General features: G+C 63.9%; 43 protein-coding genes and 1 pseudogene. 27 read left to right on the plus strand and 17 right to left on the minus strand.

The features are described from left to right. Positions 1-271, plus strand: a pseudogene (locus tag CQ14_RS47270) (sulfite exporter TauE/SafE family protein); the annotation flags it as partial. 30 nt (positions 272-301) lie between these two features. Here CQ14_RS47270 and CQ14_RS34380 read toward each other — a convergent pair. Continuing rightward, positions 302-1696, minus strand: a complete 1395-nt coding sequence (locus CQ14_RS34380) for a flavin monoamine oxidase family protein (protein ID WP_057862192.1) — start codon at positions 1694-1696, stop codon at positions 302-304. Positions 1697-1885: 189 nt separating this feature from the next. On the opposite strand from CQ14_RS34380, the gene CQ14_RS34385 reads away from it, so the two are divergent. Further along, positions 1886-2878, plus strand: a complete 993-nt coding sequence (locus CQ14_RS34385; protein WP_057862193.1) for a YiiX/YebB-like N1pC/P60 family cysteine hydrolase — start codon at positions 1886-1888, stop codon at positions 2876-2878. Between the two features lie 204 nt (positions 2879-3082). On the opposite strand, the gene CQ14_RS34390 is transcribed toward CQ14_RS34385, so the two are convergent. Beyond that, positions 3083-5011 (minus strand): TonB-dependent receptor, encoded by a 1929-nt coding sequence (locus tag CQ14_RS34390; protein WP_082650156.1) that lies wholly within the window; start codon positions 5009-5011, stop codon positions 3083-3085. A 401-nt stretch (positions 5012-5412) separates the two neighbouring features. Here CQ14_RS34390 and nikR point away from each other — a divergent pair, with 401 nt between their 5' ends. Then, complete coding sequence (gene nikR / locus CQ14_RS34395) at positions 5413-5859, plus strand: nickel-responsive transcriptional regulator NikR (protein WP_057862194.1); 447 nt, start codon at positions 5413-5415, stop codon at positions 5857-5859. A 107-nt stretch (positions 5860-5966) separates the two neighbouring features. Here the strand turns inward: nikR and CQ14_RS34400 are convergent, their stop codons facing one another. Next, the gene (locus tag CQ14_RS34400) at positions 5967-6242 is read right to left on the minus strand and encodes a metal-sensitive transcriptional regulator (RefSeq protein WP_027540012.1); all 276 of its coding nucleotides are present in this window, start codon (positions 6240-6242) and stop codon (positions 5967-5969) included. A gap of 50 nt (positions 6243-6292) precedes the next feature. On the opposite strand from CQ14_RS34400, the gene CQ14_RS34405 reads away from it, so the two are divergent. After that, positions 6293-8677, plus strand: coding sequence for a heavy metal translocating P-type ATPase (locus tag CQ14_RS34405; RefSeq protein ID WP_057862195.1), 2385 nt, complete (start codon positions 6293-6295; stop codon positions 8675-8677). A gap of 68 nt (positions 8678-8745) precedes the next feature. Here CQ14_RS34405 and CQ14_RS34410 read toward each other — a convergent pair whose 3' ends face one another. Then, a complete protein-coding gene (locus CQ14_RS34410) occupies positions 8746-9690 on the minus strand; it encodes a beta/alpha barrel domain-containing protein (protein ID WP_057862196.1) in 945 nt (314 codons plus the stop codon). A gap of 115 nt (positions 9691-9805) precedes the next feature. Between CQ14_RS34410 and CQ14_RS34415 the strand changes: the two genes are divergently transcribed. Next, positions 9806-10552, plus strand: coding sequence for a sulfate transporter family protein (locus tag CQ14_RS34415; protein ID WP_057862197.1), 747 nt, complete (start codon positions 9806-9808; stop codon positions 10550-10552). 124 nt (positions 10553-10676) lie between these two features. Here CQ14_RS34415 and nth read toward each other — a convergent pair whose 3' ends face one another. Further along, the gene (gene nth, locus CQ14_RS34420; protein WP_057862198.1) at positions 10677-11429 is read right to left on the minus strand and encodes an endonuclease III; all 753 of its coding nucleotides are present in this window, start codon (positions 11427-11429) and stop codon (positions 10677-10679) included. Positions 11430-11451: 22 nt separating this feature from the next. Here nth and CQ14_RS34425 point away from each other — a divergent pair, with 22 nt between their 5' ends. The 3 genes from CQ14_RS34425 (at position 11452) to gpmI (ending at position 14677) form a co-directional block, all read left to right on the plus strand. Then, positions 11452-11973, plus strand: a complete 522-nt coding sequence (locus tag CQ14_RS34425) for a DUF2244 domain-containing protein (protein ID WP_057862199.1) — start codon at positions 11452-11454, stop codon at positions 11971-11973. A 55-nt stretch (positions 11974-12028) separates the two neighbouring features. Continuing rightward, positions 12029-12925, plus strand: a complete 897-nt coding sequence (locus CQ14_RS34430; RefSeq protein WP_057862200.1) for a methylated-DNA--[protein]-cysteine S-methyltransferase — start codon at positions 12029-12031, stop codon at positions 12923-12925. Between the two features lie 219 nt (positions 12926-13144). Continuing rightward, entirely contained in the window at positions 13145-14677 is a 1533-nt protein-coding gene (gene gpmI, locus CQ14_RS34435) for a 2,3-bisphosphoglycerate-independent phosphoglycerate mutase (protein ID WP_057862201.1), read from the plus strand. A gap of 17 nt (positions 14678-14694) precedes the next feature. Here gpmI and dapB read toward each other — a convergent pair whose 3' ends face one another. The 7 genes from dapB to dnaK all read right to left on the minus strand — a co-directional run bounded on the left by dapB (position 14695) and on the right by dnaK (position 21243). Continuing rightward, a complete protein-coding gene (gene dapB, locus CQ14_RS34440) occupies positions 14695-15510 on the minus strand; it encodes a 4-hydroxy-tetrahydrodipicolinate reductase (RefSeq protein ID WP_057862202.1) in 816 nt (271 codons plus the stop codon). 70 nt (positions 15511-15580) lie between these two features. Further along, entirely contained in the window at positions 15581-15883 is a 303-nt protein-coding gene (locus CQ14_RS34445; RefSeq protein ID WP_057862203.1) for a DUF1330 domain-containing protein, read from the minus strand. Between the two features lie 34 nt (positions 15884-15917). After that, positions 15918-16628 carry an orotidine-5'-phosphate decarboxylase gene (pyrF, locus tag CQ14_RS34450; protein ID WP_057862204.1) on the minus strand — a complete coding sequence of 237 codons (711 nt, stop codon included), beginning with the start codon at positions 16626-16628 and terminating at the stop codon, positions 15918-15920. Between the two features lie 6 nt (positions 16629-16634). Beyond that, positions 16635-17213, minus strand: coding sequence for an NADPH-dependent FMN reductase (locus CQ14_RS34455; protein WP_057862205.1), 579 nt, complete (start codon positions 17211-17213; stop codon positions 16635-16637). A 46-nt stretch (positions 17214-17259) separates the two neighbouring features. After that, on the minus strand, positions 17260-17859 hold the full coding sequence (locus CQ14_RS34460) for a class I SAM-dependent methyltransferase (RefSeq protein WP_057862206.1): 600 nt from the start codon (positions 17857-17859) through the stop codon (positions 17260-17262). Between the two features lie 204 nt (positions 17860-18063). Further along, positions 18064-19197, minus strand: a complete 1134-nt coding sequence (dnaJ, locus tag CQ14_RS34465) for a molecular chaperone DnaJ (RefSeq protein ID WP_057862207.1) — start codon at positions 19195-19197, stop codon at positions 18064-18066. 144 nt (positions 19198-19341) lie between these two features. After that, on the minus strand, positions 19342-21243 hold the full coding sequence (gene dnaK / locus CQ14_RS34470; RefSeq protein ID WP_057862208.1) for a molecular chaperone DnaK: 1902 nt from the start codon (positions 21241-21243) through the stop codon (positions 19342-19344). Between the two features lie 557 nt (positions 21244-21800). On the opposite strand from dnaK, the gene CQ14_RS34475 reads away from it, so the two are divergent. Both CQ14_RS34475 and pncA read left to right on the plus strand, forming a co-directional pair. After that, entirely contained in the window at positions 21801-22751 is a 951-nt protein-coding gene (locus CQ14_RS34475) for a hypothetical protein (protein WP_082650157.1), read from the plus strand. Positions 22752-22852: 101 nt separating this feature from the next. After that, positions 22853-23566 carry a bifunctional nicotinamidase/pyrazinamidase gene (pncA, locus tag CQ14_RS34480; protein WP_057862209.1) on the plus strand — a complete coding sequence of 238 codons (714 nt, stop codon included), beginning with the start codon at positions 22853-22855 and terminating at the stop codon, positions 23564-23566. Between the two features lie 129 nt (positions 23567-23695). Here pncA and grpE read toward each other — a convergent pair whose 3' ends face one another. After that, positions 23696-24310: a nucleotide exchange factor GrpE gene (grpE, locus tag CQ14_RS34485; protein ID WP_057862210.1), complete on the minus strand. Its 615-nt coding sequence runs from the start codon at positions 24308-24310 to the stop codon at positions 23696-23698. 118 nt (positions 24311-24428) lie between these two features. After that, positions 24429-25517: a heat-inducible transcriptional repressor HrcA gene (hrcA, locus tag CQ14_RS34490; RefSeq protein WP_057862211.1), complete on the minus strand. Its 1089-nt coding sequence runs from the start codon at positions 25515-25517 to the stop codon at positions 24429-24431. A gap of 215 nt (positions 25518-25732) precedes the next feature. Between hrcA and rph the strand changes: the two genes are divergently transcribed. The 3 genes from rph to hemW are packed head-to-tail and all read left to right on the plus strand — an operon-like array spanning position 25733 to position 28249. Then, complete coding sequence (rph, locus tag CQ14_RS34495; protein ID WP_057862345.1) at positions 25733-26446, plus strand: ribonuclease PH; 714 nt, start codon at positions 25733-25735, stop codon at positions 26444-26446. Between the two features lie 11 nt (positions 26447-26457). Beyond that, on the plus strand, positions 26458-27087 hold the full coding sequence (gene rdgB / locus CQ14_RS34500) for an RdgB/HAM1 family non-canonical purine NTP pyrophosphatase (RefSeq protein ID WP_057862212.1): 630 nt from the start codon (positions 26458-26460) through the stop codon (positions 27085-27087). Then, positions 27080-28249: a radical SAM family heme chaperone HemW gene (hemW, locus tag CQ14_RS34505; RefSeq protein ID WP_057862213.1), complete on the plus strand. Its 1170-nt coding sequence runs from the start codon at positions 27080-27082 to the stop codon at positions 28247-28249. Before rdgB ends, hemW begins: the two co-directional genes overlap by 8 nt. A gap of 251 nt (positions 28250-28500) precedes the next feature. Here hemW and CQ14_RS34510 read toward each other — a convergent pair whose 3' ends face one another. After that, positions 28501-29712, minus strand: a complete 1212-nt coding sequence (locus CQ14_RS34510; protein ID WP_057862214.1) for a penicillin-binding protein activator — start codon at positions 29710-29712, stop codon at positions 28501-28503. A gap of 204 nt (positions 29713-29916) precedes the next feature. Here CQ14_RS34510 and rsmI point away from each other — a divergent pair, with 204 nt between their 5' ends. From rsmI to CQ14_RS34580, 14 genes are all read left to right on the plus strand, one after another. Next, positions 29917-30870 (plus strand): 16S rRNA (cytidine(1402)-2'-O)-methyltransferase, encoded by a 954-nt coding sequence (gene rsmI / locus CQ14_RS34515; RefSeq protein WP_057862215.1) that lies wholly within the window; start codon positions 29917-29919, stop codon positions 30868-30870. Beyond that, the gene (locus CQ14_RS34520) at positions 30857-31267 is read left to right on the plus strand and encodes a YraN family protein (RefSeq protein WP_057862216.1); all 411 of its coding nucleotides are present in this window, start codon (positions 30857-30859) and stop codon (positions 31265-31267) included. The genes rsmI and CQ14_RS34520 overlap by 14 nt, the downstream gene beginning before the upstream one ends. 30 nt (positions 31268-31297) lie before the next feature. Further along, positions 31298-32245, plus strand: a complete 948-nt coding sequence (gshB, locus tag CQ14_RS34525) for a glutathione synthase (RefSeq protein ID WP_057862217.1) — start codon at positions 31298-31300, stop codon at positions 32243-32245. 77 nt (positions 32246-32322) lie between these two features. Next, positions 32323-33420, plus strand: a complete 1098-nt coding sequence (locus CQ14_RS34530) for a hypothetical protein (RefSeq protein WP_156435764.1) — start codon at positions 32323-32325, stop codon at positions 33418-33420. Between the two features lie 2 nt (positions 33421-33422). Continuing rightward, positions 33423-33824 carry a nuclear transport factor 2 family protein gene (locus tag CQ14_RS34535; protein WP_057862219.1) on the plus strand — a complete coding sequence of 134 codons (402 nt, stop codon included), beginning with the start codon at positions 33423-33425 and terminating at the stop codon, positions 33822-33824. Between the two features lie 199 nt (positions 33825-34023). Further along, positions 34024-35007: an MBL fold metallo-hydrolase gene (locus tag CQ14_RS34540; RefSeq protein ID WP_057862220.1), complete on the plus strand. Its 984-nt coding sequence runs from the start codon at positions 34024-34026 to the stop codon at positions 35005-35007. A gap of 287 nt (positions 35008-35294) precedes the next feature. After that, on the plus strand, positions 35295-35477 hold the full coding sequence (locus CQ14_RS34545) for a hypothetical protein (RefSeq protein ID WP_057840963.1): 183 nt from the start codon (positions 35295-35297) through the stop codon (positions 35475-35477). A gap of 157 nt (positions 35478-35634) precedes the next feature. Beyond that, positions 35635-37173 (plus strand): YifB family Mg chelatase-like AAA ATPase, encoded by a 1539-nt coding sequence (locus CQ14_RS34550; RefSeq protein WP_057862222.1) that lies wholly within the window; start codon positions 35635-35637, stop codon positions 37171-37173. 269 nt (positions 37174-37442) lie between these two features. Further along, on the plus strand, positions 37443-37640 hold the full coding sequence (locus CQ14_RS34555; RefSeq protein WP_057862223.1) for a nitrate reductase: 198 nt from the start codon (positions 37443-37445) through the stop codon (positions 37638-37640). A gap of 6 nt (positions 37641-37646) precedes the next feature. After that, entirely contained in the window at positions 37647-37946 is a 300-nt protein-coding gene (locus tag CQ14_RS34560; RefSeq protein WP_057862224.1) for a 4Fe-4S dicluster domain-containing protein, read from the plus strand. Then, a complete protein-coding gene (locus CQ14_RS34565) occupies positions 37943-38206 on the plus strand; it encodes a chaperone NapD (RefSeq protein ID WP_057862225.1) in 264 nt (87 codons plus the stop codon). The genes CQ14_RS34560 and CQ14_RS34565 overlap by 4 nt, the downstream gene beginning before the upstream one ends. Positions 38207-38210: 4 nt before the next feature. Further along, positions 38211-40706: a periplasmic nitrate reductase subunit alpha gene (gene napA, locus CQ14_RS34570; RefSeq protein WP_057862226.1), complete on the plus strand. Its 2496-nt coding sequence runs from the start codon at positions 38211-38213 to the stop codon at positions 40704-40706. After that, positions 40679-41176 (plus strand): nitrate reductase cytochrome c-type subunit, encoded by a 498-nt coding sequence (locus CQ14_RS34575; protein WP_057862227.1) that lies wholly within the window; start codon positions 40679-40681, stop codon positions 41174-41176. The genes napA and CQ14_RS34575 overlap by 28 nt, the downstream gene beginning before the upstream one ends. A 7-nt stretch (positions 41177-41183) precedes the next feature. Continuing rightward, positions 41184-41903: a cytochrome c3 family protein gene (locus tag CQ14_RS34580; protein ID WP_057862228.1), complete on the plus strand. Its 720-nt coding sequence runs from the start codon at positions 41184-41186 to the stop codon at positions 41901-41903. Positions 41904-42007: 104 nt separating this feature from the next. On the opposite strand, the gene CQ14_RS34585 is transcribed toward CQ14_RS34580, so the two are convergent. Both CQ14_RS34585 and CQ14_RS34590 read right to left on the minus strand, forming a co-directional pair. Next, positions 42008-42346 (minus strand): hypothetical protein, encoded by a 339-nt coding sequence (locus tag CQ14_RS34585; RefSeq protein ID WP_156435766.1) that lies wholly within the window; start codon positions 42344-42346, stop codon positions 42008-42010. A gap of 868 nt (positions 42347-43214) precedes the next feature. After that, on the minus strand, positions 43215-43763 hold a 549-nt coding region (locus CQ14_RS34590; RefSeq protein WP_245320750.1), incomplete at its 5' end, for a c-type cytochrome.

Genomic DNA, 43763 nt, shown 5'->3' on the forward strand with positions numbered 1-43763 from the left:
GATTTCATCCGTCGTGGCCCGTGCCAATATCGTGCTGTTCTTCGGCGCGTCGGATTTCTTCTCGGCCGTCAGCTACACCGCGACCGGGCTGATCACGCTGGATGCGATCAAGCTCGCGTTCGTGGTCGGTCCCGTCTACGCCTGCGGCGTCTGGTTCGGCGCTTCCCTGTTCGGCAAGGCCAGCGAAACCGTGTTCCGCGCGATCTGCTACGCGCTGATCGCGGCGGCGGTGATTTTTGGATTGCCGGTGTTGGACGGCGTGCTGCGGTAGACTCGGACCCGGGCAAAGGCGCAAGCGCCATCAGTTGATCGACGCCCCTCGCCGCCGCTGCTTCGCCGGCCGCGCTTCCGGCTCGGGATCCCTTAACGCACCGATCCGCCGCAATGCCGCTTCAGCGGCGCGCTCGCCGCTCTCCCAGGCGCCGTCGATCGTTCCCCACAGCGTTTCATGGGTGGCCTCGCCGGCGAGATACATGCAGCCGATCGGCTCGGTCAGAACCTTGCGCGAGGATTGCCCGCCCGGACCGGCCGCCGACATCGCACCGAGCGCGAATGGCGCAGCGTTCCAGCGCGTCGCGCTCGATTTCTTCACTGCGGCCGCCGCCTCGCTGCCGTACAGTTTTGTCAGCCATTCCACCGCAAACGCCACCATGGCCTTCTCGCCCTGCGCGGAAAGATCGCGACCGAACGAGCCGCCGACATCGAGGGTGCAGAGCGAAGACCCGCCGATATTGGCGTACATCAGCGCCGTCTTCGTCGAATTGCTCTGCTCGACGACGACGTCGTCACGGGCGAGGCCCAGCGGATTGCCCGAGATCTGCAGCGCAATCCGGTCGTAGCTGCCGAGACTAAGTTTCGACGCCGCGTCGAGCATGCGCTTCGGAATGTCGGGCGCGAATTTGATATTGCCCGCGGCCAGCACGTTGGTTGACACCGTAATGACGGCCGCACGCGCAACGATCTTGCCGGCCGACGTTTCCACTGTGACGTCGCGGTTGCTCCAGGACATCCGGTTGGCCGGCGTCGACAGCGCCACCGGCACCTGCTCGCCGAGCCTTGCGATCAGCGTGCCCAATCCCTGGCGGCACCCGATCGCGGTGTTGCGATCCTGCGCGCGGGCCTTGTCGCCGACGGAAACGTCTTTCAGATCCTTGCCGGAGAAGCCGGCTCCCAGGACGAACTCGGCCGTATCCACCCACACGCCGAGATCCTTCGGCAGAACGGAGGCGCAGGAGACGTCGAGACGCCGCGCGGCCTCGTCTATGGCACGGTTGGTGCGCACCAGCGCCGCCAAAAATTCCTCGGTCTCGCCGGCGCGGGCGTTGCGGCGGCCGATGCGGATCTTCTGGCCCGACGGCGCGGTCGTGATCTCGAGGCCCGCTGATCGCGCCAGCTTGATCATCGGATTGGTTTCGGGATTGTGCATCCAGCGCGCACCGCGATCGAACGGCACGTCGAAGGTCGAAGTATCGGTCTGGCAGCGGCCGCCGATTTGATTGGCCGCCTCCACCACGATCACCTTGCGGTTCGCCGCCATGATCCGCCGCGCCGCAGCAATGCCGGCCGCGCCTGCGCCGACCACCACGATGTCGGCTTCCCGCGGCAAGGGCGCTGCTCCCGCGCGCATACCGGAAAAAACCGGAACTGCCGCCAGGCCGGCGGACGCCGACAGAAAGGTGCGGCGGGTCATTGTCATGTCATGGTTTCCACGGCCTGAAAGAAGCGAGAACAGCTAGCGAACTGTGCCGCATCTCACGTGACGCAGCAACACTCATGGTAAATCAATCATGATTGATCCCTCTTGGGCATGAACTAAATTGAAACGGCTTGCGACCATGATAAGGAAACAAAAAAAGCGGAAGAAAAGCCGTGCTTGGGGAGTTTCATGGGCGTAGTGCTCGACACCATCGGCCAAGTGATTGCGGGCTACCTGCAGAAGGAAGTCCCGGGCTATGAGCCGTTCACGCCCAGCGACCCCGAGCATCTGCGCGGGGTCATCCAGCCTGGCGACGTGCTGCTGGTCGAGGGCAACAACCGCATCTCCGGCATCATCAAATATCTCACGCAGTCCACCTGGTCGCATGGCGCACTCTATGTCGGCCCGGTCGATGGCGCGTTTGAGCCCGACGGCGAGCCGCATGTGCTGATCGAGGCCAATATCGGCGAAGGCGTGACCTCGGCCCCGCTGTCGAAATATTTTCCCTATCACACCCGCGTCTGCCGCCCGATCGGCCTGTCCTACGAGGACCGCACCACGGTGTGCCGCTACGCCATCAACCGGATCGGCTTCGGCTACGACACCAAGAACATCGTCGACCTGATGCGCTATCTGATCCCGCTGCCGGTGCCGCAGCGCTGGCGGCGGCGCATGATCGCGTTCGGCTCCGGCGATCCCACAAAAATCATCTGCTCGGCGCTGATCGCGCAGGCGTTCGACGCCGTGCGCTACCCGATCCTGCCCAAGATTACCCGCGCCGCCTCACGCAAGGCCCGGCGCGAGATCCTGCATATCCGCGATTCCTCGCTCTACATGCCGCGCGATTTCGACATCTCGCCCTATTTCGAAATCGTCAAACCCACCATCGTGCACGGCTTCGACTACACCGCACTCCACTGGGCCGACAAACAAAAGCCGCTCGCGGAGGTAGCGGGCGAATTCGGTGTGTTTCCAGAGGTCAAGTCGCCGCCGCTTGTTCCTGAAGAGATTGACCAGGAAGCGCCGCTTCCGGTTGAAGAAGTGATCGTCGAGGAAGTGACCATCGAAGCCACGATGATCGAGCGCGTCACCGTATCGGAACACTATCTCGCCGTCGAATATGTCGCCGTCCGCCCGCCGGAGCGCCGCATGAAGCCGCGGACGCAGGAGACGGTGGCGTAAGAGCACGACCCCGTAGAGTGAGCAAAGCCACCGTGTCGCGCGAATGTGCGCCCGATGACAGGCTCCGCGTGCCCACCGCCCTTCTGTCAGACCTCATCCTGAGGAGGCGCGTAGCGCCGTCTCGAGGATGAATGGCACTAGCGGGGGCCTCGTGATTCGAGACGGCGCTGCGCGCCTCCTCACCATGAGGGTTTAACGTAGTCGTCAAAACCTCCCCGCCAGCGTCAACCGTACCGCCAATGGCTCTGCCGGATGCACGTGTCGGTCGGCGACGCCGCCGATCGGCTCGCCCGGCAATCGCGACAAATAATAGTATTCGATCTGATTGGTCTTCGCGTTGAACAGATTGAGCACGTCGAGCTGCAGCTTTAGCTCGTTGTCGAATCTGTATCCCGCCCGCGCATTGAAGATCAGCGATGATTGCGAGCGAACGCTGTCGTCCTCGATCAGGGGACGCGGGCCGAAATAGCGCCCGCGCAGCGCGCCGAACCAGCCGGTATCGCCGCCGAACGTCACGCCGCCGGCCGCCACCCATGCCGGCGCGCCCGGAATGAAATTGCCGGCGGGATCGAAATCGGTGAAGCGGGCGCGGGTATAGGCGAGGTCGAGATCCAGCTTCATCCACGGCAGCACTTGATACTGGTTGGTCCACTCGACGCCGACGCGCCGGCTCGGGCGGCTCGGCTCGGTGGTGCCGGCGTCGCCGACGAACAGCAATTCCGAGTCGAAGTTCAGCACGAACACCGCGAGCGAGCTGGTGAGCCCTTCGAGCGCCCTGGTGCGGATGCCGATCTCCGCGCCCTTCGATCGCACCAATAGCGGCACACGGTCCTGCGGCGTCACCTTGTCGATCGGATCGACGGTGATCGTCGCCCCCCTGATGTCGTTGGAGTGCAGGCCATAGCCGGCATTGCCGTAGAACTCGGTCTTGTACCAGGGCCCCAGCACGATCCCGGCCTTGGGGCTCGTCATCGACGCCTGTGCATTGCCGGAATTCTCCGGCGTGTCGCCGATCACCCTCCCCGCAAAATAGTCCTCGCGGATACCGATCGTGGTGCGCAGCCAGTCGGTCCAGCGCGCCGTCGTGTCGGCCCACAGGCCGACATTGCCCTCGCGCACGCTGTCTTCGCGCACGGTCGAAAGCGTCTCGCGCTGCAGCGTCTTGAACAGGCCGACCCGGATATCGTCGGCGCGCGTCTGCAGCCCGATACGAGTCTGGGTTTCGATACCGCCCACACGCATGTCGAAGGCGTGGCTGGCATTGAGGCCATAGACCGTGCGCCGGTCCATCTGGCTGAACTGATCGCCATTGACGGGGTCGTCGAGAAAATAGGTGAAATTGTTGTAGAGTCGCAGCGACGAGTTGATCACATAGGCATTGACCTTGCTCTGCCCATATTCGCTCGATTGCGCCCAATTGCTCGACAGCGAAAGCCGGCTCGCAACGCCGCCATCGGTCGGATCGAGCGAGCCGAACCGGCCGATCACGCCTTGATCGATCGCGCGCTGCGCCACCTGGTCGGTCGAATTCCAGCCGTTGGAATAGGCCATCGCCGAGAGCGTAAAGCCATCGGTTGATGTGCCCTGGCTGTAGCGCAGCACGCCGTTGAGCTTGCGCACATTGTCGGGAACGTCCCACGGGCCGTTGTATTTGACGCCTTCGACGGCGGCGAGCAGCGTACCCGCACCGACCGCGGTCGACCCCGCTGCCAGCCCGCGGTGGTAGCCGAAGCTGCCATTGGTCGTCTCCAGAATGTTCTTCGGCAGTTTGTTGATGTAGTCGATGGCGAGGGCACCGGCGGAGCCGAAGTCGCCGACGTCAGCGAAGTACGGACCTTTTCGTACATTCACCGACTGGATCAGTTCGGGAATCATGAAATTGATGTCGGCATAGCCCTGACCGTGACCATGGGTCGGCATGTTGACCGGCATGCCGTCGACTTTGATCGAGAGATCCGTGCCGTGGTCGAGATTGAAACCGCGCAGAAAATACTGGTTGGCTTTGCCCTCGCCCGAATGCTGGGTGACGATCAGCCCCGGCACCACCTCCAGCGCCTCTCCGGGGCGCGAGAAGGGCCGCGCGTTCACCTCCGCGCCGCTGATGGTCAGGGCGCTGGCCGCGGTTGGTTGCATGTATGCCGGCCCCGCGGTCGCAGACTCGGAAGTGACGCCGCCGCGGACCTGCGGTGGGACAGGGGCGGTCGGCTGAACTGCGGATACCGTTCTCGCGGTCTGCTGGCGCCGCGGTGGCTTGGGCCGGCTGCGCGGCCGCGTTTCGGGGGGATTTACCGTCACGGCAGGAAGCTGGCTTGAGCCTGCCACGGCATCGCTCTGCGCGTCGGCTGGTCCCAGGACCAGCAACGATGCGGCAGCCGAAAATGCTCCCCAGGCAACCCGACGCAATGCTCATGCCCCCGCATGATAACTGCTACAATCGCGCGACCCATGAGTTCAAGGTAACGCAGCACCTCACCCTAGTAAACGCAGTATGATGTTACAATAAAAATATCATACCGCCTCTCCGACGGAATTCCATGCAACGGATCACCATCACCATCGAAGACGATCTGCTCGCCGAGATCGATGCAGCGGCGGAAGCGCGCGGCTATCAGAACCGCTCCGAGATCATCCGCGATCTCGCCCGCTCGGGACTGCAGCAGAGCGCCGAGGACGTCGCGCCGTCGGGCCAATGCGTCGCCGCTCTGGTCTATGTCTACGATCACGCCGCGCGCGACCTGTCAAAACGGCTGGTGCAGAATTTCCACGGCCACCATGAGCTGTCGCTGGCTACGTTGCATGTCCATCTCGACGACGATAGCTGCATGGAGGTGACGGCGCTGAAGGGCGCCAGCGGCGAGGTCCGGCATTTTGCCGACCACATCATTGCCGAGCGCGGCGTGCGGTACGGCCGCGTCGTGATGATCCCGACGGCATCCGACAAGAAGCCGAAAGCGCGCAAGCACGGCCATCATCACGATTAGGGTGAGGACGCGTAGCCCGGATGGAGCGCAGCGCAATCCGGGTAACTCGACCTTTCGGACAAGCTGCCCCGGATTTCGCTTCGCTCCATCCGGGTTACGAATCCGCGCTACCTGTCGGAGCGGCCGATCACCGCCATCAACTCCGCGATCTTCTCGCGCTGGTCGGCCTTGTTGCCGCTGGTGATCGCGTGTTCGACGCAATGCGAGACGTGATCCCGCAGCACTTCCTCCTCGACGCGCCGCAACGCGGCCCGCACGGCGGAAATCTGCGTGACGATGTCGATGCAGTAGCGGTCCTCGTCGACCATTTTTGACAGGCCGCGGACCTGGCCCTCGATCCGGCTGAGACGCTTTTGACAGGATGCCTTGATGTCTTTTCGCATGAGGCCTATATACCCCTACAGGGTATAGGTTTCAAGCGCCGGAGCGGACGATGAACAGGAATGAAAACGCCGATCGAAACGGCGCCCCGAAGAGCGCCTGCTGCGACGGCCATGGCCACGCTCACCATCATCACAGTGACGCCCAGGCGACCGTACGCGACCCCGTCTGCGGCATGAAGGTGAATCCCGAAGCCAGCAAGCACCGCTTTGACTACAAGGGCGAGACCTTTCATTTCTGTTCGGCCGGCTGCCGCACCAAATTCGCCGCCGATCCCCTCGCCTATCTCGAAAAGGACAAGCGGCCGAAGCCTGCCGTGCCGGAAGGCACCATCTACACCTGCCCGATGCATCCGGAGATCCGACAGGTCGGTCCCGGAAGCTGCCCGATCTGCGGCATGGCGCTGGAGCCCGAGGTTGCAAGCCTCGATGCACCGCCCAATCCGGAACTGGCTGACATGACGCGCCGCTTCTGGATCGGCCTCGTGCTCGCGCTGCCGGCCGTCGTCCTCGAAATGGGCGGCCATCTCGTCGGCGGTCACGGCTGGGTCGATCCGACGCTGTCGAACTGGATCCAGCTCGCGTCGGCCACGCCCGTGGTTCTCTGGGCCGGCTGGCCGTTCTTCGTGCGCGGCTGGCAATCGCTACAGACGCGCAATCTCAACATGTTCACGCTGATCGCGATGGGCACCGGCGTCGCCTATGTCTACAGCGTCATCGGCACGGTCGCGCCCGGCATCTTTCCCGCTACCTTCCGCGGCCATGGCGGTGCGGTCGCGGTCTACTTCGAGGCGGCCGCCGTCATCACCGTGCTGGTGCTGCTCGGCCAGGTGCTCGAACTGCGCGCCCGCGAGGCGACGTCAGGCGCGATCAAGGCGCTGCTGCAACTCGCGCCGAAGACCGCGCGCCGCATCGGCGACGATGGCACGGACCACGAAGTCGAGATCGACGCGCTCGCCGTCGGCGACAGATTGCGCGTCCGGCCGGGCGAAAAGGTGCCGGTCGACGGCATCATCCTCGAGGGCCGCTCCTCGCTCGACGAAGCGCTGGTGACCGGCGAATCCATGCCGGTCACCAAGGAGGTAGGCAGCAAGGTCATCGCCGGCACCCTCAACCAGTCCGGCGGCTTCGTCATGCGCGCCGAGAAAGTCGGACGCGACACGCTGCTGTCGCAGATCGTGAAAATGGTGGCGGACGCGCAGCGTTCCCGCGCGCCGATCCAGCGGCTGGCCGATCAGGTCGCCGGCTGGTTCGTGCCGATGGTGATCGTCGTGGCGCTGATCGCGTTCGGCGCCTGGGCCTGGTTCGGACCCGAACCGCGCCTGGCGTTCGGTCTCGTCGCCGCCGTCAGCGTGCTCATCATCGCCTGCCCCTGCGCGCTTGGCCTGGCCACACCGATGTCGATCATGGTCGGCGTCGGGCACGGCGCGCAGGCCGGCGTGCTGATCAAGAACGCCGAAGCGCTGGAGCGTATGGAGAAGGTCGACACGCTGGTGGTCGACAAGACCGGAACGCTCACCGAAGGCAAACCGAAGGTGACCACCATAGTGCCAGCTACCGGATTCGAGGAGACCGATATTCTGCGGCTGGCGGCGACCGTTGAGCTGGCAAGCGAACACCCTCTGGCCGACGCCATCGTGCGAGCAGCCAAAGAGCGCAATCTCGCCCTTGGCAAGGTCGATGAATTCGACTCGCCGACGGGCAAGGGCGCCACCGGCAAGGTCGACGCCAAGACCATCGTGCTCGGCAATGCGAACTTCCTGCAATCCCTCGGCATCGACGCGCAGGCGTTGAACGATCAGGGCGAGCGTCTGCGTGGCGAGGGCGCGACCGTCATCAACATGGCCGTTGACGGCAAGCTGGCTGGACTGTTCGCCATCGCCGATCCGGTGAAAGCATCGACGCCGGAAGCACTGAAGGCGCTGGCGGCCGAAGGCATCAAGGTCATCATGCTGACCGGCGACAACAAGACCACGGCGAACGCCGTTGCGAAGAGTCTTGGCATCGACGACGTCGAGGCGGAAGTGCTGCCCGATCAGAAGAGCGCGGTGGTCGCGAAGCTGCAGAAGGCCGGAAAGATCGTCGCGATGGCCGGCGACGGCGTCAACGACGCGCCGGCGCTTGCGGCAGCCGAAGTCGGTATCGCCATGGGCACCGGCACCGATGTCGCGATGGAAAGCGCAGGCATCACGCTGTTGAAGGGCGATCTTGTCGGCATCGTCCGCGCCCGCCGCCTGTCGCAGGCGACGATGAGCAACATCAGGCAGAACCTGTTCTTCGCCTTCATCTACAACGCCGCCGGCATCCCGATCGCCGCCGGCATTCTCTATCCCGCATTCGGGCTATTGCTGTCGCCGATCATAGCGGCCGCCGCGATGGCGCTGTCGTCGGTGAGCGTCGTCGGCAACGCGCTGCGACTGCGGCTGACGCGGCTGTAGTACGCGAAAAGCGAGCCAGCGGTCAGTCGTCATGCCCGGGCTTGTCCCGGGCATGACGAGAATGAAGATTACGCCGCCCTCGCCGTCCCTCGAGGTAGTCCTGCGCGCGCCAGTCCACCATACAACGCCTCATCAGGCATTTCCGATTTCAGGATTCCGCGCACCGCGATCAGCTTCTCGATATCGATGCCGGTTTCAAAACACTTGCTCTCGCACAGGAACACCAGATCCTCGAACACGACATTGCCGGTCGCGCCCGGCGCGAACGGACAGCCGCCGAGGCCGCCGAGCGATCCATCAAGCACGCGCGCGCCGGCATCGAGCGCGGCGGAGGCGTTGGCGATGCCCATGCCTCTGGTGTCATGCAGGTGGATGCAGATCGGCTTTGCGCCCGCGATCTTCACCGCGCCTGCGACGAGGTCGCCGACCTGCTTCGGCCCGGCATAGCCGACCGTATCGGCAATCGCGACCATGTCGACGCCGGCGTCGAACAGCTTTTCCGTCAGCCGCAACACTTCCTTTGGGTCCACCGCGCCCACGATCGAACAGCCCAGCGCCATCGAGATCGCGGAGTTCACCACCGGCTTGTGCGCGCTGGCGTCGCGCAGCTCGCAAAGGCGCCTCACATTGGCAATCGCCGACTCGCGCGAGCGGTTGGCGTTGGCCTGGCTGTGCTCCTCCGTCGCCGAGACCACCGTCGCCACTTCAGCCACGCCAGAGGCGAGGGCCTCGTTGACGCCGCGCTCGTTCAGCGTCAGCGCAATTCCGTACGCCCCCGGCAGCGACGCCACCGTCGCGATGATGTCGCGCACGTCGGCAAATTGCGGAAAGGTCTTCGCCGGCAGGAACGAGCCGACCTCGAAATGGCGCACACCGGCAGCATATTCGTCGCGGATCCAGCGCTGCTTGGCGGCGGTGGATGGAAACGTCTTCACAAGCTGCAGGCCGTCGCGCAGGCCGACCTCGCGCAGCACGATCTTGTTGTCGGGATAGAGTTCCTGGAGGCGGGTCATGGCAACCTCTTGTTTTTGACGGCAGCGTCGTTTCCCCGGGGCCGGCAGGCTCTTGCCGAAGCCCTTGTCTGTATCTACCTCTCGCAAGGGTTTTTTCACAAGAGGCCAGACCGCCATGTTGGACGCCGCCGTCAAGGCGCTATCGCAGATCCTGTCGCCGCCGATGCGCACCATTTTGTGGCGCTCGATCGGGCTGGCGCTGGTGCTGATCACGGTGCTGGCCGTCGGATTGCAGCGGCTGTTGAGCTGGTTTGCAGATTACGGCGAGGGCTGGGCGGAGGCGATGCTCGGGCCGGGCTTCCACACCTCGCTCCACATCCTGTCCTGGATCATTTCGATCGCGGCCGGACTTGGCGTTGTCCTCGGCGGCATCTTCCTGATGCCGGCGGTCACCTCGCTGATTGCGAGCGTGTTCGTCGACGATGTTGCCGAGCACGTCGAGCGCGAGCATTACCCGGCGGAGCGCCCCGGCGACGCGCTGCCGCTCGGCATCGCGATCCCCGAAGGCATCAAGACGGCGCTGTTGACCATCCTGGTCTACCTGATCGCCCTGCCCTTCGTGCTGTTCGCCGGCGCGGGTTTTATCATTTTCTTCATCGCCACCGCCTGGCTGCTGGGGCGCGAATATTTCGAACTCGCGGCGATGCGCTTCCGCTCGCCGGCGGAAGCCAAGGCGATGCGGAAGGATAATGCAGCGACCGTGTTCACCGCGGGCCTGTTCATCGCGGCCTTCGTCTCGATCCCGATCGTCAATCTGGCGACACCCGTGTTCGGCATGGCCTTCATGGTCCACATGCACAAGCGGCTGTCAGGCCCGCGGCCGGAGCTGATCGAGCCGGCGAGGAAGATGCCGGTGGCCTAAGGCCGAGCTGCTAGTCCGTCATTGCGAGGAGCGAAGTGACGAAGCAATCCATCTATCCCCGCGCGGAGGGATGGATTGCTTCGCTTCGCTCGCAATGACGGTTTTGAGGTCGCGCCAGGGCCCCTCACACCGTCTTTTCCGGCCAGCGGCAGAGATCGTTGATCAGGCACACCTCGCAGCGCGGCTTGCGGGCGAGGCACGTATAGCGCCCGTGCAGGATCAGCCAGTGATGGGCGTGCAGCATAAATTCGGACGGGATCACCTTTTCCAATCCCAATTCGACTTCGAGCGGCGTGTTGCCCGGCGCGAGGCCGGTGCGGTTGGCGACGCGGAACACATGCGTATCCACCGCCATCGTGTGCTCGCCATAAGCCATGTTGAGCACGACATTGGCGGTCTTGCGCCCCGCCCCCGGCAGTGTCTCGATCTCGGCGCGGGTGCGCGGCACCTCGCCGCCGAACTCGGTGATCAGCTTTTCCGACAGCGCGATGACGTTCTTCGCCTTGTTGCGATAGAGCCCGATGGTCTTGATGTACTCGCGCACTTTCTCCTCGCCGAGCTCCAGCATCTTCTCCGGCGTGTCGGCGACGGCGAACAGCGCGCGCGTCGCCTTGTTGACGCCGGCGTCCGTGGCCTGCGCCGACAGCACGACCGCCACCAGCAGTGTGTAGGGATTGAGATGTTCGAGCTCGCCCTTCGGCTCCGGATTGGCCTTGCGAAAGCGGCTGAAGGCCTCATGGATCTCCGCCGGCGTCCAGGCTTTTGATTTTGCCTTCGGCTTACCGGCCTTCCTGGCTGGTTTGCCTGGCGAGGATGGAATGCCCGGTTTTTTGGCACCCGGTTTTGTAGCGCTCTTGGAGCGGATGATTTTGGCCATGATCGGGATATACTGATACGCGATGACCGCAAGCAACGACTTTGATCCGGCGCTTGACCAGCCGACCCTGTTTTCGGCGCGGGTCACACCGCATCGCTCGCTCAACCGCACCGGCTTTCTGGTGCTGATGACGTTCATCAGCGCGGTAAGCTTTGTCACCGGCATTGCGTTCTGGATGATGGGTGCATGGCCGGTGCTCGGCTTCTTCGGCCTCGACATGCTCGTGATCTACTGGGCGTTCCGGATCAATTTCCGCAGTGCTGATGCCACCGAGGACATCGTGGTGACGCCGTCGGAATTGCGGGTGCGGCGGGTCAGTCATCGTGGCCATCTGATCGAATGGTCGTTCAATCCGCTCTGGGTGCAGCTAGAGCAGACCGGCGATCCAGAATTCGGGATCGAACACCTTTATCTGGTCTCCCGTGGCCGCCGGGTTTCGATCGGCCACTTCCTTGGGCCAGACGAAAAGGCAAGCTTTGCCAAAGCCTTACTGGCAGCGTTGCAAACTGCCAAACGCGGCATCACCTACAACCCGATCACGTAGTGCCTTATCGGAAATCGGGTGGTTTGGACCGCGCATGAGCCCTAAATCAGACCCCATGATGATATCAGCCATACATGACGAGCGCCTGGCCAGACCGGGCCTCCAGAGCGCCGCGCAACGCGACTACGATTCCGTGCGCCGCGCCATCGCCTTCATCTCGGAGCACTGGCGCGCGCAGCCGACCATCGAGGCGATGGCGGACGCCGCCGCCCTGACGCCGGATGAGTTGCACCATCTGTTCCGCCGCTGGGCCGGGCTGACGCCGAAGGCCTTTATGCAGGCGCTGACGCTCGACCACGCCAAGGGCCTGCTGCGCGACTCCGCCAGCATTCTCGATGCCGCCCTCGACTCCGGGCTCTCAGGCCCGGGCCGGCTGCATGATCTGTTCGTGACCCATGAGGCGATGTCGCCGGGCGAATGGAAGAACGGCGGCGCCGGCATGATCCTGCGCTACGGCTTCCATGCCTCGCCGTTCGGCACCGCCATCGTGATCGCCAGCGACCGCGGGCTGGCGGGTCTTGCCTTCGCCGACCCCGGTCAGGAACAGGTCTCGTTCGCCGACATGAAGCGGCGCTGGCCGAACGCGACCTATGTCGAGGACCACGACGGCACCGTTGGTCTCGCGCAGCGCATCTTCGATACCAGGCTGTGGCGGCCGGACCAGCCGCTGCGCGTGGTCCTGATCGGCACCGATTTCGAGGTGCGAGTTTGGGAGACGCTGCTGAAGATCCCGATGGGCCGCGCGGTCTGCTACTCCGACATCGCCAACAAGATCAGCAAGCCGAAGGCCTCGCGCGCCGTCGGCGCCGCCGTTGGCCGCAACCCGGTGTCGTTCGTGGTTCCCTGCCATCGCGCGCTTGGCAAGGGCGGCGCACTGACCGGCTATCACTGGGGCATCACGCGGAAACAGGCGATGCTCGGCTGGGAAGCCGGCCAGGTGGGCGTGCACTGACGGCGCTCGCCGCGCAGGATGCCACTCGGCATCGGAACATCTCCCGCGCGCAGGCGGCACTTCCCCGGGGAACGAGCGGGTAGCCTAAGTCGTTGCCTCTGGATGGTAATTTCCAGCGAGCCGACGCAGTTGCCCCTCTCCCGGCGTGCCCAACAGTGACGATTGACGATCGCAAATTGATCGCTCACAACCCCTGTCTCAACAGTGGAAGGTGAGCCCATGCAAGAACGTCGTCCGGTGATGCTGGCCATATTGGATGGCTGGGGCTGGCGCGAAGACCCGGCCGACAATGCCGTTCGGCAGGCTCACACACCGAATTTCGATCGTCTCTGGGCCACGAGCCCGCACGCACTCCTGAAGACGTCGGGACGCGATGTCGGACTGCCCGATGGTCAGATGGGCAATTCCGAAGTTGGACATTTCAACATCGGCGCAGGCCGCATCGTGATGCAGGACCTGCCGCGGATCAATGACGCGATCGCGTCCGGCAGTATCAAATCCACCGAAGCGCTCCGCTCCCTGATCCAGGCGCTGAAGCAGAGCAGCGGCACTTGCCATCTCGTCGGCCTGGTCTCTCCCGGCGGGGTACATTCGCATGAGGACCACGCCGCGGCGCTGGCCGGCATCCTCACCGACAACGGCGTGCCATCGGTCGTGCACGTCCTCACGGATGGCCGCGATACGCCGCCGAAATCGGCGATCGATAGTTTGATGCGGCTGGAAGCTGCGCTTCCGCCGTCGGTCCCGGTTGCCACCGTGATTGGACGATACTACGCGATGGACCGCGACAAGCGCTGGGATCGCGTAGCCAGGGCCTATAACGCTATCGTCGAAGCCGAAGCTCCGCGATTCCCCGACGCGCGATCGGCGATATCTGAGGCGTATGCAAAGAATCTCACTGACGAGTTCGTCGAACCGTCGGTGATCGGCAATTACGGCGGCATCCGGGACGGCGACGGTGTGCTGTGCTTCAACTTCCGCGCCGATCGCGTCCGCGAGATTCTTGGCGCGATGCTTGATCCGTCGTTTGCTGCTTTCCCGCGCGGGCGCAAGGTTCATTTCGCCGCCGCGGTCGGGATGACGCAATACAGCGACGTTCTGGACAAGCTGATGCACACGATATTTCCGGCGGAGACGTTTCCGAACATCTTGGGGGAAGTCACGTCTGCCGCGAACCGCACCCAATTGCGCCTCGCCGAAACGGAAAAATATCCCCATGTCACCTATTTTCTCAACGGTGGACGAGAGGAGCCCTTTCCCGGCGAAGACCGCATCATGGTGCCCTCGCCCAAGGTCGCAACCTACGACCTGCAACCGGAAATGTCGGCGCCGGAGTTGACGGCAAAAGTCGTGGAGGCAATCGACTCGGGCAAGTACGACTTGATCGTCCTGAACTATGCCAATCCCGACATGGTGGGCCACACGGGAAGCCTGCCGGCCGCGATCAAAGCGGTCGAAACCGTCGATACCGGGCTCGGGAAAATCGCAGATGCGATTCAAAGAGCTGGTGGCGCGCTGCTGGTTACTGCCGACCACGGCAACTGCGAGATGATGCGTGACCCCGCAACTGGCGGACCGCATACCTCGCACACAACGGGGCCGGTGCCGCTGTTGCTCCAGGGCGGCGGCGACGTGTCATTGGCGGACGGCCGATTGGCAGACATTGCCCCGACGTTGCTCGACTTGATGCAATTGCCGAAGCCGACAGACATGACCGGCGTGTCATTGCTGCGCCCGCAGAAACGAGACTAGGCGATGGCGTTTTCGATCTAGAAGTCGGTCAGGCCGAGCACGTCGGTCATCGTGTAGAAGCCGGGTGCCTTGCCCCGCGCCCACAGTGCGGCCTTGACGGCACCCATCGCGAACATGGTGCGATCCTCGGCGCGATGGGTCAGTTCGATCCGCTCCATGGCGCCTGCGAAGATCACGCTGTGATCGCCGGTGACAGTGCCGCCGCGCAGCGAGGCAAAGCCAATGTCGCCAGGCCGTCGCGCGCCGGTCTCGCCGTCGCGGCCGCGCGCGGAGCGGGCATGCAGGTCGACGCCGCGGCCGGCGGCGGCGGCTTCGCCGAGCAGGAAGGCCGTGCCCGACGGCGCGTCGATCTTGGCCTTGTGGTGCATCTCGACGATTTCGATGTCGAAACTTTCGTCCAGCGACTGCGCGACGCGCTTGACCAGGGCTGCAAGCAGATTGACGCCGAGGCTCATATTACCGGACTGCACGACGACGGCACGCGAGGTGACGCTCTTGATGACAGCCATGTCTGACGCCGACAGCCCGGTCGTGCCGATGACATGGACCAGGCCGCGTTGGGCGGCGATGGCGACATTGGCGATGGTGGCGCCCGGAATGGTGAAATCGACAATCGCGTCGGCGTTGGCCGACAGCGCCCACAGGTCGGCCGAAAGTTTGACGCCGTTTTCCGGCAGCCCGGCCAGCACGCCGGCATCCTTGCCCAGAAGTTCCGATCCCGGCGCTTCCAGCGCACCGGTCAGAACCGCACCCGGCGTCTCGGAAATGACGCGCACCAGCGCGCGGCCCATCCGGCCGCCGGCCCCCGCAACGATCAATCGCATATTGGCCATGGCTTTTACCTCTGCTGGGGGTATAGCCGGGGCGGGCTATTACGGCAACCAATCAGGGTTCCATCAGCCGTCACGGCTGCGGGCCGTCATAGCCCTCGATGACGATCAGCTCCGCGATCGAGTGCGGCTGCCGCAGCTTGATGTTGGCCTGGTACTCCGGCGAATGGTAGCAGGCCAGCGCCTGCTCGTAGCTGTCGAACTCGATCACCACGTTGCGCGAGCGGCTCTGGCCCTCGACGGCAGTGAATTGGCCGCCGCGCACGACATAGCGGCCGCCGAATTTCTTGAAGATAGCGGGGTTGGCCGCCGCATAGGGCTTGTAGCCCTCGTCATTGTTCACGTCGACGCGACCGATCCAGTAACCTTTGGCCATTTCACTTCTCCCGTTTCTTGTCTCGTTGGTTTCGCTAACCCAGCGCCTGCCTGATTTCCGCCTGGACGGCATCCGCCGCCGCCCTGGGATCGGCGGCTTCCGTGATCGGGCGTCCGACCACCAGATAGTCCGCGCCGGCGGCAATCGCCCGCGCCGGCGTCATGATACGCTTCTGGTCACCGGTCGCAGTACCCGCCGGGCGAATGCCCGGCGTCACCAGGTTCATCTGGTGGCCGACGATCTTGCGCAACGCCGCCGCCTCTTCCGGCGAACTGACGAGGCCGTCGACGCCGAGCACCTGCGCCTGCTGCGCGCGCGCTTCCACCAGGTCCGAGACGTTGAGGCGATAGCCCGCGGCATGCAGATCGCCGTCGTCATAGGAGGTCAGCACGGTGACGGCGAGAATCTTCAAGCCCGATCCGGAGCGGGCCTCGACCGCGGCCTTCATGGTCTGCGGATAGGCATGCACCGTGAGAAAGGTCGCGCCGAGTTTGGCGACGCTCTCGACGCCGCGCGCCACCGTGTTGCCGATGTCGTGCAGCTTGAGATCGACGAATACCTTCTTGCCCGACTTCGCCAGTTGCTGCACCAGCGGCAATCCGCCGGCATAAGCGAGCTGGTAGCCGATCTTGTAAAAACTCACGCTGTCGCCGAGTCGCGCGATCATCGCTTCTGCCTCAGTCACCCCAGGCAAATCGAGTGCGACGATCAGGCGGTCCTTAGGCGCGATATCGGCTGGCTGCATGTCACCTCACATCATGCGTTGGGAAATGTCGATCAACTGCCGCACCATGGCTTTCAGCCCGTCGCTGTCGGCGGCATTCTTCAGGCGGTCCATCTCGTCATAGGCATCATCGGCGAAGGCAAGCGCGAACTGGTTCGGGATCACCTGGGCATGGCAGGCCGACAGGATCAGCCGGAGCGCGGCCAGCGCGCGGGCGCCGCCGAGCCGGTTGCCGGAGGCGGAAGCAATCGCAAACACCCGGTCGCGAAACACCTGCCCGCGAGTCTCGTGTGCATCCTGCACCCGGCTCACCCAGTCGATGGTGTTTTTCACCAGCGCCGGCACCGAGGAATTATATTCCGGCGTCACGATCAGCACGCCGTGATGGGCTCCCATCATGCGCTTCAGATTGACCGCGTGCTTCGGCACGCCGGACTTCGCCTGCAGGTCGCCGTCATAGATCGGCAGCGGAAAATCGGACAGCGAGATGCGGGTGACTTCGGCGCCTTGCTGCGCCAGCGCATGGGCCGCAACGGCGGCCAGCTTCGCATTCAGCGAGCCTGACCGTAGCGATCCCGGGATCACGAGGATTTTCAGCGCGGACATATTTGAATTCGTATTCGGGGCAGATCCGCCACGCGAATACGTGGCATCAGCCCTTGCGATACACCCAGACCCGGGCGGGCGGAAGGTTCATCCAGATCCGCTCGGAGGCTTCTGTGGACACGCCCGGCAGCGATTTCGGGATCGGCGGCGCGACCGAATAGGTGAACTGCACGAAGGGCGCCCCGGGGGCAAGCGCGACGAAGGCGTCGCGGATCAGCTTCAGGCGCGTCAGCATCGGTTTTGTCACAAGCGGCAGGCCAGAGACCACGGCGGAAGCCGGCGCGTCCAGGACGTCCTTCAGCGAGGAGCGTAGCGCATAGGCGTCGCCCTGCACCACCTTGGCCTGCGGATAGCGGTCGCGCAGCAGCGCGCAGAAGCCCGGATTATACTCGACCAGCACGAGACGCTTTTGATCGACGCCGTGTTCGATCAGCGCGTTGGTGATTGCGCCGGTCCCGGGCCCAAGTTCGACGACCGGTCCTTGCGCTTCGACGTCGACATATTCCGCCATGGTCCGGGCGAGCAACTTGCTCGACGGCATCACCGCGCCCATGTGCAGCGGCTTTTCAATCCATGAACGAAGGAAGCGAACCTCATCATCGAGACGAGGCTTCTTCAACGCACGCACGGACGATTGCAAAGGCATGTCGCTACCAGGCGGGACCCCGCTGACGAGCGGGATGTCAGAAAACAGTCATAAACACGTATAGGTCGACGGGGATATGGTCAAGCCAAACGGTAATGCGTCAGCCACGCCAAAGTGCCCGCGATCCCGCGATAAGACACTGTGCAAGCTGAATGAATCATGACTGCGCGACGCCGCGCTGTCCGGCTATCTCCGCGCGTGCGGCTACGAGCCCGCGCGGTTGCCGAAGAAGTCCTTGACCTTGGTGAAGAAGCCCGCCGCTTCCGGCTGGGTGGCCCCCGACGACAGTTTTTCGAACTCGGCAAGCAGTTCCTGCTGCTTCTTGGTCAGATTCTGCGGCGTTTCGACCATCACCTGGACATACATGTCGCCGGTCTGGCGCGAGCGCAGCACCGGCATGCCTTTTGATGCAATGCGGAAACGGCGGCCTGACTGTGTTCCAGCCGGCACTTTCACCTTGGTCTTGCCCTTGTCGATGGTCGGGACCTCGAACTCGCCGCCGAGCGCGGCTGACACCATCGAGATTGGAACCCGGCAATGCAGATCGGCGCCGTCGCGCTGAAAGAATTCGTGGGTCGCCAGCGACAGGAAGATATAGAGATCGCCGGGCGGCCCGCCGCGAACGCCGGCCTCGCCCTCACCGGCCAAGCGGATACGCGTGCCGTCCTCGACGCCTTGCGGAATGTTGACCGACAGCGTGCGGTCGCGCGTCACCCGTCCCGAGCCCGAGCAGTTCGGGCAGGCGTCCTCGATCATCTGGCCGCGGCCCTGACAGCCGGGACAGGTCCGCTCGAGCGTGAAGAAGCCCTGGGCCTGGCGGACGCGGCCGGCGCCGCCGCAGGTCGAGCAGGTCTTCGGCTTGGTGCCGGCCTTGGCGCCGGTGCCCGAACAGGGCTCGCAGGTGACGGAAACCGGAATCTCGATCTGCGCGGTCTTGCCCTGAAAGGCTTCCTCGAGCGTGATTTCCATGTTGTAGCGCAGGTCGGCGCCGCGCTCGCGGCCGCCACCGCGGCCACGCTGCCCGGCCATGCCGAACAGGTCTTCGAAAATATCGGAGAATGACGAGGCAAAGCCCGCGCCGAAGCCGGGGCCGCCGCCGCCCATGCCCTGCTCAAACGCGGCATGGCCATAGCGGTCATAGGCGGCGCGCTTCTCGCCGTCCTTCAGGACTTCGTAGGCTTCGTTGATTTCCTTGAACTTCACTTCGCTGGAGGCGTCGCCCGGATTCTTGTCCGGATGCCATTTCATCGCGAGCTTGCGGAAGGCCGCCTTGAGCTTGGAATCGTCCGCGCTTCGTTCGACTTCCAGGGTTTCGTAATAGCAGCGCTTGGTGGACATTAGTCAAACCCGCCCGAATTTCGTCTTCGTACCGAAAACACCCTCAATCGAGGATGCCGCCATCGGCTTAAAGAAAAATGACCCCCACCCATCGAACGCAAGCCGCGCGCTCTGTTGGATGAGGGTCATGATCGAAAGCCCGCTTTAAGCTGACTTCTTGTTGTTCTTGTCGTCGTCGACCTCGGTGAACTCCGCGTCGACCACGTCATCCTTGGCAGCATCCCGCTTGGCGTCCGCCTCGGCCTGCTGCTTGTACATGGCCTCGCCGAGCTTCATCGAAGCCTGCGCCAGCGTGTTGGTCTTGGCCTTGATGGCCTCGGCATCCTCGCCCTTCAGCGCTTCCTTCAGGTCGCTGACGGCGTCCTCGATGGCGCGGCGCTCGGACTCTTCGACCTTCGAACCGTGCTCGGCCAGCGCCTTCTCGGTGGAATGCACCAGCGCGTCGGCATGGTTCTTGGCGTCGACCGCCTCGCGTCGCTTCTTGTCTTCGGCCGCATTGGCCTCGGCGTCCTTGACCATCTTCTGGATGTCGGATTCCGACAGGCCGCCGGATGCCTGGATCCGGATCTGCTGCTCCTTGCCGGTCGCCTTGTCCTTGGCCGAGACGTTGACGATGCCGTTGGCGTCGATGTCGAAGGTGACCTCGATCTGCGGCATGCCGCGCGGCGCCGGCGGAATGCCCATCAGGTCGAACTGGCCGAGCACCTTGTTGTCGGCCGCCATTTCGCGCTCACCCTGGAAGACGCGGATGGTGACGGCGTTCTGGTTATCCTCGGCGGTCGAGAACACCTGGCTCTTCTTGGTCGGGATCGTGGTGTTGCGGTCGATGATGCGGGTGAACACGCCGCCCAGCGTCTCGATGCCGAGCGAAAGCGGGGTCACGTCGAGCAGCAGCACGTCCTTGACGTCGCCCTGCAGCACGCCGGCCTGGATCGCCGCGCCGATGGCGACGACTTCGTCCGGGTTGACGCCCTTGTGCGGCTCCTTGCCGAACAGCTGCTTCACGACTTCCTGCACTTTGGGCATGCGCGTCATGCCGCCGACCAGCACCACTTCGCCGACTTCGGCGGCGGTCAGGCCAGCGTCCTTCAGCGCTTTGCGGCACGGCTCGATGGTCTTCTGGACGAGATCGTCGACCAGCGCCTCGAACTTGGCGCGCGTCAGCTTCATCGTCAGATGCTTCGGGCCGGTCTGGTCCGCCGTGATGAACGGCAGGTTGATTTCGGTCTGCGCGGTCGAGGACAGCTCGATCTTGGCCTTTTCAGCGGCCTCCTTCAGGCGCTGCAGGGCGAGCTTGTCGTTGCGCAGGTTGATGCCCTGCTCCTTCTGGAACTCGTCGGCGAGATAGCTGACGAGGCGCATGTCGAAATCTTCACCGCCGAGGAAGGTATCGCCGTTGGTCGACTTCACCTCGAACACGCCGTCGCCGATTTCGAGAATCGAGACGTCGAAGGTGCCGCCGCCGAGGTCGTAGACCGCGATGGTGCCGGATTTCGATTTGTCGAGACCGTAGGCGAGCGCTGCCGCCGTCGGCTCGTTGATGATGCGCAGCACTTCGAGACCGGCGATCTTGCCGGCGTCCTTGGTGGCCTGGCGCTGCGCGTCGTTGAAGTAGGCGGGTACCGTGATGACGGCCTGCTCGACCTTCTGGCCGAGATGGGCTTCCGCGGTCTCCTTCATCTTCTGCAGGATGAAGGCCGAGACCTGCGAGGGCGAATAGGTCTTGCCGTCGGCTTCGACCCAGGCGTCGCCGTTCGATGCCTTGACGATCTTGTAGGGAACGAGCTTCTTGTCCTTCTCGACCATCGGGTCGTCGTAGCGGCGGCCGATCAGGCGCTTCACTGCGAAGAACGTACGCTCGGGATTGGTCACCGCCTGGCGCTTGGCGGGCTGGCCGACGAGACGCTCGCCATCATCGGTCACGGCAACGATCGACGGCGTCGTGCGCATGCCTTCGGCGTTCTCGATGACTTTGGCAGTCTTGCCGTCCATTACGGCGACGCACGAATTCGTGGTGCCGAGATCGATCCCAATGACCTTTCCCATGGTCCTCATATCCTTCTTTTTGCGGCAGGTTGGCTGGGCCCTGGACGGCGCACCTAACCGAACCCCCAACGTTCAAATACTCGCGATATTGCGACGGTGAGCCTCATATAGGAGGGTGGGTTATGCCTGCAAGGACCGAACGCAAGCTTAAGGCCTGAAAAGCCTGATGTTTGAAAGAATGTGTCAGCCCGGGCGGGCCTGGGCCGGCACCTGGAGCCGCGTTAAGAAGTCGGCAAGGCCGCTCATTGCCCGCGCCACGGAGGCGTTGCGCATTGGCCCGCCGCCGCGCTCCGAGGGGGAGCGGTATTTGGCCGCTGGAGGCGCCTCAAAAACAGCCCGGAGACGGGGCAGAAACGCGCAAAAAAGCCGATATATCGGAACGTAACGGGGGAACGGACGCCCACCCTGCCCTGTTGCAGGGACGTCAAAACCGCTAAAAGCGGGCCGAATGGAACGACCCCGTCGTTCCCCCAAGGCCCGAAAGATTCCATTCGAGATTCCACGCGCTGCATCGTCCGGCCGCTGAACGGCCTCCATGCAAACCCGGTAGATCCTCCATGACGCCCCTTCGATACTTTGCTGCGGTTGCCCTGATCGTTGCCGCCAATTCCTTTGTCTTCTCTTCCGCGTTTGCCGCCGACCCGGTCTTCCCGCCGGGTGCCAGGGTCGGCATGACGCCGCTGGTCGGCCTCAACAAGGCGAGGGCGTTCATCGGATTCGAGACCGAGGACCAGGGCGTCAAGGTTCTGGTCGCGGACCTGCCGGCCGAGGCCTATGGCGAGGTCGCCAATGCCTTCAAGGCCAACCCGGGCGGCGCCGGCGGCATCAAGCCGGAGAGCATCGAGACATCAGCAGGACTTGGTTACTACACGGTCGAAAACGGCAAGGATGGCGCAACCAATGTGCGCCGCTATTCGATGATCCTGCCAGGCCCGACCTTCTCCGGCTATGTCGCCGTTCAGGTGCCGGAGAACGCCTCGAAGATCTATACCGACGATGCCATCCGCCAGATGTTCGCGTCCGCCACGATTCGCAACGAAGTGCCGGTCGAGGAGCAGCTCGGCCTGATGCCGTTCAAGATGAGCGAGCTCTCGAGCTTCAAGAACATCCGCACGCTGGCGCCGGGCGCCGCCCTCATTCTCTCCGACAGCGATGAAAAGAAGGGCTTTGAGATCGCGCCCTTCATGATCATCGGCCTGATCGGCTCGACGGCGGCCTCGCCCGACGATCGCGGCCGCTTTGCCCAGCAGATCGCGACCACCATTCCCGGCGTGCGCGACGGGCGGATCACGATGTCCGAGCCGGTCCGCATCGATGGCCAGCCCGGCTACGAGACGCGGATCGACGCCGTCAGCGGCAAGGACAATACGCCTGTCACCATCGTGCAATGGCTGCGGTTCGGCTCCCAGACCTCGATGCGCATCATCGGCTCCTCGCCGCGCGACGACTGGACCAAGGCCTTTCCCCGCTTCCGCGCCGTGCGCGACGGCATTCATCCGCGGGGCTGATCGCGAAATTTGCGGCCCACGCCGCAATTTCGAGCTTTCGTTCGTACACACATGGAACTAGCCTTTTCCCCTGTAGGGTTCGCAAACAGGGGAGACGCGCTATGCTTTCTCGCAGGCTGGTTCTGACAGGTATCGGCGCGACATCGGTCGCTGCCCTCGCACCAGGAGCAATCATGGCCGCACCGATCAAGCCGGATAACGCTTCGGCGCTCATCGTCATCGACGTGCAAAACTGTTTCCTTCCCGGCGGCAGCCTCGCGGTCAAGGACGGCGATCAGGTCGTGCCCATCATCAACCGCATCGCCAAGGGCTTTGCCAATGTGGTGATGACGCAGGACTGGCACACCGCGGACCACGTCTCCTTCGCGACATCGCATTCCGGCAAGAAGCCGTTCGAGACGGTCGATCTTCCCTACGGCAAGCAGGTGCTGTGGCCGGATCATTGCGTGCAGGGCACCGAGGGCGCGTCGCTGTCGAAGGATCTCGCGATCCCGCACGCCGGGCTCGTGATCCGCAAGGGCTTCAACAAGAACGTCGACAGCTATTCGGCCTTCACCGAGGCCGACGGCAAGACCTCGACGGGGCTCGCGGCCTATCTGAAGGCGCGCAAGGTGAAACGGGTGTTCCTCGCCGGCCTCGCCACCGACTACTGCGTGGCATGGAGCGCGCTCGATGCGCGCAAGGCCGGCTTCGAAACCTATGTGATCGAGGACGCCTGCCGCGGCATCGACCTCCAGGGCTCGCTCGCCAAGGCATGGGCCGACATGACCAAGGCCGGCGTCAAGCGTATCAAGTCGGACGAAATCGCAGTGTAAGGCGTAAAGCGGACGACTCTGTCAGACCCCCATCCTGAGGCGCCGCGCTAGCTGCGTCTCGAAGGATGAAGGCCCCAGTCGGGCCGCATGGTTCGAGACGGCGCATGTGCGCCTCCTCACCATGAGGATCTAAGCCGCGCTGTTCGGCTCATTGTTCGCCGGCGCGGCCTTGGCCCCGCCCTTGGAGACGCCGACCAGCGCCGGGCGCAGGATGCGTTCGCCGATCATGAAGCCGGCCTGCACGACCTGGACCACCGTGCCCGATGGCACCGACGGATCGGGCACTTCGTACATTGCCTGCTGGAAATTCGGATCGAACTTCTCGCCGGACGGGTCGAACTTCTTGACGCCGTTCTTCTCCAGCGTGTTGAGCAGCGAGCGCTCGGTCAGCTCGACGCCTTCGATGAAGGCCTTGATGCCGGGATCGGCGGTCTCTTTCACATCTGCCGGGATCGCATCGAGCGCGCGCTGCAGATTGTCGGCGATTTCGAGAATGTCGCGGGCGAAGCCGGTGATGCCATAGGCACGCGCGTCAGCGACCTCCTTGGCGGTGCGCTTCCGCAGGTTTTCCATCTCCGCCAGCGTGCGCAGCATCTTGTCGCGCGCTTCGGTCGCCTCCTTGACCAACAGCTCCATCGATCCTTCCTCGGGATCGTCGGGCATGATGTAGGGCTTTGAGACCACGGGCTCGCCCGTCTCTGCCGGGTTTGCCGTGTTGTCATTCGGCCGCTTGGGATCGGTCATAAGGCTGCCTTCTCAAAAAACGCGTCTGGCTCAATGGGGATTTGCTGCCCGCGATATCGTGCTTTAGCGGCCGAAAATCAAGCGCGACCAGCCCGGATTAGGGTCGATTCATGGCTGATCAGCCGCCCAGCATCCGGCTGACGATCCGGGCGGCATAATCCACCGTCGGAATCACCCGTGCATAATTGAGCCGGGTCGGCCCGATCACGCCGAGAACGCCGACGATGCGGCCGGACGCATCGCCATACGGTGCGATGATGGTGGAGGAACCGGACAGCGAAAACAGCTTGTTCTCCGATCCGATGAAGATTCTAACGCCCTCGGCGCGCTCGGCGCGGCCCAACAGGTCGATGACGCCGCGCTTGGTCTCGAGATCGTCGAACAGCGACTTGACGCGTTCGAGATCTTCCAGCGCGTGCAAATCTTCCAAGAGATTGGCGTGGCCGCGCACGATCAGTTGGCGCTCCTCGTGCTCGCCGCCGGACCAGCTGGCAAGGCCCGCCTCGATCACCTTCTGCGTCAGTTGATCGAGCTCGACGCGGCTCTGCGTCATGGCGTTTTCCAGCTCAAGGCGCGCTTCGGCCAGCGTGCGGCCGCGAATCCGCGCATTGAGGAAGTTGCTCGCTTCGGTCAACGCCGAGGAAGGAACGCCGGGCGGCAGCGCCAGCACGCGGTTTTCGACCTGGCCGTCTTCGCCGACCAGCACGACCAGCGCACGCTCCGGCTCCAGCCGCACGAATTCAATGTGCTTCAGCCGCGAATTGGATTTCGCCGTCAGCACCACGGCAGCCGCGCGCGTCAGGCCGGACAGCCGCGTCAGCGCCTCGCCGAGGGCAGCCTCGACCGATTGCGCGCGACCGACGGAAGCAAGCTGGTTCTGGATCGATTCGCGTTCCGGGCCGGTGAGGTCGCCGACCTGCATCAAGGCATCGACGAAGAAGCGCAGGCCGAGTTCGGTCGGCAGCCGGCCTGCCGACGTATGCGGCGCGTAGATCAGGCCGAGCGCTTCGAGGTCCGACATCACGTTGCGGACCGAAGCTGGCGACAGCGGCACCGCGATCAGGCGAGAAATGTTGCGCGAGCCGACCGGTTCGCCGGTGGCGAGATAACTTTCGACGATTTGACGAAAAATGTCGCGCGACCGCTCGTTGAGCTGAGCCAGCCCGGCATGCGGCGCGATCAGTCCAATCGGATCGTGGTGGGCCACTAACTCTTCCTCCCAGCACCCCTAATTTGTCCATCCGGGGCCCCGATGACAAGCGCGCTTTATTCATGGCGTTTTCAGGCAGAATGGCCGTCATTCGCATGAAGAATGCGCGTCAAAACGTCATGAAATTGCAGGCAAAAGCCCTTGCCGCTGCCCGTTCCCCCTCCTACAAGCACCGCAACCGAATTTTAGCCTCGATTTCGAAAGGATTTCCCATGCGGCCAAGCCGCCGTGCGCCCGATCAGTTGCGCCCCGTGTCGCTGGAACGCGGCGTGGTCAAATATGCCGAAGGTTCCTGCATGGTTAAATTCGGCGACACCCATGTGCTGGTCACCGCGACGCTGGAAGAACGGCTGCCGCCCTGGCTGAAGGGTCAGGGCCGCGGCTGGGTCACGGCCGAATACGGCATGCTGCCGCGCGCTACCCTTGAGCGAACCCGCCGCGAGGCCGCCGCCGGCAAGCAGGGCGGCCGCACGGTGGAAATCCAGCGGCTGATCGGCCGCTCGCTGCGCGCGGCCGTCGACCTCGAAGCGCTCGGCGAGCGTCAGATCACGGTGGACTGCGACGTGATCCAGGCCGATGGCGGCACCCGCACCGCCTCGATCACCGGCGCCTGGGTGGCGCTGGCCGACTGCATCGGCTGGATGAAGAGCCGCAACATGCTGAAAACGAACGTTTTGCGCGACAATGTCGCCGCGATCTCCTGCGGCATCTATCAGGGCACGCCGGTGCTCGATCTCGATTATGCCGAGGATTCCGAGGCCGAGACTGACGCCAATTTCGTCATGACCGGCGATGGCCGCATCATCGAGGTGCAGGGCACCGCCGAAAAGACGCCGTTCTCGCAGGACGAGTTCCTGGCGCTGATGGAACTGGCGCGCAAGGGTGTCGCGCGCCTGGTGGACTTGCAGAAGCTGGCCGTCGCGTAGTCTGATTGCATATGCACCGTCGAATCACCGGCCGGCTCGTGATCGCGACCCACAATCCCGGCAAGCTCGCCGAGATGCGGGAATTGCTGGCGCCGCATGGCGTCGAGGCGGTCTCCGCGGGCGAGCTTGGCCTCGGCGAGCCCGAGGAAACCGGCAAGACGTTCCGCGCCAATGCCGCGATCAAGGCGATCGCGGCGGCAAACGCCGCGCAATTGCCCGCCTTTGCCGATGATTCCGGCCTGGTGGTCGATGCCCTCGATGGCGCGCCCGGGATCTACTCGGCGCGCTGGGCCGGCGAGGGCAAGGATTTCATGGCGGCGATGACCCGGATCGAGCGCCTGCTGCAGGAGCGCGGCGCGACCACGCCGGACAAGCGCAAGGCCCACTTCGTCTCCGCATTGTGCGTCGCCTGGCCCGACGGCCATGTCGAGGAGGTCGAGGCACGGGTCGATGGAACTCTGGCTTGGCCGCCGCGCGGAACCGCCGGTTTCGGCTATGATCCGGCCTTCCTGCCCGACGGGCATGCCAGGACCTTTGGCGAGATGACCTCGATCGAAAAGCACGGCCTACCCCCGCTCGGCCTCGGCCTGTCGCACCGGGCGCGTGCCTTCGTCAAACTGGCGGAGATCTGCCTTGGCTAGTCGCGAGCGACCACGCCTCAAAGGGGCCTTCGGCGTCTACGTGCACTGGCCGTTCTGCCTGTCGAAATGCCCCTATTGCGATTTCAACAGCCATGTCCGCCACGCGCCGATCGACGAGCAGCGTTTCGCGCGTGCCTTTGCCCGCGAGATCGGGACCACGGCGGAGCGTGCGCCAGACAAAACCGTCACCTCGATCTTTCTCGGTGGCGGAACGCCGTCGCTGATGCAGCCGCAGACCGTCGGCGCGATTCTCGATGCGATCGGCAAGCACTGGCGCGTCGCCGGCAATGTCGAGGTCACACTCGAGGCCAATCCCACCAGTGTCGAGGCGACACGGTTTCGTGGCTACCGCGCCGCCGGCGTCAACCGCGTCTCGCTTGGCGTGCAGGCACTCGACGACGCCTCGTTGAAAGCGCTGGGACGGCTCCATACTGCACGCGAAGCGCTCGATGCCGTCGCGATCGCCCGCACCGCGTTCGACCGCTACTCGTTCGACCTGATCTACGCCCGCCCCGACCAGACGCCGCAGATGTGGACGGATGAACTGAAGCTCGCGATTTCGGAAGCCGCCGAGCATCTCTCGCTCTACCAGCTCACGATCGAGGAAGGCACGCCGTTCTTCGGCCTGCATGCCGCGGGCAAACTGAAGACGCCGGACGAGACACTGGCGCGCGTGCTCTACGACGTCACGCAGGACGTCTGCGCTTCGCATGGACTGCCGGCCTACGAGATTTCCAATCACGCCCGCGAAGGCGCGGAGTGCCAGCACAATCTGGTCTACTGGCGCGGCGACGAATATGCCGGCATCGGGCCGGGCGCGCATGGCCGCCTCGACATCGACGGCGTCAGGCACGCGACCGCGACCGAGAAGCGGCCGGAGGCCTGGCTGATGCGCGTCGAGGCCAAGGGGCACGGCGTCGTCACCGACGATGACCTGAACAGCGAAGAACGCGCCGACGAATATCTGCTGATGGGATTGCGCCTCGCCGAAGGCATCGATCCCAAACGCTATGCGGCCTTGTCCGGCCGCGCGCTCGATCCGGGCCGCATCGCCATCTTGCGCGAGGAAGGCGCGATCTCCGTCGACGCCGATGGCAGGCTGCGGGTGACGAAGGACGGGTTTCCGGTACTCGACGCCGTCGTGGCGGACCTCGCGGCGTAGCGAGAACGCGTAGCCCGGATGAAGCGCCGCGCAATCCGGGGACAGAGCTCCCCGCTTGCGAGACCTTCCCGGGTTACGCTTCGCTTCACCCGGGCTACGCAATTGCCGAACATGCCGCATGGATCGAGGCGCAGGATGCCGATGATCACATCCCCTATCGTCAGGAGGCGGCGCTGTTCGCCAATATCTACTGGAGCAACCGGCGGCGCTACGAAGCCGAATTCGCGAAGGCGACGAAAACCGGTTAAAAATTACGCCCCAAAGCTCTTCGGCGAACCGGCGACCGGCGTGCTGCCGCCGCTGGCGACCTTCATCACCGCAAGGCCACGCTCGTTGGTACCGTCGGAGCGGAAGCGAAACAGCCCGTCGGTACCGGCAAAGCCGGACGGGTTGGTCAGCGTCTCCGGCGCGAAGCGTTGACCGCCCTGCTTCGACAGTGCGGCGACCAGCGCTACCGCGTCATAGGCGAGCGTTGCGGTGCGCACGGGATCGCTGCCGTATTTGGCGCGGTAGCGGCCGGAGAAGGCGCGGAAGCCCGACGGATCGGGCGCGGCATAGAGCCCGCCCTGCAGTGGCGCGCTGGTATAGACCCGCGGATTGTCCCAGAGCCCGGTGCCGAGCAACTGGATGTTGCGCAGATTCGCGCCCGCTGCGGTCAAGGCATCCGCCGACGCCACGACGGATTCGCCATCGTCGGCGATGAACAGCGCGTCCGCCGAGCCCAGCGACTGCGCCACGGTGCGCGCCGCCCCGGCACGATCGGCGGCGTATTTCTCGAAGGCGACGATGCGCCCCTTGCGGCCGACCGCCTGCTTGAAGGCTGCTTCCACCACATTGCCATAGGCATTGTCCGGCAGCAGCGCCGCGAAGGATTTCTTCCCGATGCTGGCGGAATAGTCGACGATCCGGTTGACGTCGGATTCGGGCAGGAAGCTCAAGAGATAAACGCCGCGCCCGGCGACGCTCGAATCGGTCGAGAACGCGATCACCGGAACGCCCTTCGCGCGCGTCAGCTGCGCGGTCGCAGGCACCGAGGCGGCGAATAGCGGGCCGAGAATGATTTCCGCACCCTCGCCGAGCGCCTGCTGGGTGACCTGCTGGGCACTTTGCGGGACGCCGCCGTCATCCTTGATCAGGAGCTGGATGTTCGGATTCTGGAATTCCGCCAGCGCCATTTCGGCCGCGTTCTTCATCGATTGCGCGGCGACGCCGGCATTGCCGGCGGCCGACAGCGGCAGGATCAGACCGACCTTGACCTGGCCGGCGCCGATCGCGACCGGCTGTTGCTGCGGGCCTGGGGGTCCCTCGGGCGCGGACGGGCCGAACGGGTTGGAAATCGGACTATTGCCGGCGCAGGAGCCGAGCAGCGGCGCGCCGAGAATCAAACCGAGTGCGGTCCGCCGGGTCGGTCCAAACGGACGAATATCCGGGGATCCAGGCTTGCGAATGAGAGGGCCTACCATCTTGTCTCTTCTCTTGACCGACCGCCGTCGGTCAGGACCTCCACCCCAAAACGCGAAGGTAGATTCAGCATATTGTCTGCGAATAGTTAACTAAAACAAAAGGATTACACCCCGCGCGGCGCATGGCCGTTGCCGAAAACATCGACTTGCCCCGGCCCCACCATGATGTGGCGCCGGGCTCGCGGGCGCTCTAGAATTGCCATTATGCGCGCAAGACCCAGTTCCAACTACGGCCCAGACACCGAACCGGGTTCGGTCAACAGAACATTTTTGATCGGCGGCCACATCCTGAATGCGCCGAAGCCGGTTACCGGCCTCTATCTCGTGGCAACCCCGATCGGCAATCTCGGCGACATTACCTTGCGCGCGCTCGAGACCCTGGCCGGCGTCGACATCATCGCCTGCGAGGACACCCGCATCACCCGTCGCCTGATCGAGCGCTATGCGATTTCGGCAGAGCTCAAGCCGTATCACGAGCACAACGCGGCGATGGCGCGGCCGAAGATCCTGGAGCGGCTGGCGCAGGGCGCGTCCATCGCGCTGGTATCGGATGCCGGCACGCCCCTGATTTCGGATCCCGGCTTCAAGCTGGTGCGCGAGGTCTCGGCCGCCGGCCACGCCGTGATCGCCGTGCCCGGCGCATCCTCGGTGCTGACAGCGCTGTCGGTCGCGGCGCTCCCCACCGACCGGTTTTTCTTCGAAGGATTTTTGCCGGCCAAGCAGGTCTCGCGGCGGACCCGGCTCACGGAGCTTTCGCGGATCGACGCCACGCTCGTGATGTTTGAATCCGGCAACCGCGTGCAGGAGACGCTCGCCGACCTCGCGGAAATCATGGCCGGCCGCGACGCCGCGATCTGCCGCGAACTCACCAAACTGCACGAGGAGATCACGCGCGCGCCGATATCGGAATTGGCGAAAGCTGCCGACAGGCTGGAAACCCGCGGCGAGTTCGTGCTCATCGTCGGTCCGCCGCGCAAGGACGCCGATGTCATGACCCAGCACGACCTCGACGATCTCCTGCGCGCCTCCCTGGCGCGCGAAAGCGTCAAGGACAGCGTCGCGCATGCGGTCGAGCTTTCGGGGCGGCCGCGCCGCGAGGTCTATGCCCGCGCGCTGGAGCTCGCAAAAGAAGTCAGGGGCGACGATGGCGAAGACTGACGGCATTCCGCCCGACGCGACCGCCAGGCTTGCCGCGCCCGAGCGGGTCGCCGCCTTTCGCACCGGGCTTTCAGCCGAAGGCCGCGCCGCGGCCTATCTGATGGCCAAGGGCTACCGCATCCTCGCCAAGCGCTTCCGCACCCCCTATGGCGAAATCGACCTGGTGGCGAAGAAGCGCAATCTTGTCGCCTTCATCGAGGTCAAGGCCCGCGCCACCCTCGATGACGCCGCCTATGCGGTCACCCCCCGCCAGCAGGGGCGCATCGTAAATGCCGCGCAAGCCTGGCTGATGGCGCATCCCGAGCATGCCGAATTCGAGCTACGATTTGACGCCGTCCTGATTGCGCCGCGCCGTCTGCCGCGCCATCTGTTAGCGGCATTCGACGCCAGCGTTTAAGATTTCCCTCCAGAGACCCGGACCTTCCCTATGAAACTGAATGTCGCCGTCCAGATGGACCCCATCGCGCGTATCAACATCCGCGGCGATTCGACCTTTGCCCTGATGCTGGAAGCGCAAAAACGCGGCCATGGACTTTTCTATTTCACGCCGGATCAGCTGTCGCTGCGCGGCGAGGAGTTGGTGGCTCCGGTGCAGGGGGTGACCGTGCGCGACGAGGCCGGCAATCATTTCACGCTCGATGAGCCCAAGCGTCAGCCGCTGAACGCCTTCGACGTCATCCTGTTGCGGCAGGAGCCGCCGTTCGACATCGCCTACATCACCTCGACGCATTTGCTGGAACGAATCCATCCCAGGACGCTGGTCGTGAACGATCCCGCCAGCGTGCGCAACGCGCCGGAAAAGATGTTCGTGCTGAACTTTCCTCAATTGATGCCACCGACGCTGATCTCGCGCGACCTCGACGAAATCAATTCGTTCCGCGAAGAGCATGGCGCGGTCGTCATGAAGCCGCTGCACGGCCATGGCGGCGCGGCGGTGTTTCGCGTGATGCCGCAGGACATGAACTTCGGCTCTCTGTTCGACATGTTCTCGGTCACTTTCCGCGAGCCCTGGGTGATCCAGCGCTTCCTCCCCGAGGTCAAGCATGGCGACAAGCGCATCATCCTGGTCGACGGCGAATTCGCCGGCGCCGTCAACCGCGTGCCCGCCCCCGACGACCTCCGATCCAACATGGTCCGCGGCGGCGCCGCGCAAGCCACCGACCTCTCGGAGCGCGAGCGCGAAATTTGCGCAACGCTTGGCCCCGCGCTGCGTGAGCGCGGATTGCTGTTTGTCGGCATCGACGTGATCGATGGCAACCTTACCGAGATCAACGTCACCTGTCCCACCGGCATCCGCGCGATCCAGCGGCTCAACGGCCCGGATGTCGCGGCGAAGATCTGGGACACCATCGAGGCGAAGCGCGCCGGGAAATAATTTTCAACTCGCGCCCTGTCGACCGGCCAATTTCGCCGCGTCGTTACGCGAGCTGGTCCGTCCGGAACCTGGGCCAGATGAATTGCGTGCTGCCGGCTGAATGGAACCGACGGAAAGAGTCTTGGCGCCGCTCTGCTGCGCCGTCGGCAGTGGCCCGCGGAATTCCAGGACGCCTATCGCCATGTGATCCAGTATTCTATCATCATACGGCCATTCTTTGGACAAGACTGCACGGAGCGCCGGCACCTGGTCGACCGGCCACCTGCGGAAGACATTGGACGGAAAAGGAAACGCCAATGAACTCCACGCCACCTCCAAAAGAAACTGAGCCCGACAAGGCCGCAGGCGCCGATGAGCGGCTCGCGCAGGCTCACGAACAGATCAAGCGCGCCGATGAACAGCTCACGCGTCTGACCGAGCAGCTTGCAAGAATGGAGCGCGATGACGCGCATCCACCCTCGGCCGGACCAGCTCCGCAGTCGCCTTCGGCCCAATCCGCCCCGCAATCGCCACCGGCGCCGTCACCGGAAAAAAGACCGGCGTTTCGGACCCTCGTCGCCTTGCCCGTCGCGGCGTGCATCGTTGTCGCTGCCCTGGTTTGGCAGGCGTCCTACGGCGGAGGGGACAAGCCGGTTGCCGCCGGTTCGGCGCCGCAGCTTGCGTCATCTCCCTCATCGCCGCCGGAAAATCCGCCATCGCCCGCGCAGCCCGCCCCATCCACTGTTCAGGTGGCCGCGGCGGAAGCGGCAGCACCATCACAAGCATCTTCGCCGCAAGCAGCACCGCCACAGGCAGCACCTCCGCAAGCACCAATCCTGGCGCAGGCCGCACCGCCGCAAGACGCCTCACCGCCAGCCGCCGCGGCGCCTCCCGACCAGACACAATTGCTGCAAACGATCGTGCGTGATCTCGCGAAGCTTGAGCGAAACATCGAACAGCTCAAGGCGAACCAGCAACAAATCACCAGTGACAATTCAAAAGCCATTGGCGAGCTGAAGGCGAGCCAGGAAGAGATGAAACGCGCGCTCGCGAAGGTTTCCGAGCAGAGCCCGCCCAGAGCGTCACCGCCTCCGGCGCCGCGGGCGCCGACTTTCCGCAAGCCGGAGCGGTCGCCGCCGCAAGCGAGATATCGGCCCCGATACCCGAGAGAGTGGATCTACGAAGACGATTGGTAGCCATGGATGACCGAACAATGCGGGCGGCGCTGGAGCGGCATTGGAATGCTTCGGACGCGGGCGATTTCAAGGTCGAACATGAAATCTACCGCGAGGATGCCGTGCTTCATTATCCGCAATCTGGCGAGCGGATTCGCGGCCGGCACAACATTCAAGAGAGCCGATTCGTCCAGCCAAACAAGAAGCGGTTTGCGGTCCGGCGAATTATCGGCAGCGGCGATCTCTGGGTCACTGAATTCGTGCTCACCTATGACGGCATACCATCTTATGCGGTGAGCATCATGGAGTTCAGCGACGGACTGGTGGCGAACGAGACCCAATATTTCGCCGATCGGTTTGACCCTGCACCCTCGCGGGCGCATCTCGTCGAGCATTCAGCGGACGACGCGACTCGGCGGACCTGACGGCACCGCGAGAATCTGGGATACCATCGAGAACAAGCGCCTCTCAAAACAAGCCGCGTTGCACCACCCGCGTTTTCACATCCCTGTTGTGCCGTCTCCTCCCACTTGCCAATTTCGAGAAGCAGGCGCAGCGTGTAGCGACGGATGAATCCGTCCGGGCAAATACTGCAATTCAATAAAATCAGTGGGAGGAAGACGCATGACGACGAATCTTTCGCGAAGGTCTTTGCTTGCGCTCGGCGCAGGACTCGGAATGGGTGTTGGCGCTTCAACCATGCTCGGCGGCAGCGCGCTGGCCAAGGCGCCCAAGCTCGCCACGCAGACCCCCTACTGGCACCGCTTCGAGCTCGGCGACGCCGAGGTCACCGTTGTTTCCGACGGCCCGCTGCCGCTCGGCGATCCCTCCGGCACCTTCACCGGGGTGCCGAAGGAAGAAGTGAAGAAGATGCTCTCCGACAACTTCCTCAACCCCGATAACGTCGTGCTGGAACAGAACTCACCGGTCGTGAACACCGGCGACAAGCTGATCCTGTTCGACACCGGCATGGGCACCTCGAAGGCGTTCGGGCCGACCACCGGCCAGCAGCAGAAGAATCTCGCGGCAGCCGGCATCAAGGCCAGCGACATCGACGCCGTGGTGTGCTCGCACGCCCATATCGACCACATCGGCGGTCTCGTCGGCGCCGACGACAAGCCGCTGTTCCCGAACGCGCAGGTCTACATTGCCCAGAGCGATTTCGATTTCTGGACCGATGAAGGCAAGCTCGGCAGTCCGCTGAAGGATTTCATCCTCCACGCCCGCAAGAACCTGATGCCGGTGCGCGACCGCATCGTGTTCATCAAGGACAATCAGGAATTCCTGCCCGGCGTCACCGCGCTATCGGCCCCTGGTCACACCGTCGGCCATACCATCTTCATGGTGAGCTCGAAGGGCAAATCCTTCTGCTTCCTCGGCGACCTCTCGCATCACGCGGTGCTCCTGCTGGAGAAGCCGCGGATGGAATTCTCCTACGATAGCGACCCGAAGCAGGCAGCGAACTCGCGGGTGAAGATGCTGGACATGCTGGCCGCCCAGAAGATCCCGGTCATGTCCTATCACTTCGCCTGGCCGGGCTTCGGCCATGTCGCCAAGAACGGCGACGGCTTCAGGTATTATCCGGAGCCGATGAACATGCAGCTCTGAGAAGATGCTCGATCCGGGGCCTGGCCGGTGGCCGCCCCGGATCGTCAAGCTACTGACGCAGGCGTGCACGCATCTCTTGGGAACCATCGCGGATCGCCGAAATTTGTTTTGCCGTAAGAATTTGTTTTGCCGTAAGGGAGGAGGCGGTAGCGGAACTTCCGGCCTCGGGCCGGAACAAGATGCCTGAGAGCAAGATGAGCGTCAGGCCGCAGGGCCAACCGGCTTCCAAGCCGAAATAATGAGGCCCGCGTCTCGGCCGCTTGGCAGCCAGTTTGGAGGCCCGGCAAATGACCAAAGACATGATAGCGATCAGCGCGGGAATGCTCGTCGTTGGGCTGGCCGTATGGAGCCTGCGCGACACCCCACCCCATCCAAGCCCGGAGACGACGCAGGCGATGCGCATTCTCGCCGACGATCCGGCGCTGAAGCATGTTTCCGAGAGCAGCCCATACATGAGAACGGAGCGCTGAAGACGGCGGCTGCCCGTCGGAATGTATCCACGCCCCGAGGTTGTGCCGGTCTGACAGGCAGACGGCGCAGACAGGATCGTTTGCGCCTATGTTCTTCAAATGTTCTTGACTTACCCTCCGGTTCCCCGCTACCTTCGATTGCGTCACGAGGGGCGGCATGGTTGCGCGGGTATCTACTGTAGCCTTTGAAGGGATCGCTGCCCGCGCGGTCGACGTGCAGGTGCAGGTCGCGCCCGGCTTGCCGGCGTTCGCGATCGTCGGCCTGCCGGACAAGGCGGTATCGGAGGCGCGGGAGCGGGTCCGCTCGGCCCTGATCGCCTCGGGCCTGGCGCTCCCCGCCCGCCGCATCACCGTCAACCTCGCACCGGCCGACATGCCAAAGGAAGGCAGCCACTATGACCTGCCGATCGCGCTCGGGCTGATGGCGGCGATCGGCGCCATCCCGCCGGATGCGCTCAACGGCTTTACCGTGCTCGGCGAACTCGGGCTCGACGGATCGATCGCGCCGGTCGCCGGCGTGTTGCCGGCCGCGATCGGAGCGAACGCGCGCGAGGAAGGGCTGATCTGTCCGGCGGCGTGTGGCTCGGAAGCCGCCTGGGCGAGCCCCGATATCCAGATCATCGCGGCCAAATCGCTGATCCAGATCGCCAACCATTTCAAGGGCACGCAGGTGCTGTCGCGCCCACAGCCGCGCGTGCACGAGCAGGAAGCAGCCCATCTCGACCTGCGCGACATCAAGGGCCAGGAAAGCGCAAAGCGTGCACTGGAGATTGCGGCAGCCGGCGGACATCACTTGCTGATGATCGGCTCGCCCGGCGCCGGCAAGTCGATGCTCGCGGCGCGGCTGCCCTCGATCCTGCCGCCGCTGTCGCCATCCGAATTGCTGGAAGTGTCGATGATCGCCTCCGTCGCCGGCGAAATCCGCGACGGCGCGCTGACGGCGCGGCGGCCATTCCGCAGCCCCCATCATTCGGCCAGCATGGCCGCGCTGACCGGCGGCGGCCTGCGTGCCAAACCTGGCGAGATTTCGCTGGCGCATCAGGGCGTCTTGTTTCTCGATGAACTGCCGGAGTTCGATCCGCGCGTGCTCGATTCCCTGCGCCAGCCGCTTGAGAACGGCGAGGTCTCGGTGTCGCGCGCCAACCACCGCGTCACTTACCCTGCGCGCTTCATGCTGGTCGCGGCGATGAACCCCTGCCGTTGCGGCCAGGCCTATGACCCCGGCTATTCCTGCCGCCGCGCCCCCATCGAGCGCTGCACCGCGGATTATCAGATGCGCATCTCCGGCCCGCTGATGGACCGCATCGACCTGCGCATCGAGGTCCCGGCAGTCACCGCCGCCGACCTGATCCTGCCGCCGCCATCCGAAGGCTCGGCCGAAGTCGCCGCCCGCGTCGCCGCCGCCCGCGACATCCAGCTCGCACGCTACGCAGCCGCCGGCATGCCGCAGATCCGCACCAATGCCGAGGCACCGGCCTCGCTCCTGGAAACGATCGCGCAGCCGGATGCGCAGGGCCAGAAACTGTTGCGCGACGCCGCCGACACCATGAAGCTCACCGCACGCGGCTATCACCGCGTGCTCCGCGTCGCGCGCACGCTCGCCGATCTCGATGGTGCGGAGAAAATCGGCCGGCTGCATCTGGCCGAAGCGCTGTCCTACCGCGCGCTGGCGGAAGATCTGCGGCGCGCGGCTTAGCTCATCTGGTACATGCAGCCTCCCCGGCGACATCGGGGATGCCGAATATCGTCAAATAATCCAATCCTTTGACCTTCATTATTTGATCCAGATCAATGAAGGCTTTGCCTGACCGCGGTTAAGCTTCCGGCACGCGCGGTCGAACATCCTGCAACGGAGCGGGCACGTCGCCGCCCATCCGTCCGATTGCAAGCGGCAGGTTGACTGGCACGCACGGGAGCGTGCGGCCGGTCAGCACTGTTCGATTTCTGAAAGTGGCAGGTCGTTGTATGAGCGACACGTCAGGTAAACATGATGCCCAGCCGGAAAAGGTGCACGGGGCAAGTCGACGTGCCGAATTCCTGGTGTTCGCCATCATCGCCGCCTTCATCTGGCCAGTGGTCGCCGTTGGCGTGGTCGGTGGCTACGGCTTTCTGGTGTGGATGTCCCAGTTGATCCTGGGGCCGCCCGGTCCTCCGGGAGCATGAAACGCCATGCAAACCCAAGGACCTTCGCAACCCCAGGGCCCCTCGCGCCGCGCTCTGTTTCGCGGTCAATTCCTCACCAAGCCGGTCGCCGTCATCGGTGACGAATGCCTCGCCGAAGCCGGCATCTTCTGCCGTTCCTGCGGCGATGCATGTGCTGCTTCCGCGATTCATTTCCGCCCTCGCATAGGATTGCCGCCCCAGGCCTTCATCAATGAAGCCGCCTGCACCGGATGCGGTGAATGCATCGCCGCCTGCCCGGGCGCGACGATCGCGCTGGGCGCTGCGCGTGGCGGAGACATCGCATGACTGGCGAAGCCACCATCCACATTTCGAGCGCGGTCGTATCCGTGCTGCCCAAACATCGGGACGACGTGCTGCAGGCGCTCGCGGCGCTGCCGGACGTCGAGATCCATCAGCGCGACGACAGAAAGATCGTCATCGTGATGGAGGCGGCCGAGAGCGGAATCCTCGGTGGCCGCCTCGCCGAAATCGCATGCTGGCAGGGAGTCCTGTCGGCCAACATGGTGTTCGAGCAGGTCGAAAGATCAGCCGATATCGGAGACTAGGGTCATGTCACTCTCGCGACGCGAATTGTTGAAGGCGCAGGCCGCCGCTGTGGCCGCTGCAGCCGCCGGCATCGCCACGCCTGCGGCCGCGCAGCCGGTGCAGGGCGGCGTCGGCTCGCTGGAAATCAAATGGTCGAAGGCGCCGTGCCGCTTCTGCGGCACCGGCTGCGGGGTGATGGTGGGCGTCAAGAGCGGCAAGGTCGTCGCCACCCACGGCGATACGCTCGCCGAGGTCAATCGCGGGCTGAACTGCATCAAGGGATATTTCCTCTCCAAGATCATGTACGGCGCCGACCGCCTGACCACGCCGCTTTTGCGCAAGAAGGGCGGCGCCTTCGCGAAGGACGGCGAGCTGACGCCGGTGAGCTGGGACGAAGCCTTCGACGTCATGGCCGCGCGCGCCAAGGCGGTGCTGAAGGAGAAGGGCCCGACGGCGCTCGGCATGTTCGGTTCAGGGCAATGGACGGTTTATGAAGGCTACGCCGCCACCAAGCTGATGCGGGCCGGATTCCGTTCCAACAATCTCGATCCCAACGCGCGCCACTGCATGGCCTCCGCAGCGGTCGCGTTCATGCGCACTTTCGGCATGGACGAGCCGATGGGCTGCTATGACGATTTCGAAGCTGCCGACGCCTTCGTGCTGTGGGGCTCGAACATGGCCGAGATGCATCCGATTCTATGGACGCGTCTCACCGACCGCCGGCTGAGCCAGCCGCATGTGAAGGTGGCGGTGCTCCAGACCTTCACCAACCGCAGCTCCGACCTCGCCGACATCCCGATCGTGTTCAAGCCGGGCACGGATCTGGCGATCCTGAACTACATCGCCAACCACATCATCACGACGGGGCGGGTCAACCAGGATTTCGTGAAGAACCATACGACCTTTGTGAAAGGCACGGTCGATATCGGATACGGCTTGCGCCCGGACCATCCGCTCGAAGTCAAAGCCAAAGGCGCGGCAAATGCAGGTGCGACCCAGCCGATCGACTTTGATGCCTATGCGGCCTTCGTGAAGGACTACACGATCGACAAGGTGTCGGAGCTGTCAGGCGTCGAGCCCGGCTTCCTGCAGGAACTCGCCGAGCTCTATGCCGATCCGAAACGCAAGGTGATGTCGCTCTGGACGATGGGCTTCAACCAGCATGTCCGCGGTGTCTGGGCCAATCAGCTCCTCTACAATCTGCACCTCCTGACCGGAAAGATCTCCGAGCCCGGCAATTCGCCGTTTTCGCTGACCGGCCAGCCCTCGGCCTGCGGGACGGCGCGCGAGGTCGGCACTTTCGCGCATCGTCTGCCCGCCGACATGGTCGTCACCAATCCGGAGCACCGCAAGCACGCGGAAGAAATCTGGCGCATCCCGCACGGCATCATTCCCGAAAAGCCGGGCTATCACGCCGTCGAGCAGGACCGCATGCTTCATGACGGCAAGCTGAACTTCTACTGGGTTCAGGTGAACAACAACGTGCAGGCCGCGCCGAACAGTTCGCGCGAGACCTATCCCGGCTACCGCAATCCGGACAATTTCATCGTCGTGTCGGACGCGTACCCGACCGTCACGGCGATGTCAGCCGATCTCGTGCTCCCCGCTGCGATGTGGGTGGAGAAGGAAGGCGCCTACGGCAACGCGGAGCGCCGCACCCATGTCTGGCGGCAGCTCGTCAACGCGCCCGGCGAAGCGCGCTCCGATCTCTGGCAGATGATGGAATTCTCAAAACGCTTCATCACCGACGAGGTGTGGCCGGCGCAGATCCTCGACGCCAATCCCAATTATCGCGGCAAGACGCTGTTCGACGTTCTCTTCCGCAACGGCAATGTCGACAAATTCCCGGCGACCGAAATCCCCGCCGAGTACGAGAACCGCGAAGCGAAGGCGTTCGGCTTCTACGTGCAGAAGGGACTGTTCGAGGAATACGCCCAGTTCGGCCGTGGGCACGGCCACGATGTCGCTGATTTCGACACCCTCCACGAGGTGCGGGGGCTGCGCTGGCCCGTCGTCGACGGCAAGGAGACCAAGTGGCGCTATCGCGAAGGCCTTGATCCCTATGTGAAGCCGGGCAAGGGCGTCGAGTTCTACGGCAACAAGGACGGCAAGGCGCGGATCATCGCGGTGCCCTACGAGCCGCCGGCCGAATCTCCGGACAAGGAGTTCGACATCTGGCTGGTCACCGGCCGCGTGCTCGAACATTGGCACTCCGGCTCCATGACCATGCGCGTGCCCGAGCTCTACAAGGCCTATCCCGGCGCCAGGGTCTACATGCATGCCGAGGACGCCCGCGCGCGGGGCATCAATGAGGGTGCGGAGGTCCGCGTGGTTTCCCGGCGCGGCGAAATCAGGAGCCGGATCGACACCAAGGGCCGCAACCGGATGCCGCGCGGCGTGGTGTTCGTGCCCTGGTTCGACGCCAGCCAGCTCATCAACAAGGTGACGCTGGACGCCACCGATCCCATTTCCAAGCAGACGGACTTCAAGAAATGCGCGGTCAAGATCATTCCGGCCTGAAGCAGCTTCGCTTCGCCATCACGGGTGCGCTGCTTGGCGGCATGCTGGTGTTCGCCTGCGGCGCAATCTATGCGCAGAACGCGCCGCAGGTGGTGCCGCGCGTCACCGGCGCGGCGACGCCGATGGGAGATGTGCCGGCACCGCCTCTGGCGCGGCCCGTCATAGATGACAAGCGGCTGATGCGCAACTATCCGGAGCAGCCGCCGATCATTCCGCACTCGATCGACAATTATCAGCTCACGCTCAAGACCAACCGCTGCCTCGACTGTCACCGGCGGCAATTCACCGAAGGCTCGGGTGCGCCGATGATCAGCGTCACCCACTTCATGGACCGCAACGGGCAGGTGCTCGCCGACGTCACCCCGCGGCGCTACTTCTGCACCGCCTGCCATGTTCAGCAAACGGACGCACAGCCGCTGGTCCCGAGCACGTTCAAGGACATGCTGCTCGTCGAACCCGAGAAGAAGTGAGTGGGCGATGAAGCGGCTCAAGGAACTGCTGATCTGGTTCTGGCGTATCGCCAGCCGCCCCAGCACGCATCTCAGCCTCGGCTTTCTCGCGCTCGGCGGCTTCATCTGCGGCGTGCTGTTCTGGGGCGCCTTCAATACCGCGCTTGAAGTCACCAACACCGAGAAGTTCTGCACCTCCTGCCACGAGATGCACAACAACGTCTTCCAGGAGTTGCAGCACACGCCCCACTTCTCGAACCGTTCGGGCGTCCGGGCTACCTGTCCCGACTGCCACGTGCCGCACGACTGGACCGACAAGATCGCCCGCAAGATGCAGGCGTCAAAGGAGGTCTGGGGCAAGATCTTCGGGACGATCGACACCAGGCAGAAGTTTCAGAATCACCGGCTCGAACTCGCCAAGCACGAATGGGCGCGGCTGAAGGCCAACGATTCCCTGGAATGCCGCAACTGCCATTCCTCGGCAGCGATGGACTTCACCAAGCAGACACGGCGCGCGGCGGAAATCCATGGCAAGTTTCTCGTCTCCGGAGAGAGGACCTGCATCGATTGCCACAAGGGCATCGCCCATGAACTGCCCGACATGACCGGCGTCGAGCCGGGCTGGCGGGAGCCGCCCGAGCTCCGGGAGCGTCAGAGTTTTCGCGAGGATCCCCGCGGCGAACTGGCCCGTTACCTTGCCGCAACCACTGTCGACGGGCGACCCCCGACCGGCACCTCCCGTGATTAGCCCGACCGTATAAATGGCGGAGCACAGGCAAGTTGATGGCGGCCGGCGGTTCGCGGTGCCGTGTCCAATCGCGCCGGCACGACGTCCGGGCAGGCCGATCGCGGTTATGGCTCGTCGCAAAACAGGTCGACCTTCTGTTTCACGTTGTCGGAAGGATACCGCTGCTTGTCACTGCCGCCGCAGCTGATGAGAACGGAGTATCCCTTGTTGCATCCCCAGCGCTCCATGTCTTCGGCCGCGAACAACTCACCTGGCCCGACGCTGCACTCCGTCTTGCCCTCGCACATGCGCTTCACATGCAATAGGAATTTTGGCCCGATAGTCTGATCGGATGGGGCCTTGGCGCAGGCCATCTTCGCTTCGAGCACTTGCTTCATCTTCTTGGCCGACGCGGAATCTGCCGTGGAGATTGTGGCGCAGACAATCGTGACGGCGAGCCCCAAAAATTTTCGCATGACGGAACCCTTCCTTGATCAATCCATCTGTGGACGCGCGCCGTTGGCACTTGCTTGCGTCGTGTCCGTGAACCGCAAGCTGATTTGCCTCGCCTACAAGGGCAATTTTATGCAGCAACTGCGGCAAACCGAAGCGACAGGTCGCATAAACTCCGCTCGTCTCACCGCAGATGAGGGGCGTTGGCCGTCGTCACGAATGCGCGGTGAGATGCAATCGACGCCGATGGCGCGAGACGTGTCCTCAGCAGACGTGTTGCCTACCCTGCAACTGCAACCACGGATTTTCTCGCAGCAGATATCCTCAATAGATGCGGTCGCGGGGTCCCGCATGTACTCACGCGCTCGGAAGGACCCGGGCGATCGCCGGTCGCTTGGACCTTCGCGCGCTGCTCCCCGATACAAGGTGCACCAGAGGACAATTACCGCAGCGCATTGGCTACGTTCATATGCAACTACGGTCCTTGGGTACTCAACCTAGGACCGGCGCTGCTTCGAGAGCACACCGAGGTCAAACAGGGAGAGGGTGATGGGACCGATGGAAGCATTCATCCACCGCGAGAACCTGATCATTTCGAGAGACAGCTTGCCGATCCTATGATCACAAGCGAAAGGCGGCAAATGCTCCTAAGGCTGTTAGCGAGCGAGAAGGCAAAGGAATTCTCCGATAGAGCGGGCGTTCCGATGCGGCACGCTGATTAGCCGCATCCTCCGCCCAGTCTTGGGGCCAGCACAGCGAAGCTCCAATTCAGCGGCCGTGAGGCCGATGCATTTTCCTGCAGGCCCCGGAGAAATTCGCGCCCTCTGATTTCACCATCCGAGGGCGCTTTCATTAGACGATGTTCGCCACTGCCGTCGCCTACTTTTGCTGAATACGATTTAGATAATCGATCACAGCAAGGATGCGTGTTCGCACGACGACTTCCGGGCTTTTCTCCGGCCCGGCCATCTTCCAATAAGACGGATCAACATAATGAGGCAGGTTGACGATGGGATTAAATCGCTCCCCCCAAATTGGCATTTCACGAGTGCCGTGAGCGGGAATTGTTTTCGATCCATGAATGGTTTCATAAACAGCGTTCGTGGGAAAGACCCCGTTGTTGTTCTTGGCCAACATCGTCAAATCGGAAGGCGGTACCTTGAGCTGCCCGCTAACAGGCCCTTTGCCCTTTCCATCCGTACCATGACAGCTCGCGCACGAAGACTGAAATTCTGACTTACCGATGTCGACGTCTTCAGCCTGAGCCTTACCAGCACTGCCGGCAGTAAGGCCGGCAATTATCAACCACTTCAGGCAAACGGTGGTCATGTCATCCCCCGCCCGCAGTTTTCGGATAAGTCTTACTAGCGGTCTTGCGTTTGGTCCGGTTTGACGCAGGTCAATACGACCTTCATGCGCCGGGTCATG

Source organism: Bradyrhizobium lablabi (assembly GCF_001440475.1).
GTDB lineage: Bacteria > Pseudomonadota > Alphaproteobacteria > Rhizobiales > Xanthobacteraceae > Bradyrhizobium > Bradyrhizobium lablabi.

What these genes read in the sequence shown, in the direction of transcription:
- CQ14_RS34380 (WP_057862192.1), bottom strand. Translation starts at nt 1,696, where the DNA reads ATGACAATGACCCGCCGCACCTTTCTGTCGGCGTCCGCCGGCCTGGCG.
- CQ14_RS34385 (WP_057862193.1), top strand. Translation starts at nt 1,886, where the DNA reads ATGGGCGTAGTGCTCGACACCATCGGCCAAGTGATTGCGGGCTACCTG.
- CQ14_RS34390 (WP_082650156.1), bottom strand. Translation starts at nt 5,011, where the DNA reads ATGCAACCAACCGCGGCCAGCGCCCTGACCATCAGCGGCGCGGAGGTG.
- nikR (WP_057862194.1), top strand. Translation starts at nt 5,413, where the DNA reads ATGCAACGGATCACCATCACCATCGAAGACGATCTGCTCGCCGAGATC.
- CQ14_RS34400 (WP_027540012.1), bottom strand. Translation starts at nt 6,242, where the DNA reads ATGCGAAAAGACATCAAGGCATCCTGTCAAAAGCGTCTCAGCCGGATC.
- CQ14_RS34405 (WP_057862195.1), top strand. Translation starts at nt 6,293, where the DNA reads ATGAACAGGAATGAAAACGCCGATCGAAACGGCGCCCCGAAGAGCGCC.
- CQ14_RS34410 (WP_057862196.1), bottom strand. Translation starts at nt 9,690, where the DNA reads ATGACCCGCCTCCAGGAACTCTATCCCGACAACAAGATCGTGCTGCGC.
- CQ14_RS34415 (WP_057862197.1), top strand. Translation starts at nt 9,806, where the DNA reads ATGTTGGACGCCGCCGTCAAGGCGCTATCGCAGATCCTGTCGCCGCCG.
- nth (WP_057862198.1), bottom strand. Translation starts at nt 11,429, where the DNA reads ATGGCCAAAATCATCCGCTCCAAGAGCGCTACAAAACCGGGTGCCAAA.
- CQ14_RS34425 (WP_057862199.1), top strand. Translation starts at nt 11,452, where the DNA reads ATGACCGCAAGCAACGACTTTGATCCGGCGCTTGACCAGCCGACCCTG.
- CQ14_RS34430 (WP_057862200.1), top strand. Translation starts at nt 12,029, where the DNA reads ATGATGATATCAGCCATACATGACGAGCGCCTGGCCAGACCGGGCCTC.
- gpmI (WP_057862201.1), top strand. Translation starts at nt 13,145, where the DNA reads ATGCAAGAACGTCGTCCGGTGATGCTGGCCATATTGGATGGCTGGGGC.
- dapB (WP_057862202.1), bottom strand. Translation starts at nt 15,510, where the DNA reads ATGGCCAATATGCGATTGATCGTTGCGGGGGCCGGCGGCCGGATGGGC.
- CQ14_RS34445 (WP_057862203.1), bottom strand. Translation starts at nt 15,883, where the DNA reads ATGGCCAAAGGTTACTGGATCGGTCGCGTCGACGTGAACAATGACGAG.
- pyrF (WP_057862204.1), bottom strand. Translation starts at nt 16,628, where the DNA reads ATGCAGCCAGCCGATATCGCGCCTAAGGACCGCCTGATCGTCGCACTC.
- CQ14_RS34455 (WP_057862205.1), bottom strand. Translation starts at nt 17,213, where the DNA reads ATGTCCGCGCTGAAAATCCTCGTGATCCCGGGATCGCTACGGTCAGGC.
- CQ14_RS34460 (WP_057862206.1), bottom strand. Translation starts at nt 17,859, where the DNA reads ATGCCTTTGCAATCGTCCGTGCGTGCGTTGAAGAAGCCTCGTCTCGAT.
- dnaJ (WP_057862207.1), bottom strand. Translation starts at nt 19,197, where the DNA reads ATGTCCACCAAGCGCTGCTATTACGAAACCCTGGAAGTCGAACGAAGC.
- dnaK (WP_057862208.1), bottom strand. Translation starts at nt 21,243, where the DNA reads ATGGGAAAGGTCATTGGGATCGATCTCGGCACCACGAATTCGTGCGTC.
- CQ14_RS34475 (WP_082650157.1), top strand. Translation starts at nt 21,801, where the DNA reads ATGACGCCCCTTCGATACTTTGCTGCGGTTGCCCTGATCGTTGCCGCC.
- pncA (WP_057862209.1), top strand. Translation starts at nt 22,853, where the DNA reads ATGCTTTCTCGCAGGCTGGTTCTGACAGGTATCGGCGCGACATCGGTC.
- grpE (WP_057862210.1), bottom strand. Translation starts at nt 24,310, where the DNA reads ATGACCGATCCCAAGCGGCCGAATGACAACACGGCAAACCCGGCAGAG.
- rph (WP_057862345.1), top strand. Translation starts at nt 25,733, where the DNA reads ATGCGGCCAAGCCGCCGTGCGCCCGATCAGTTGCGCCCCGTGTCGCTG.
- rdgB (WP_057862212.1), top strand. Translation starts at nt 26,458, where the DNA reads ATGCACCGTCGAATCACCGGCCGGCTCGTGATCGCGACCCACAATCCC.
- CQ14_RS34510 (WP_057862214.1), bottom strand. Translation starts at nt 29,712, where the DNA reads ATGGTAGGCCCTCTCATTCGCAAGCCTGGATCCCCGGATATTCGTCCG.
- rsmI (WP_057862215.1), top strand. Translation starts at nt 29,917, where the DNA reads ATGCGCGCAAGACCCAGTTCCAACTACGGCCCAGACACCGAACCGGGT.
- CQ14_RS34520 (WP_057862216.1), top strand. Translation starts at nt 30,857, where the DNA reads ATGGCGAAGACTGACGGCATTCCGCCCGACGCGACCGCCAGGCTTGCC.
- gshB (WP_057862217.1), top strand. Translation starts at nt 31,298, where the DNA reads ATGAAACTGAATGTCGCCGTCCAGATGGACCCCATCGCGCGTATCAAC.
- CQ14_RS34530 (WP_156435764.1), top strand. Translation starts at nt 32,323, where the DNA reads ATGAATTGCGTGCTGCCGGCTGAATGGAACCGACGGAAAGAGTCTTGG.
- CQ14_RS34535 (WP_057862219.1), top strand. Translation starts at nt 33,423, where the DNA reads ATGGATGACCGAACAATGCGGGCGGCGCTGGAGCGGCATTGGAATGCT.
- CQ14_RS34540 (WP_057862220.1), top strand. Translation starts at nt 34,024, where the DNA reads ATGACGACGAATCTTTCGCGAAGGTCTTTGCTTGCGCTCGGCGCAGGA.
- CQ14_RS34545 (WP_057840963.1), top strand. Translation starts at nt 35,295, where the DNA reads ATGACCAAAGACATGATAGCGATCAGCGCGGGAATGCTCGTCGTTGGG.
- CQ14_RS34550 (WP_057862222.1), top strand. Translation starts at nt 35,635, where the DNA reads ATGGTTGCGCGGGTATCTACTGTAGCCTTTGAAGGGATCGCTGCCCGC.
- CQ14_RS34555 (WP_057862223.1), top strand. Translation starts at nt 37,443, where the DNA reads ATGAGCGACACGTCAGGTAAACATGATGCCCAGCCGGAAAAGGTGCAC.
- CQ14_RS34560 (WP_057862224.1), top strand. Translation starts at nt 37,647, where the DNA reads ATGCAAACCCAAGGACCTTCGCAACCCCAGGGCCCCTCGCGCCGCGCT.
- CQ14_RS34565 (WP_057862225.1), top strand. Translation starts at nt 37,943, where the DNA reads ATGACTGGCGAAGCCACCATCCACATTTCGAGCGCGGTCGTATCCGTG.
- napA (WP_057862226.1), top strand. Translation starts at nt 38,211, where the DNA reads ATGTCACTCTCGCGACGCGAATTGTTGAAGGCGCAGGCCGCCGCTGTG.
- CQ14_RS34575 (WP_057862227.1), top strand. Translation starts at nt 40,679, where the DNA reads ATGCGCGGTCAAGATCATTCCGGCCTGAAGCAGCTTCGCTTCGCCATC.
- CQ14_RS34580 (WP_057862228.1), top strand. Translation starts at nt 41,184, where the DNA reads ATGAAGCGGCTCAAGGAACTGCTGATCTGGTTCTGGCGTATCGCCAGC.